Origin of the sequence: Mesorhizobium sp. M1066, assembly GCF_040318635.1 — a bacterium.
Classification (GTDB): domain Bacteria; phylum Pseudomonadota; class Alphaproteobacteria; order Rhizobiales; family Rhizobiaceae; genus Mesorhizobium.
Window position 1 is genome coordinate 56,626 of record NZ_JAMYMR010000019.1, and the last position, 57,671, is coordinate 114,296.

Annotated in this window: 49 protein-coding genes and 1 pseudogene (2 of these 50 only partly in view); 31 read left to right on the forward strand and 19 right to left on the reverse strand. The window is 63.1% G+C overall.

The genetic code is table 11. The annotated features are described in order from the left end of the window. The 4 genes from NKH52_RS21995 to NKH52_RS22010 form a co-directional block, all read left to right on the forward strand. Nucleotides 1-440 carry the 3' portion of an ABC transporter ATP-binding protein gene (locus NKH52_RS21995; protein WP_127290452.1) on the forward strand. The gene continues 646 nt to the left of window position 1, outside the view, so only the last 440 of its 1,086 coding nucleotides appear in the window; its start codon lies off the left edge, out of view; its stop codon occupies nt 438-440. Between the two features lie 38 nt (nt 441-478). Next, a complete protein-coding gene (locus NKH52_RS22000; protein ID WP_352610372.1) occupies nt 479-1,804 on the forward strand; it encodes an ABC transporter substrate-binding protein in 1,326 nt (441 codons plus the stop codon). Between the two features lie 193 nt (nt 1,805-1,997). Then, complete coding sequence (locus tag NKH52_RS22005) at nt 1,998-2,849, forward strand: carbohydrate ABC transporter permease (protein ID WP_372337954.1); 852 nt, start codon at nt 1,998-2,000, stop codon at nt 2,847-2,849. Between the two features lies 1 nt (nt 2,850). Then, on the forward strand, nt 2,851-3,744 hold the full coding sequence (locus tag NKH52_RS22010; protein ID WP_127396336.1) for a carbohydrate ABC transporter permease: 894 nt from the start codon (nt 2,851-2,853) through the stop codon (nt 3,742-3,744). Here the strand turns inward: NKH52_RS22010 and NKH52_RS22015 are convergent. The 3 genes from NKH52_RS22015 to NKH52_RS22025 all read right to left on the reverse strand — a co-directional run bounded on the left by NKH52_RS22015 (nt 3,691) and on the right by NKH52_RS22025 (nt 6,480). Continuing rightward, on the reverse strand, nt 3,691-4,635 hold the full coding sequence (locus tag NKH52_RS22015; RefSeq protein WP_352733621.1) for a DUF1194 domain-containing protein: 945 nt from the start codon (nt 4,633-4,635) through the stop codon (nt 3,691-3,693). The genes NKH52_RS22010 and NKH52_RS22015 overlap by 54 nt on opposite strands. Nucleotides 4,636-4,680: 45 nt before the next feature. After that, nucleotides 4,681-5,376, reverse strand: coding sequence for a hypothetical protein (locus tag NKH52_RS22020; RefSeq protein WP_127290459.1), 696 nt, complete (start codon nt 5,374-5,376; stop codon nt 4,681-4,683). A gap of 111 nt (nt 5,377-5,487) precedes the next feature. Then, nucleotides 5,488-6,480: a DMT family transporter gene (locus tag NKH52_RS22025; protein WP_352733618.1), complete on the reverse strand. Its 993-nt coding sequence runs from the start codon at nt 6,478-6,480 to the stop codon at nt 5,488-5,490. A 299-nt stretch (nt 6,481-6,779) separates the two neighbouring features. Here NKH52_RS22025 and NKH52_RS22030 point away from each other — a divergent pair, with 299 nt between their 5' ends. The 5 genes from NKH52_RS22030 to NKH52_RS22050 all read left to right on the forward strand — a co-directional run bounded on the left by NKH52_RS22030 (nt 6,780) and on the right by NKH52_RS22050 (nt 10,849). Then, nucleotides 6,780-8,621 (forward strand): BTAD domain-containing putative transcriptional regulator, encoded by a 1,842-nt coding sequence (locus NKH52_RS22030; RefSeq protein WP_352967802.1) that lies wholly within the window; start codon nt 6,780-6,782, stop codon nt 8,619-8,621. 82 nt (nt 8,622-8,703) lie between these two features. Then, nucleotides 8,704-9,315 (forward strand): rod-binding protein, encoded by a 612-nt coding sequence (locus tag NKH52_RS22035; protein ID WP_352733612.1) that lies wholly within the window; start codon nt 8,704-8,706, stop codon nt 9,313-9,315. Between the two features lie 13 nt (nt 9,316-9,328). Beyond that, on the forward strand, nt 9,329-9,754 hold the full coding sequence (locus NKH52_RS22040) for a hypothetical protein (RefSeq protein WP_127270030.1): 426 nt from the start codon (nt 9,329-9,331) through the stop codon (nt 9,752-9,754). A 97-nt stretch (nt 9,755-9,851) separates the two neighbouring features. Next, nucleotides 9,852-10,367: a hypothetical protein gene (locus NKH52_RS22045; RefSeq protein WP_023810033.1), complete on the forward strand. Its 516-nt coding sequence runs from the start codon at nt 9,852-9,854 to the stop codon at nt 10,365-10,367. Between the two features lie 197 nt (nt 10,368-10,564). Further along, entirely contained in the window at nt 10,565-10,849 is a 285-nt protein-coding gene (locus NKH52_RS22050; protein ID WP_013529756.1) for an SCP2 sterol-binding domain-containing protein, read from the forward strand. A 96-nt stretch (nt 10,850-10,945) separates the two neighbouring features. Here the strand turns inward: NKH52_RS22050 and NKH52_RS22055 are convergent, their stop codons facing one another. Both NKH52_RS22055 and odc2 read right to left on the reverse strand, forming a co-directional pair. Then, on the reverse strand, nt 10,946-11,515 hold the full coding sequence (locus NKH52_RS22055; RefSeq protein ID WP_352733701.1) for a GNAT family N-acetyltransferase: 570 nt from the start codon (nt 11,513-11,515) through the stop codon (nt 10,946-10,948). A gap of 171 nt (nt 11,516-11,686) precedes the next feature. Then, nucleotides 11,687-12,820 carry an ornithine/lysine decarboxylase gene (odc2, locus tag NKH52_RS22060; protein WP_127265948.1) on the reverse strand — a complete coding sequence of 378 codons (1,134 nt, stop codon included), beginning with the start codon at nt 12,818-12,820 and terminating at the stop codon, nt 11,687-11,689. Nucleotides 12,821-13,360: 540 nt separating this feature from the next. Here odc2 and NKH52_RS22065 point away from each other — a divergent pair. From NKH52_RS22065 to NKH52_RS22080, 4 genes are all read left to right on the forward strand, one after another. Beyond that, on the forward strand, nt 13,361-14,557 hold the full coding sequence (locus tag NKH52_RS22065) for an amidase (RefSeq protein ID WP_352733608.1): 1,197 nt from the start codon (nt 13,361-13,363) through the stop codon (nt 14,555-14,557). 2 nt (nt 14,558-14,559) lie between these two features. Then, nucleotides 14,560-15,459 (forward strand): LysR family transcriptional regulator, encoded by a 900-nt coding sequence (locus NKH52_RS22070; protein ID WP_023810038.1) that lies wholly within the window; start codon nt 14,560-14,562, stop codon nt 15,457-15,459. A gap of 89 nt (nt 15,460-15,548) precedes the next feature. Then, nucleotides 15,549-16,217, forward strand: coding sequence for a DUF1007 family protein (locus tag NKH52_RS22075; RefSeq protein WP_027161413.1), 669 nt, complete (start codon nt 15,549-15,551; stop codon nt 16,215-16,217). Further along, nucleotides 16,214-17,407, forward strand: coding sequence for a nickel/cobalt transporter (locus NKH52_RS22080; protein WP_352733605.1), 1,194 nt, complete (start codon nt 16,214-16,216; stop codon nt 17,405-17,407). The genes NKH52_RS22075 and NKH52_RS22080 overlap by 4 nt, the downstream gene beginning before the upstream one ends. A 23-nt stretch (nt 17,408-17,430) precedes the next feature. Here NKH52_RS22080 and denD read toward each other — a convergent pair whose 3' ends face one another. The 4 genes from denD to NKH52_RS22100 all read right to left on the reverse strand — a co-directional run bounded on the left by denD (nt 17,431) and on the right by NKH52_RS22100 (nt 20,408). Next, nucleotides 17,431-18,408, reverse strand: coding sequence for a D-erythronate dehydrogenase (denD, locus tag NKH52_RS22085; RefSeq protein WP_352733602.1), 978 nt, complete (start codon nt 18,406-18,408; stop codon nt 17,431-17,433). A gap of 16 nt (nt 18,409-18,424) precedes the next feature. Then, on the reverse strand, nt 18,425-18,637 hold the full coding sequence (locus tag NKH52_RS22090) for a hypothetical protein (protein WP_023810042.1): 213 nt from the start codon (nt 18,635-18,637) through the stop codon (nt 18,425-18,427). 90 nt (nt 18,638-18,727) lie between these two features. Further along, nucleotides 18,728-19,711: a cation diffusion facilitator family transporter gene (locus NKH52_RS22095; RefSeq protein ID WP_352733599.1), complete on the reverse strand. Its 984-nt coding sequence runs from the start codon at nt 19,709-19,711 to the stop codon at nt 18,728-18,730. A gap of 10 nt (nt 19,712-19,721) precedes the next feature. Beyond that, nucleotides 19,722-20,408 carry a GNAT family N-acetyltransferase gene (locus NKH52_RS22100; protein WP_352733597.1) on the reverse strand — a complete coding sequence of 229 codons (687 nt, stop codon included), beginning with the start codon at nt 20,406-20,408 and terminating at the stop codon, nt 19,722-19,724. An 83-nt stretch (nt 20,409-20,491) separates the two neighbouring features. On the opposite strand from NKH52_RS22100, the gene NKH52_RS22105 reads away from it, so the two are divergent. Both NKH52_RS22105 and NKH52_RS22110 read left to right on the forward strand, forming a co-directional pair. Further along, nucleotides 20,492-21,682: a pyridoxal phosphate-dependent aminotransferase gene (locus tag NKH52_RS22105; protein ID WP_352733594.1), complete on the forward strand. Its 1,191-nt coding sequence runs from the start codon at nt 20,492-20,494 to the stop codon at nt 21,680-21,682. Nucleotides 21,683-21,827: 145 nt separating this feature from the next. Next, nucleotides 21,828-22,193, forward strand: a complete 366-nt coding sequence (locus NKH52_RS22110) for a YciI family protein (RefSeq protein ID WP_352733592.1) — start codon at nt 21,828-21,830, stop codon at nt 22,191-22,193. A gap of 1 nt (nt 22,194) precedes the next feature. Here the strand turns inward: NKH52_RS22110 and NKH52_RS22115 are convergent, their stop codons facing one another. The 3 genes from NKH52_RS22115 to trhO all read right to left on the reverse strand — a co-directional run bounded on the left by NKH52_RS22115 (nt 22,195) and on the right by trhO (nt 24,983). Continuing rightward, the gene (locus NKH52_RS22115; RefSeq protein ID WP_352733589.1) at nt 22,195-22,950 is read right to left on the reverse strand and encodes an SDR family oxidoreductase; all 756 of its coding nucleotides are present in this window, start codon (nt 22,948-22,950) and stop codon (nt 22,195-22,197) included. 258 nt (nt 22,951-23,208) lie between these two features. Next, nucleotides 23,209-23,946 (reverse strand): tellurite resistance TerB family protein, encoded by a 738-nt coding sequence (locus tag NKH52_RS22120; RefSeq protein WP_352733586.1) that lies wholly within the window; start codon nt 23,944-23,946, stop codon nt 23,209-23,211. A 116-nt stretch (nt 23,947-24,062) separates the two neighbouring features. Then, on the reverse strand, nt 24,063-24,983 hold the full coding sequence (gene trhO / locus NKH52_RS22125; RefSeq protein ID WP_352733583.1) for an oxygen-dependent tRNA uridine(34) hydroxylase TrhO: 921 nt from the start codon (nt 24,981-24,983) through the stop codon (nt 24,063-24,065). A gap of 308 nt (nt 24,984-25,291) precedes the next feature. Here trhO and NKH52_RS22130 point away from each other — a divergent pair, with 308 nt between their 5' ends. Further along, nucleotides 25,292-25,930 carry a 2-dehydro-3-deoxy-phosphogluconate aldolase gene (locus NKH52_RS22130; RefSeq protein ID WP_128303107.1) on the forward strand — a complete coding sequence of 213 codons (639 nt, stop codon included), beginning with the start codon at nt 25,292-25,294 and terminating at the stop codon, nt 25,928-25,930. Nucleotides 25,931-26,003: 73 nt separating this feature from the next. On the opposite strand, the gene NKH52_RS22135 is transcribed toward NKH52_RS22130, so the two are convergent. The 3 genes from NKH52_RS22135 to NKH52_RS22145 form a co-directional block, all read right to left on the reverse strand. After that, nucleotides 26,004-26,195: a hypothetical protein gene (locus NKH52_RS22135; protein WP_127272097.1), complete on the reverse strand. Its 192-nt coding sequence runs from the start codon at nt 26,193-26,195 to the stop codon at nt 26,004-26,006. Nucleotides 26,196-26,360: 165 nt separating this feature from the next. Beyond that, nucleotides 26,361-28,187 carry a peptidoglycan L,D-endopeptidase MepK gene (locus tag NKH52_RS22140; protein ID WP_352733580.1) on the reverse strand — a complete coding sequence of 609 codons (1,827 nt, stop codon included), beginning with the start codon at nt 28,185-28,187 and terminating at the stop codon, nt 26,361-26,363. A gap of 408 nt (nt 28,188-28,595) precedes the next feature. Next, nucleotides 28,596-30,131, reverse strand: coding sequence for a sigma-54-dependent transcriptional regulator (locus NKH52_RS22145; protein ID WP_352733577.1), 1,536 nt, complete (start codon nt 30,129-30,131; stop codon nt 28,596-28,598). A 177-nt stretch (nt 30,132-30,308) separates the two neighbouring features. Between NKH52_RS22145 and NKH52_RS22150 the strand changes: the two genes are divergently transcribed. The 12 genes and pseudogenes from NKH52_RS22150 to NKH52_RS22205 all read left to right on the forward strand — a co-directional run bounded on the left by NKH52_RS22150 (nt 30,309) and on the right by NKH52_RS22205 (nt 44,761). Next, the gene (locus NKH52_RS22150; RefSeq protein ID WP_352733699.1) at nt 30,309-32,141 is read left to right on the forward strand and encodes a M3 family oligoendopeptidase; all 1,833 of its coding nucleotides are present in this window, start codon (nt 30,309-30,311) and stop codon (nt 32,139-32,141) included. 361 nt (nt 32,142-32,502) lie between these two features. Beyond that, nucleotides 32,503-33,267, forward strand: a complete 765-nt coding sequence (locus NKH52_RS22155) for a helix-hairpin-helix domain-containing protein (protein ID WP_352733574.1) — start codon at nt 32,503-32,505, stop codon at nt 33,265-33,267. Nucleotides 33,268-33,449: 182 nt separating this feature from the next. Continuing rightward, nucleotides 33,450-34,595, forward strand: a complete 1,146-nt coding sequence (locus NKH52_RS22160) for an aminodeoxychorismate synthase component I (RefSeq protein WP_023810055.1) — start codon at nt 33,450-33,452, stop codon at nt 34,593-34,595. Beyond that, nucleotides 34,544-35,206, forward strand: coding sequence for an aminotransferase class IV family protein (locus NKH52_RS22165; protein WP_352733571.1), 663 nt, complete (start codon nt 34,544-34,546; stop codon nt 35,204-35,206). Before NKH52_RS22160 ends, NKH52_RS22165 begins: the two co-directional genes overlap by 52 nt. Before the next feature lie 3 nt (nt 35,207-35,209). Next, entirely contained in the window at nt 35,210-36,163 is a 954-nt protein-coding gene (locus NKH52_RS22170) for a heme-dependent oxidative N-demethylase family protein (protein ID WP_352733568.1), read from the forward strand. A 128-nt stretch (nt 36,164-36,291) separates the two neighbouring features. Further along, entirely contained in the window at nt 36,292-37,737 is a 1,446-nt protein-coding gene (locus tag NKH52_RS22175) for a homospermidine synthase (RefSeq protein ID WP_352733565.1), read from the forward strand. A 183-nt stretch (nt 37,738-37,920) separates the two neighbouring features. Further along, a complete protein-coding gene (omp10, locus tag NKH52_RS22180; RefSeq protein WP_127259982.1) occupies nt 37,921-38,298 on the forward strand; it encodes an outer membrane lipoprotein Omp10 in 378 nt (125 codons plus the stop codon). A gap of 187 nt (nt 38,299-38,485) precedes the next feature. Next, nucleotides 38,486-40,543, forward strand: coding sequence for a 5'-nucleotidase C-terminal domain-containing protein (locus NKH52_RS22185; RefSeq protein WP_352733562.1), 2,058 nt, complete (start codon nt 38,486-38,488; stop codon nt 40,541-40,543). A 235-nt stretch (nt 40,544-40,778) separates the two neighbouring features. After that, the gene (hemH, locus tag NKH52_RS22190) at nt 40,779-41,843 is read left to right on the forward strand and encodes a ferrochelatase (RefSeq protein ID WP_352733559.1); all 1,065 of its coding nucleotides are present in this window, start codon (nt 40,779-40,781) and stop codon (nt 41,841-41,843) included. Between the two features lie 158 nt (nt 41,844-42,001). Then, nucleotides 42,002-43,213 (forward strand): annotated as a pseudogene (locus NKH52_RS22195) (NAD(P)/FAD-dependent oxidoreductase). 121 nt (nt 43,214-43,334) lie between these two features. Further along, a complete protein-coding gene (locus NKH52_RS22200; RefSeq protein WP_127259978.1) occupies nt 43,335-44,285 on the forward strand; it encodes an SPFH domain-containing protein in 951 nt (316 codons plus the stop codon). Between the two features lie 11 nt (nt 44,286-44,296). Next, nucleotides 44,297-44,761, forward strand: coding sequence for an NfeD family protein (locus NKH52_RS22205; protein WP_023810067.1), 465 nt, complete (start codon nt 44,297-44,299; stop codon nt 44,759-44,761). Nucleotides 44,762-44,824: 63 nt separating this feature from the next. On the opposite strand, the gene NKH52_RS22210 is transcribed toward NKH52_RS22205, so the two are convergent. Then, nucleotides 44,825-45,826 (reverse strand): KpsF/GutQ family sugar-phosphate isomerase, encoded by a 1,002-nt coding sequence (locus NKH52_RS22210; RefSeq protein ID WP_127414279.1) that lies wholly within the window; start codon nt 45,824-45,826, stop codon nt 44,825-44,827. A 251-nt stretch (nt 45,827-46,077) separates the two neighbouring features. Here NKH52_RS22210 and NKH52_RS22215 point away from each other — a divergent pair, with 251 nt between their 5' ends. After that, nucleotides 46,078-47,868, forward strand: a complete 1,791-nt coding sequence (locus NKH52_RS22215; protein ID WP_352733556.1) for an outer membrane beta-barrel protein — start codon at nt 46,078-46,080, stop codon at nt 47,866-47,868. A gap of 40 nt (nt 47,869-47,908) precedes the next feature. On the opposite strand, the gene galU is transcribed toward NKH52_RS22215, so the two are convergent. Further along, nucleotides 47,909-48,814, reverse strand: a complete 906-nt coding sequence (gene galU / locus NKH52_RS22220; RefSeq protein ID WP_023810070.1) for a UTP--glucose-1-phosphate uridylyltransferase GalU — start codon at nt 48,812-48,814, stop codon at nt 47,909-47,911. A gap of 209 nt (nt 48,815-49,023) precedes the next feature. Between galU and NKH52_RS22225 the strand changes: the two genes are divergently transcribed. Both NKH52_RS22225 and NKH52_RS22230 read left to right on the forward strand, forming a co-directional pair. Then, nucleotides 49,024-50,244, forward strand: coding sequence for a lytic murein transglycosylase (locus NKH52_RS22225; RefSeq protein ID WP_352733554.1), 1,221 nt, complete (start codon nt 49,024-49,026; stop codon nt 50,242-50,244). Nucleotides 50,245-50,373: 129 nt separating this feature from the next. Then, nucleotides 50,374-51,582, forward strand: a complete 1,209-nt coding sequence (locus tag NKH52_RS22230; RefSeq protein ID WP_352733551.1) for an SGNH/GDSL hydrolase family protein — start codon at nt 50,374-50,376, stop codon at nt 51,580-51,582. Nucleotides 51,583-51,743: 161 nt separating this feature from the next. On the opposite strand, the gene NKH52_RS22235 is transcribed toward NKH52_RS22230, so the two are convergent. Beyond that, a complete protein-coding gene (locus NKH52_RS22235; RefSeq protein ID WP_352554009.1) occupies nt 51,744-53,198 on the reverse strand; it encodes a glutamate synthase subunit beta in 1,455 nt (484 codons plus the stop codon). 140 nt (nt 53,199-53,338) lie between these two features. Next, nucleotides 53,339-57,671, reverse strand: the 3' portion of a protein-coding gene (gene gltB, locus NKH52_RS22240; protein WP_352733547.1) for a glutamate synthase large subunit. 404 nt of this gene lie beyond the right edge of the window; only the last 4,333 of its 4,737 coding nucleotides appear in the window; its start codon lies beyond the right edge, outside the window — the gene reads right to left on this strand; the stop codon is at nt 53,339-53,341.

The window sequence follows — 57,671 nt, forward strand, 5'->3', positions numbered from 1 at the left end:
GGCCGCCGCTGGAACTTTATGACCGGCCGAACAATCTTTTTGTCGCCAGCTTTATCGGCTCGCCGGCCATGAATTTGCTGAGGGGCGAGATCGCTACCGACGGCTCACCCTCGTTCCGCGGCGCCGGAGGGATTTCAGTCCCGTTGGCCTCGGCACTTTCCATCCGCAATGGCGAGCCTGTGGTGCTGGGAATAAGGCCCGAGCATTTGCGGCTGTCCGACGAGCAGGGCATTCCGGTCACCGTCGCGGTGGTTGAACCAACCGGGTCCGAAGTGCAGCTCATCGGCAGGACAGCCGGCGGCGAAGAGATCGTCGCCAATTTCCGGGAACGACATTCCTTTACGCCGGGCGAAACCATTCGGCTTACGGCCGAGCCCAGCCTTATCCATCTCTTTCACGCAGAAACCGGACAGAGGTTCCAAACACGTACCGATCAGTAGGACCACAAGGCAAGGACAACAAACAGGAGGAAACGAGCATGAAGTTCACCAGACGCGACGTGATCCGCACCACCGCCGGCGCGGCGGCGGGTGCCTTGGGAAGTCGGTTCATCAGCTCTCCGGCCCTTGCCCAGGACGGACCGAAATACAAACCCGAGGATGGCGCCAAGCTTAGACTGCTGCGCTGGTCGCCCTTCGTCCAGGGCGACGAGGACCAATGGCTGGCCAACACCAAGCGCTTCACCGAAGCGACCGGTGTCGCGGTCCGTGTCGACAAGGAAAGTTGGGAGGACATTCGCCCCAAGGCGGCAGTCGCGGCAAATGTCGGATCCGGCCCCGACCTGATGTTCGTCTGGTTCGACGACCCGCACCAATATCCCGACAAGCTGCACGACGTGAGTGAACTGGGCGAGTATCTCGGCTCGAAATATGGCGGCTGGCATGATGGACCAAAGCAATATGCGACCCGGGAAGGCAAATTCATCGGCCTGCCACTGGCCACGATCGGAAATGCCATCGTCTATCGCGAAAGCTGGGTGAAAGAGGCCGGCTTTTCGGAGTTTCCAAAGGACACGAAAGGCTTCCTGGAACTTTGCAAGGCCTTGCAAGCGAAGGGACATCCGGCCGGATTCACGCATGGCCACGGCGTCGGCGACGGCAACAACTATGCTCATTGGCTGCTGTGGAGCCATGGCGGCCAGATGGTCGACGAGGGCGGCAAGGTAACGATCAACAGCCCCGAGACCCTCAAGGCGATCGAATACGCGCAGGAGCTCTACAAGACCTTCATTCCAGGCACCGAAAGCTGGCTCGACGTCAACAACAACCGCGCCTTCCTGGCCGGCGAACTGGGGGTGATCGCCAATGGAATTTCCGCCTACAACACCGCCAAGATCAACAAGGACAAAGATCCAAAGCTGGCTGAAATCGCCAAGGACATACGCACGACCAACCTGCCCATCGGTCCTGTCGGCAAATCCGTCGAATTGTTCCAGGTGACCACGGCTGTCATCTTCAATTACACGCCCTACCCCAACGCGGCCAAGGCGTATTTGCAGTTCATGTTCGAGGAACCGCAAATGAAGGACTGGATCACCTCCTCGGCCGGATATTGCTGCCAGACACTGAAGGCATTCGACAACAACCCAGTGTGGACCGCCGATCCCAACAACGCCGCCTACGCCAAGGCTTCGGCTACTCTGCGGCCCAACGGCTATGCCGGGCCGCTCGGCTATGCTTCGGCGGCAACCATGGCCGACTACGTGCTGGTCGACATGTTCGCCAAAGCGGTGACCGGCCAGGCCACGCCGCAAGAGGCAATGGAAGAGGCCGAGAAGCGGGCAAATCGCTATTATCGCGTTTGAGCCTGCTCAGCCGGGCAGCGCGGCTGCCCGGCTGGCTTCGGATTGCGTCGCGGCCGATCCGGCCTATCAATGAGACCTCAGCAGGAGCCAACCCATGGCCGTGCCGTCAGCTGCCATCCAGCCGCGATCTTCGATCTTCTCACGGATTCTGTCGCGCTGGAGCGAAAGTCGGAACGCACTTGGCTTCGGCTTCATGCTTCCGGCGGCTGCACTGCTGCTCGTCTTCCTGACCTATCCGCTGGGGCTCGGCGTCTGGCTCGGCTTCACCGATGCCCGCATCGGCCGCCCCGGTATCTTCATCGGTATCGAAAACTATGAATATCTGTGGAGCGACGCCGTCTTCTGGCTCTCCGTCTTCAACACCTTGCTCTATACGATCAGCGCTTCGATCCTGAAATTCGCGCTCGGCCTCTGGCTAGCGCTCCTCCTCAACCAGAACCTTCCCTTCAAATCGTTCTTCCGCGCGATTGTCCTGCTGCCGTGGGTGGTGCCGACGGTGCTCTCGGCCATCGCCTTCTGGTGGATCTACGATTCGCAGTTCTCCATCCTGTCGTGGGCGCTTATGGAAATGGGACTGATCGATCACCGCATCAATTTCCTTGGCGATCCGGAGAACGCACGCGCCTCGGTGATCGCCGCCAATGTCTGGCGCGGCATTCCTTTCGTGGCCATCACGCTGCTGGCCGGCCTGCAGACGATTCCCCAATCGCTTTACGAGGCCGCGACGCTCGACGGCGCCAGCCGTTGGCAGTTGTTCCGCTATGTGACGCTGCCGCTGCTGACGCCGATCATCGCCATCACCATGACCTTTTCGGTCCTGTTCACCTTCACAGATTTCCAGCTGATCTATGTGCTGACTCGCGGCGGGCCGGTGAATGCCACCCATCTGATGGCGACGCTCTCGTTCCAGCGCGGCATTTCCGGCGGCCAGCTTGGCGAGGGAGCCGCGATCGCGGTCGCGATGATCCCATTCCTGCTTGCGGCGATCCTTTTCAGCTATTTTGGGCTGCAACGTCGTAAATGGCAGCAGGGCGGTGGAGACTGACATGGCCGCGATCGAAACAAACAATCGTCCGAACACGGATGAAGGCGGCATGGGCTATCTCCAGAGCCTGCCCCGGCGCGTGGTGACCGTTTATCTGCCGCTCCTGATCTTCGTCATCGTGCTGCTGTTCCCGTTCTACTGGATGACGATCACGGCGGTGAAACCCAATCTCGAGATGACGGATTATGCCAATTTCAACCCGTTCTGGGTCGTCCATCCGACGCTCGAGCATATTCGGTATCTGCTCTTCGACACGTCCTATCCGGGTTGGCTTCTCAACACGATCATCATCTCGACCGCCTCAACTTTCCTGTCGCTGCTGGCGGCGGTGTTCGCTGCCTATGCGATCGAGCGCTTGAGGTTTTCCGGGGCGCGGCAGGTCGGCTTGGCGATCTTCCTGGCCTATCTCGTGCCGCCCTCGATTCTGTTCATTCCCCTGTCGGTGATGGTGTTCAACCTCGGACTCTATGATACGCCGTTCGCGCTGATCCTCACCTATCCGACCTTCCTCATTCCATTCTGCACGTGGCTCTTGATGGGCTACTTCCGCTCGATCCCCTTCGAATTGGAAGAATGCGCGCTGATCGACGGAGCGAGCCGCTGGCAAATCCTAACCAAGATAGTTCTGCCGCTGTCGGTGCCCGGCTTGATTTCCGCCGGCATCTTCGCTTTCACCCTGTCATGGAACGAATTCATCTACGCTTTGACCTTTATCCAGTCGTCCGAAAACAAGACCGTGCCGGTCGGCGTGCTTACCGAGCTCGTACGTTCGGACGTCTATGAATGGGGAGCCCTGATGGCAGGCGCGCTGATCGGCTCCCTGCCGGTGGTGGTGCTCTATTCATTCTTTGTCGAGCACTACGTCTCCTCGATGACGGGGGCGGTCAAGGAGTGAATCTGAGGCGGAAATCCCACCCAAGCGCCCATCCGCTTGTTGCGGGAATTGTCGGCCGACGTCCATGCTTACTTCGGTGACCAGCTTGCGGCGAAGGGCCATGGCGTAGTCGTTTGGTCCCTTCGGCGTTATGACGAAGGCTTGCGAACCGCCAATGACCGATTTGGCAAAGTAGGATGCCAACGGTTGATCGGGATTCTCATCTTGCGTTGGAATGGCGATCGCGTTGATCGTATACCCCTTGGCAATGGCGTTCAGCCTGCTCGGTTGAACAGGAAGCCCATCGTTGTTCTCGCCATTGGAAGAGATGTCGATTACTTTCTTGGCCGCCTTTCCAGGAAACTGGTCGAGCAGAAGACTTCCAACGTCGATGGCTGAGGAAACGGATGTTCCGCTTCGCCCTCTGCGAATATTGCCGGTATCGCCTTTCTTGCTGATCACCGACGCGGCCGCTCTGGCATCTTCCAGCCCGCAGATGCTTGTCCACGGCAGCACAATGCGTGTGTGCCCGGGACTCGACCATTCAAAGTAGGCCACGCTGATGCAGCCAACGTAGTTGCGCGTGATGGCAGCGATGATCTCTGGCGATGTGAGTGCCGCGGCATGACCCTCGCGCTGTAGATCGGCAACCTCTTGATCGATCGAGGACGAGAAGTCGACAGCAAATACAACGGCAACATCAACGTCGGCTGCGTGTGCCTGCAGTCCCCAAAACACCGAAGCTGCAAGTGTCCCCGCCAGCATCAGGAATGAACTGGCACGCTTTGCCGGCCCTCCGGCCGATCGCTCTGTCGGCGGTGTCGGAATGCCCCTGCGTGTCGCACGCACCTGCCCGCGAAAGGAGGCCGCTGCAGATAAGGCACCTACGTCCTGACGCACACTTCCCAACATGTTATTCTCCATCTCCGCAACGGACCATTTTCAAAGCGGTCATTTTCAACATGTGGAAATTTGGCGAAGAGTCCTGCCCCCCACGCCGAGCAGCAGCAGATCGGCTTTGGTCCACAAAAGGTAACAGCCGAGCAAGGTCAGTTGCATGGCGAGCGCCGCGAAGGACCCGCCCGACCAGAGCTGCGGCAAGGTTCCACCGAGGGCGACGGTTGTCGCCAGCACTGCCGGCAACCGGCTGGCGAGCACCGCGCTGCGGAAGGGATCGGGCCAGGCGGCCGGCCACCGCGGAACCGGCATACCCGGCCTCTGGAAGGTGCTGCCGAATTTGCCCAGCGCATGCAGCAGTCCGGACGTCGCCGCAAGCAGCGGGTCGCCGAGCAGCAACAGGGCAATGCCGAGCCCGATCGCGCCTATGCCTGACAGGAAGTCGCCAAGACGGTTGAGGGCGGGATCGGGAGCATTGGGCCTTGCCCATGCCCGGTGATAGGCCTCGCCGCCCCAGAAGAAGACCAGGGTAGCCAGGGTCAGCGCAACAGTGCCATGGCTGCCGGCGAAATAGTCGATCACCGCCGTGGTGACGCCGCTTCTCTCATGCAAACCGACAGGCGTGGTGGCAATCTGGATAGCAAGACCTACGATGAGGCCGAGCGCGTTACCGCTGTTGTAGTAGCCGCCGGGTCCCTTCATGCGGGCGCGAAGCGCCGATACCAAAGATGCGAGCGGAATTGCCCGCGCGGTCATCGCAGAGACCTCGCGACACGTTCGCTCGCCATCGACACGGCGACCGCTGCCGGGCCGATCGGAGCCGTCGGCGCCATCCCGGGCGGCGGTCGTGTTGGGAACAAGTTCGCATCACCGGCAAGGGTCATCATATTCCTCCAATGGACCTGAATTGAGGGCGGGACGGTTCCCCGCCCAGGTTGCAGGCACAGCCGCAAAAGGCGCCGCGTCGAAGGGAATCGGACCGGCCAGCAAGGGCGTTCGTGCCTGTGGCGTTCGGTTCGACATTGCGACCGACAGGATCGCGCCGAGAATGATCGCAGCACCCAGTGCGCCCGCGGGTGAGTTCCGCTCGCCGAGGAAGATCGCCGCGCCCAACGCCCCGAAGACGCTTTCGGCACTGACGATCACGGCGGCATGACTGGCCGGGGTGAAGCGCTGGGCGGCAATCTGTATGCCGAATGCGATTGCGGTGGAGAACACGCCAAGGACTGCGAGTTCTGGGCCGGCCGCAAGTGCAGCGGCCAGCGACAGGTTGCCTTGCAGTGCCCCGAGCGGCAGGGCAAAGGCGGCGGCGCCGAGGAACTGTGTCGCCGCGGCAGTGAACGGACGCGCATGGGCCTGCATGTGCCGGCCAAGCTCGACCATCCAGAGCGCATAGCAGGCAGCCGACAGGATGGCGGTGAGATCGCCGCTGCTGAGACCGGCGATCCCGCCGGACAAGAGCAGGGCACCGATCACGGTCAGCCCGGCGGCGGCGGTGAGGCTCGCTGTCGGACGTTCGCCGATGAGCACCCAGGCGGCCAGTGGTGTCATCACCGTTGCCGTGCTCACCAGGAAGCTCGCATTTGTGACCGTGGCGCCGAGATAGCAGAGCTGCTGAAGCATGATGGAGATGGCAAACAGAACGCCCACCCTGGCCAGGCTGGAAAGATAGCCCGGCCCGGCGGGCAGTCGCCTTTCGGTCAAGACGAAAGGCAGCACAAGCAGCCCACCGATCAGGCAGCGCAGGCCGACGGCACTCAGCGCGTCGAGATGAGAAAGCACCGTCTTTTGCGCGACATTGCCGAGGCCCCACAAAGCGGCTGCAAACAGCAGCAGCAAATTGGCTCTAGTCTTGGACACCCGCCACCCCCTCGAGCCAAAGCCTTTTGCTGACTCGGTCGCCGCCTTAATTCAGCGAAGCCTAATTGACCTTGCGTCACGACAGCGCTTGAGTGCGGGGGGCTACAGTTTGCGAAGCGTTAGTTTTGAGTTAGAATTTCGTCAGGCTGGAAGAGCAAATGCGAAATGAGGATAGCGGCGCCACAAATAGAATCTCACTCTTCGGTGGTTTCCGGATCGAAAATGAAACGACGGATCCGTTCCGGCTGACAGGGAAACGGGGGCCCGCGATCATTGCCTATCTGGCCCGGTGTCCGGGCATGGTGGCGACACGGGAGAGACTGGCTGATCTGTTTTGGGGTGACAGCGATAGCGAACACTCGCGCAATAGCCTGCGGCAAACCCTCAGCGTCCTGCGCCGGGACCTGTCGCGAGCAGGTGTGGATCTTGTCCATTCCCGCGGGGAATTGATCGGCCTTGCGCCGGACGCGGTTCGGGTTGACGTGGAGGAGTTCGAAGCAGGCCTCTCGGCCCGCTCCGCGCCGGAGCTCGAAAAGGCTCTGGCGAACTATACCGGGCCATTCCTCGACGGGCTTTATCTGGGAAGCAATGGGTTCGATGACTGGGTCGCATCCGAGCGCGACAGGCTGCTGAGCCGCGCACTTGAGGGCTTCGAAAAATTGGCCCGCCTCGTCGACGCGGAAACCGGGGTCATCCTGGTCGATCGCGTTCTGGCCATGGAACCGACACGGGAAGAATCCTATCGGCTCAAGATGGAATTGCTCCTGGCATGTGGCCAACGCGACAGGGCGATCAGGACATACGAGGCTTGCAGAAGCATGCTGAAGAAGGAGTTCGGGGTCAAAGCCGGGCCGGAGACGCGAGCGCTTTGGCAATCCATGCTGTCTGCAGCCGACACGGCGTCAAATGTGCAGTCGGCAAAAGCTGTGCCAGCCAGCCAGCGCCTCGGGCGCCCATCGATCAGCGTTGCCGATTTCATCAATCTGACCGGAAAGCAAGGCGACGACTTTTTCGCCAAGGGACTCGTCCAGGACATCACCACGGCCCTCTCCGAGGTGGCCGATTATGTCGTGCTCTCCGCGCTTCCACCCGTGGAGAAGAACCCTGCCGAAGAAGCCAAAAGCCCGGGAATGCTGCGGGCGCGATACGTGCTCAGCGGCAGTGTCCAGAGATCCGGCAACGAGTTGAGGGTGAACATCCAGCTTGTCGATGCCGCCGGCGGCCACAACGTCTGGGCCCAGAAGTTCGACGGCCACTCCGAGAACGCGCTCGAATTCCAGGACAGGATCGCACAGTCTGTTGTGCTGGCAGTGATCCTCGACCTTCAACTGACCAACTGGAAAGTCCGCGACAAGAGCCCGCCCGGCCCCCCTGAAGTGCGCAGGTTGGTGAACGAAGCTCTCATGAAGTATTTTGAGATGACCCGGGACTCCCTGCTGGCCGGGATAGAGCTTGCCGAGAAGGCTGCCTCGATAGGTCCCGACAACGCTCGTGCGAAGCGGACGCTCTCGATCACAATTTCCATGGGCGTAGCGTTTGGCTCGCTGCCCCGGGAGCCGGGGCAGATCGAGCGTGCGGTCGAGCTTGCGGAAGCAGCGGTACGGGCGGTGCCTGACGACGAAATTGCCCGCTGCATCCTGTCATTCGCTCTCGAAAGTTCCGGCCGCATCGACGAGGCGATCGCCGAATGCCAATATGCGATCAGCCTCAACCCGAGCTATCCGACCGGCCACGGCGACATTTCGATGCTCTTTGCGTTGCGTGGACAGGTCAGCGAAGCAGTGCGTGAGGCCAACGAGGCAATCCGGCTCGGAACGCATGACGTCATCGACTTCTGGCGTCACCATGGCTTGGTTGTTGCACTGTTCGCCGGCGGAGATGATCGGCGGGCGCTCGAAGTCGCCCGCAAGGTGGTCAGGACAAAGCCGGGATTCGTTCGCGGCGCCCTTTATTGGGCTGCGGCCGCGTCGGCAACTGGGAACAACGAAGAGGCCTCGCGGGCCATCCATCATTGCCTGTCGCAACTTCCACATCTCAACATGGCTAATGTCTGCCCCGGCTTTGTGCCGCGCTATGTGAAGGATCATCATCACGCGAGATTCCTTGAAATGCTGTCGAGGGCTGGCCTACCTGCTTCTTAGTGGAACCTGGCTACGCACCCGGGATCCGGAGAAACCATATCAAGCCCGCCGCTTGGCAAGCCTGCCACAAGCTTGTTGAGGCATGGTCTGGCTAAGGAAAACCGACAAAAGGCGGACTTTCTTGGCGATTTCTCCACCCAGCGACATCGTTATGGATGTGGCCCGAGCCGTCGATCCGACAGACATCGAGGCCGCCCGCGCCGCGCTGGCAAAACGGGCCGGCGGCGCTGCGGGCACGTTTTCACTCGACACCGCCGCTTCGGTCGATGCCGGCTCGATCCTGTCGCGCGCCACCGCCGACAAGGCCGCCGCTGCAACCGACCCGGCCAACAAATTCAAGAAGTTCGAGGCGATGGTGCTGCAGACCTTCATCCAGAACATGCTGCCAAAGGACACCGAGGGCGTCTACGGCAAGGGCCTGGCCGGCGACATGTGGAAATCGCAGCTTGCCGAGCGGGTGGCTGACGTGATGGCCGAACGCGGCGGCATCGGCATCGCCAAGTCGATGCTTGCCGACCACTATCTCGAAGGCAAGCGCGTGGTTCCGGTCGGTCCGGTTTCGGGCGGGTTGGAAAAGACCGAGATCGACCAGCAAAACAGCCTGTCGACCTCGCTGGTCCACCAATTGCAGCGCAAGGCTGCGGGGTCGATGACCGGTGACGAGACGACCATAAAAACAAACATCAAGATCTAAACTGGGAAACGCCATGGCCGACTTTTCGGAATCCACCCCCAACCTGCCAGCACGCACGACGGCGTCGGAAGCGCCGATCCCGTTCGCGCGGCCCGGCAACCTCGCCGCCATCATCGGTCGCATCGAGGAAGTGGTCGAGGAAGAGACCGCCGGCATCCGCAACGCGACCAACTATGATCTCAAGGCATCGAACGCCCGCAAGAGCCGCTACCTCTACGAGTTGACCCGCGCCATGAAGGGTGGCAGCGAAGCCGAATTCCTCGAACAGCACCGCGAGGGCCTGACCCGGCTGCGCCAGAAGCTGGCGAAGAATGAAGCGGCGATCCTGGCGCATCTCAGCGCGGTCAACGAAGTCGCCAGCCTGCTGCGGCACGCCATCCAGCGCGCCGAGACCGACGGCACCTACTCCGCCGGCGAGTTCGGCTGGATGAAGGCATGATGCCGAACACGAGCGACACATCGGAGATACTGCCGAAGCAACGGCGCAGTGCCGCGTCGCCTTCGCAAGGGACTGATCAAGGGACTGACAAGAGCCGATGATCAAGGTCATCGCCATCGCCGTCTGGATTTGCGCCGCAACCCTCGGCGCCGTGTTCTATTCGTTTCAGGCGGCCGGCGAGCGCGGTGTCGGCGAAACGCCGAAGCCGATGCTGGGCGGTCTCGACTACGTCAAGACCGACATAATTTCGGTGCCGCTGATCCGCGATTCTGAGATCGGCGGCTATTTCCTGACCAAGCTCGTCTACACCGTCGAACCCGAGCAGATAAAGAAGCTGTCCATTCCGGCCGAAGCGCTGATCACCGACCAGGTCTATTCCTACCTCTATTCCAATCCGCAGATCGACTTCACCAACAAGGCGACGATCGATCTCGATGCCTTCCGCGCCGCAATCCGCGATACCGTCAACGCGCGTGTCGGCGCGCCTTTGGTGCATGAGGTTCTGATCGACCAGGTCAATTTCCTGTCGAAGGACGAAATCCGCGACAACTGGCTGCGCCGCAAGAAAAGCGAAACGGCGACCGAAATGACCAAGGCGTTCAAGGAACACTGAGTTGCCCTGCTCACAGGCCCGGTCACATCGAGCCTCACCTGCCGCAAGGGCAGGAACCAGCCACCCGAATCCGCGTTGACGTAAACGTCAACCCAAAGCTATATGCGGCAGCGACCGTGATCGCGAAACCGCGGCATGGGCTTCGGCTGGATCGAAGCGCCGTTGCGAGACAGATGCAACCAGACAAGGAGAACAGCGTGAGCGTTCAGGAGATTGCCGAGAAGATCAAGTCGCGGGTGGCCAGCAGCGGGTTCGATCGTTCCGTGAAATTCGACACCGGCAGCGACGGCGTCATCGTCATCGACGGCGCGACTGTCTCGAACACCGATGCACCCACCGACTGCACCATCAAGCTCTCGCTCGACGATCTGGATTCGCTGATCGCTGGCGACCTGAACCCGACAATGGCGTTCATGACCGGCAAGATAAAGGTCGAAGGCGACATGACCGTCGCCATGGCGCTCAGCCAGCTGATCGGCTGAAGGCATCCAGCCGCCCAGGCGGCGGCACCCACCAATTGCGAAAAAACGCCGCCTTTTTCGGGCGGCGTTTTTGCATGAAATGCTGGCGGCTTCGTGTCAGGCCGCCGATATCAGCTCCTGCGCCTTCAGCTTGCGACCGGCCGCCTTCAGCGTGCCGTGCACGCCGTCAAGCGCGCCTTCCACCAGTTCCAGCGCCAGCAGGCGGTGCCGCTCATAGGGTCCTGGCATGGCAAGTGAACCGGTCTTCTCGGCCGAGAAGCCGAAGCGCGCGTAATAGGGCGCATCGCCGACCAAAAGGATAGCGGCATGGCCAAGACGCGCCGCTTCGGCGATGGCATGGCGCATCAGCGCCGAGCCGATGCCGGCATTCTTGAGCGACGGGTCGACGGCAAGCGGGCCAAGCAGCAGCGCGGCCGCACCGCCCTCGCCCAACCTGACATCCCACAGCCGCACGGTGCCGGTCACGCCGCCCGAAGCATCGCGGGCGACGAAGGCCAGCCCTTCCGAGGGCCGCCGGCCACGCCGCAGCTTCTCCGACGCCTTTTTCCTGCGCTTCGGCCCCATGGCCCGATCGAGCAACGCCTCGCGCGCCGCAACATCGGCGGCGGTTTCGGCGACCATCACAAAGGCCGGTGCGTGGCCCCCAATTTCAACTGGCATTTCCATTTCAAATGACATTTCCATTTCCGCAATCCCTGGCGAGCGGAGATCTGTTCCACAGGCGAGCCCGGGTGGACGACAGGCGCCCACCTAGGATGATCTGATCGGCTCTCTCAGCGCATTTTCAGGCGAAGTTGTGTCCGGTTCGCCGTCCGAAAATGCGCTGAGGAAGCGCCGTCAGATCACGTAGGATCGGAGAGGCTCGAAGCCGTTGAAGGCGACCGCCGAGTAGGTGGTCGTGTAGGCGCCGGTGCCTTCGATCAGCACCTCATCGCCGATCGTCAGCGACAAAGGCAGCGGATAGGGCGTCTTCTCGTACATCACGTCGGCCGAATCGCAGGTCGGGCCGGCGAGCACGCAAGGTGCTGTCTCCGTGCCGTCATGCGCGGTGACGATCGGGTAGCGGATCGCCTCGTCCATCGTCTCGGCCAGGCCGCCGAACTTGCCGATGTCGAGGAACACCCAGCGCACATTGTCGTTGGCCGCCTTCTTCGAGATCAGAACGACTTCCGACTTGATGACGCCGGCATTGCCGACCATGCCACGGCCCGGCTCGATGATGGTCTCGGGAAGCGCATTGCCGAAATGCTTGCGCAACGCCGAGAAGATCGCTTGGCCATAGGCCTGGGCGGCCGGCACGTCACGCAGATAGCGCGTCGGGAAACCACCGCCCATATTGACCATCTTCAGGACGATGCCTTCTTCGGCGAGCGTCGCGAACACCACCTTGGCGTCGGCCAGCGCACGGTCCCAGGCGGTCAGGTCGGTCTGCTGCGAGCCGACATGGAACGACACGCCATAGGCGTCGAGGCCGAGCCCCTTGGCATGGCGCAGCACGTCGACGGCCATCGCCGGCACGCAGCCGAACTTGCGCGACAGCGGCCATTCCGCGCCCTCGCCATCGGTCAGCACGCGGCAGAACACGCGCGAGCCTGGAGCGACGCGAGCGATCTTCTCGACCTCTTCGACGCAATCGACGGCGAACAGGCGGATGCCGAGCTGGTAGGCGCGTGCGATGTCACGCTCCTTCTTGATGGTGTTGCCGAAGGAGATGCGGTCCGCCGGCGCACCAGCGTCCATTGCCATCTCGACTTCGGCAACGGAAGCGGTGTCGAAGGACGACCCCATCGCAGCAAGCAGGCGCAGGATTTCCGGCGCCGGGTTTGCTTTCACCGCATAGTAGATCTTGGAATCAGGCAGCGCCTTCTCGAAGGCGCGGAAATTGTCGCGCACGACATCGAGGTCGACGACGAGGCAGGGGCCGGTCGGACGTCGGGTGGCGAGGAAGTCAAGAATGCGCTGGGTGGCCATCGGGGTCTCTCCATCAGCGCCTTTCGGCGCGCAATAAGGCTGCGGGACGCGGGCTGTCGGCCTCGCGAACTCGCGGTGGACAAAGGCGGGACGGAAATTCATGGAACCAGCCGGTGGAGACCCCGGAACCATGAAGCGCCGTCTCGCGGCGGTGAACCTTGGCCTTGCCCGGCCTCGGTTCGCTTTGTCTGCCTTGGCTTGGATGGGAGACCCGTCCGCACTGCCGGCAATGAAGGTGTGCCTCTTCAGTAACCCCGGTTTTTGGACAACCGGCAGAACACCAGAAAGGCCCGCACCGTCGTTGCTTCAAGGTGTCCTCGGGCTGGCGGTTGGCCGCTAGACCGACTGGAGGGGTTGGCTCCAGTTACCTTACCGATTTCCCTCACCATTCGAGGATCGGCGGACACCCACAGGCACGTGCGACTTTGGGCAAGCGCGATATAAGGGCGAAGGCTTTCACAATCAATAAAAATCGTATCGCAGGTTGTAAAATTTCTGGCGTCGAACAATGTTGCGGCAACCGTATCCGGATATCGAACGATGACAGGCACGCACGGCCCTCTCAACGCCTTTCTCGATCTTCGCCAGATGCCGGTGGCACATGCCGAGCTCGGCCCGCTGGCCGGCCTGCGGCTGGCCGTCAAGGACATCTACGACGTCGCCGGCTACCGCACCGGTTGCGGCAATTTGCAAAAATTCGCCGAAAGCTCCGCAGCCTCGCGCACCGCACCCGCCGTGCAGATGATCCTCGATGCCGGCGCACGCTTCGTCGGCAAGACGCAGACCGATGAGCTCGCCTTCGCGCTGTTCGGCCAGAATGCGCATTTCTCGTTTCCGGTGAACCCGGCGGCACCCGGCCGCGTCACAGGCGGCTCCTCATCGGGATCGGCGGCGGCGGTGGCGGGCAGGCTGGCCGATATCGCCATCGGCTCCGACACCGGCGGCTCGATCCGCGCCCCGGCCAGCTTTTGCGGACTGATCGGGCTGCGCACCACGCATGGCCGCATTTCGCTGGACGGCACGATGAAGCTGGCGCCGAGCCTCGACACGTTCGGCTGGTTCGCCGACGACATCGAGACCTACGAGACCGTCGGCAAGCTGCTGCTCGGCCGCGATCCGCACCAGCATGTGTTGGACCGGCCGCTGGCACTGGATTGGCTGGATGGATTGGTCGCCCGCCCGGCGCTTGCCGAATATGGTGAAATGAAGGGGCTGGCGGGCAAGGTCTTCGGCGCGCCGGCGACGCCGGGAGTGCGCTTCTCCTCATCTCCCGATGAACTCTACTGGTGCTTTCGCCGGCTGCAGGCCAGGGAGGCCTGGGCGGTGCATGGCGAATGGATCACCAGCGGCGAGCGCGACCTCGGCCCCGGCGTCGAGGAGCGTTTCGGCTTTGGCCGCGCCGTCGACGACAAGACAACCCAGGCCGAGAAGGTGCGACGTCTGACCTTTCGCGGCGAACTGAGCGCCCTGCTCGGCAAGAACGGCTTCCTTGTCCTGCCGACGGTGCCTGGTCCGGCGCCTTACGTGGACAGCACGCCGGAGCAGTTCCAGGCCTATCGCGAACGGGCGCTCCAACTTCTGTGCCTGGCCGGCCTGTCCGGTTTTCCACAGATCACATTGCCCGTCGGCTCGGTCGCCGGCGCCCCGTTCGGCCTGTCGCTGCTTGGCCCTTCCGGCAGCGACATTGCCCTGATACGGCTCGGCCGGAAACTTCTCGACGCGGCACGAAAGGCCTGACCATGGACACACTGACGCGCATGCGTGCCTTCATCGACGTGGTCGAGGCCGAGGGCTTTTCGGCGGCGGCGCGCAAGATCGGCCGCTCCAAGGCCCTGCTGTCGAAATATGTGCGCGAGCTGGAGGACGAACTCGGCGCTTTGCTGCTCAACCGCACCACGCGCCAGTTCTCGATGACAGAGGCCGGCCACACCTATTACCGGCGCGCCTCGGAGATCGTGCGCGAGGTCGACAGCCTGGCCGACGCGGTGCGTGAATCCTCCGGTGACGTGCGCGGCCGGATCAAGCTGTCGGCGCCGCGCACCTTCGCCGATGCGCCGATCGGCCAGTCGCTGATCGACTTCGCCAAGCAGCATCCCGACATCGTGCTCGACATCCAGCTCGACGACCGCTTCGTCGATCTGGTCGAGGAGGGCTTCGATCTTGCGGTGCGCATCTCGCGGCTGGAGAACTCGTCGCTGATCGCCAGGCGGCTGGCGCCGTTTTCGATAAAGCTCTGCGCCTCCCCCGAACTGATCGCCAAGCATGGCATGCCGACAAGGCCGCAGGATCTCAGCCGCATGCCTTGCATCGTCGACACCAATGGCCGCGGACTGAACAACTGGCCGTTCAAGGGCGACAATGGCGATCCGGTGAGCGTTTCGGTGTCCGGTCCGGTCGAGGTCAACAGCCCGATGACGGCGAGAGCCGCGGCCGTGGCGGGCCTCGGATTTACCGTCCTGCCGGATTTCATTGCCGCGCCCGACCTCGCGAGCGGCCGGCTGGTGGCGGTGATGGATGACCGCATCCTGTCGGGCGGCGGCATCTTCGCCGTCTACCCGCACCGCCGCTATCTGCCGGCGAAAGTCCGCGTCTTCGTCGACTTCCTGGTGCAGTGGTTCAGGACGCGCGAGGCTGGCTGACCGGCGTCGATAGTCTCGCGGTCCCAATTTCGCCCCCTTTCTGGTAACTCTCGGCAACTCTTCCGAGGCCTATGGAATCGCGACCGAGAATGCACCTGAAACGGCACGCAATCATGCTGGCTTCGGCCTTGGCGGCTAGCTTTGCCGCCACTGGACCGGCTTACGTGCATCCGCATGTCTTCGCCGAGGCCCGCCTCGATGTGATTCTCTCCCCGGATCACCAAAGCGTGAAGGCTCTGCGTCATCTCTGGCGCTTCGACGATCTGTTTTCCTCGACGGTAATGATGGAGTTCGACAAGAACTCCGACCTGAAGCTCGACGACAAGGAGCTGAAGGAAGTCGCCGACACCGTTCATGCCTCGCTGGCCGAGTTCAATTACTTCCAGCTCGTCACCGTTGACGGCAAGGACGTGGCGATGACGCCGCCCCCGCATCTGATGGCCAATTTCGACAACGATCAGCTGATCATCCTGTTCGAGTCCGAACCGAAGGTGCCGATCAAGCTCAACGGCAAGATCGATATCGGCGTCTACGATCCGACATTCTACACGGCGATCGACTTCACCGAGGACTCCAACATCACGGTTGAAGGCCTGCCCTCGAACTGCACCAGCAAGGTGGTCCGTCCGGACCCGGACGAGGCCATCAAGGAAAACCAGAAGACCCTCACCGATGCCTTTTTCAACGATCCGACGGGCACCGATATGAGCAAGATCTTCGCCACCAAGCTCGAACTGACCTGTCAGCCAGAAGGATGAAGCCGGTGACGAAACCGTCCCTGCGTTTGGCATTCGGCCTGTTGGCCCTCACTGTCGCCATGATGCATTTCGCCGACGCCGCTCATGCCCAGAGTTCGCTCGGCATCGGCGTCAATGACGGCATGGCGCCCACCACCGGCCCGTTCGCCCACATCCTGATGTGGATCAATCTCAGGCAGCAGGAATTCTACCGCGCGCTGGCGACGGCGATGAAGGCGATGCGCCAGGACGGCAGCAAGATCTGGGTACTCGTCGGCCTGTCCTTCGCCTACGGTATTTTCCATGCGGCCGGCCCCGGCCACGGCAAGGCGGTGATCTCGTCCTACATGGTGGCCAATGAGGTGGCGTTGCGGCGCGGCATCCTCTTGTCCTTCGTCTCGGCGCTGCTGCAGGGCCTGACCGCGGTCGCGGTGATGGGGGTCGCCTATTTCGTCCTGCGCGGCACCTCCGTCTCGATGACGGACGCAGCCTGGTTCATGGAGATCATGAGCTTTGTCTTCGTCACCCTGTTCGGCGCCTGGCTGCTGTGGCGCAAGCTCGGCCCTTCCATCCTCCGTCTGTTCGGAAGAGGCCCGGCCTACAGCCTGTCGGCGGCTCATGCCGGCCATTCTCACGGTGGTCATTCTCATGGGGGTCATTCGCACGGCGCGCATTCGCATGCCGGTCGCTCCCATGCAGCTCACAGCCATTCGGCGCATGCTCATTCGCACGCGCTACACGCGCATGACCATGTGCACGGCCCTTCGCACGATCATCACGATCATGCCGAACACGATCATGCTCATCACGATCACGCGGCGGGCGAAGTCTGCGACACCTGCGGCCATTCGCACGCACCCGATCCGGCGCTGCTGTCGGGCGATCGCTTCGACTGGCGCACGGCCTGGACGGCGGTGGCGGCGGTCGGCATCCGCCCCTGCTCCGGCGCGCTGATCGTGCTCAGCTTCGCCCTGCTCAACGGGCTCTGGCTCGGCGGTTTGCTGTCGGTGCTGGCGATGTCGCTGGGAACGGCGATCACCGTATCGGCACTGGCGACACTGGCGGTGACCGCCAAGAACTGGGCGGTCTATTTCGCCGGCGACGGCCGCATGGGCAACCGCATCCACTCGATCGTCGAGATCGGCGGCGCGGCGTTTGTGTTCCTGTTCGGACTGCTGCTGCTGTCGGCGAGTTTGGCGAGCGGCGGATAGGCCGGCGCCACGAGGCTCGGAGTTTAACCCGCGATCTTGCCGCCGAGCTCATCCTCGATATGAGCGCGGATGATCTCGTCAAAACTCTTCTCGGCGCTGAAGCCAAGCTCCCTTGAGCGCCTTGCCTCGAACCGCGTTGGCCAGCCCTGGACGATCGCCCAGATCGTCGCGTCCGGTTCCTCGCGGATCAGGCTTACCGCCTTCGGTCCGGCGATGCGTTCCAGTGCCTCGATCTGCTCGCCGACGGTGACGCCAACCCCGGGCATCGTCAGGTTGCGGCGTGGCCCGACGGCGCTGCTGTCGATCCCTGCCGCATGGATCAGGAAGTTGACCGCCGAGCGCGGGCTGGCGTGCGTGTGCACGACCGAGCGCGGCACCGGCAGGATCGCTTCGTGGCCGCTCACGGGCTCACGGATGATGCCGGAGAAGAAGCCGGAGGCCGCCTTGTTCGGCTTGCCCGGCCGCACGCAGATCGTCGGTAGCCTTATGCCGATACCGTCGAAGAACCCGCGCCTGGAATAGTCGGCCAGCAGCGCTTCGCTCATCTGCTTCTGGGTGCCGTAGGAGGTCAGCGGCGTCGGATGGAAGTCATCGGGAATGACATCCGGGAACGGCGCGCCGAACACCGCGATCGACGAGGTGAAGACGACGCGCGGCGCAAAGCCCGCCAGCCGGATGGCATCGAACAGGGCCCGCGTGCCATCGAGATTGACGCGGTAGCCGAGATCGAAATTGGCTTCCGCCTCGCCCGATACGATGCCCGCGAGATGAAAGACGACATCGGGACGCGATGCGACCAGGCGCTCAGCGGCACCCGCTTCGGCGAGATCGCCGGTGTGCAGCGTGACGCTGACGCCATCCAGGCTCGGGGCCTGCGGCGGCACGATATCGTGTAAATCGAGCGCGGTGATCTTGCGGCCGCGCAGCGTCCCGTCCTTGGCCAGCCGGGCGATGAGCTTGCGGCCGACCATACCAGCGGCGCCAGTGATCAGAATGCGCATATCGAAAATCCCTTGCCTATTTACCCTGGTTTTTGCGCTGGTTGCGGGCCCGCAGCCAGAACACCGAGAAGAACGCCAGCACGAAGACGACGCCGAAGGCGCCGGCCAGCACGGTCGAAAGGCTGCCGAGTGCCAGCATCACGGTCGGCAGATAGTAGGCGCCGATACCGAACAGAAGCATGATCCACACTGCAGCGATAAGAGCATTCCTGGTGTCACGATCCATCACGCCGCACCAGGACAGCGGGTGTTCATCAAGCTGGTTTTCAAGGTTTCGCAACTCCCGAGGCAGGACCAATCGACATCGATCGATCCGGTCCTAGTGATGGTGGTCGTGATAGGCAGCCGCTTCATGCTCGTGCCCGTGGTCATGTTCGTCGCCATCGTCGGCGCACTGGCCGAATTCCGGTTCCACGGTGGCATGGCTGATGCCGTGCTCGCTGGCAAGCCGCTTCTTGACGGCACTCACCGCCTGATGCGCATCGACGCCCTCGTCGAGACAGGCATGCAGCGTCGCCATATTGCTGGTCCCGTCGAGCGACCAGACATGCATGTGGTGCACTTCGCGCACCCCCTGGATCGTCGCCTCGATATCCCTAGCGATCAGATCTCGGTCGAGGCTTGGCGGCACGCCCTCGAGCAGCACATGGGCGGCTTCACGCATCAGCGACCACGCCGTGTAGAGGATCAGCAGCGAAACCAGGACCGACAGGATCGGGTCGATCGGCATCCAGCCGGTCGCCAGGATGACCAGCGCCGCCGCTATGGCCGCCGCCGAGCCGAGCAGGTCGCCAAGCACATGCAGGATGGCGCCGCGCATGTTCAGGCTCTCGCGGTCGCCGCCATGCAGCACGACGAACGAGCCGATGTTCACCAGCAGGCCGAGGATCGCCACCGCCAGCATCGGCCCGCCAAGCACCGGCGCCGGCGCCTGCAGGCGCCCCCAGGCTTCGTAGACGATCCATAGGGCGATGACGAAGATGGCGATGCCGTTGGTATAGGCCACCAGCGTCTTGACCCGCCCGAAGCCATAGGTGAGACGAACGGTCGCCGGGCGGCCAGCCAGATGGAAGGCATACCAGGCAAGGCCGAGCGCGATCGAGTCGGCGAGCATGTGGCCGGCATCGGCCAGCAGCGCCAGCGATCCGGTGAGGATGCCGCCAAGCGCTTCGGCGACCATGAAGCCGCCGGTCAGGCAGGCTGCGATCAGAACGCGTTTCTTGTCGGTCGAGCCGTGCACATGGCCAGGCCCATGATCGTGCCCAGTGTGATCATGCCCGCTGTGATCGTTTGTATGTGCCAATGGCGAACTCCTAAGCGCCGAATTCCACGCGACAATCCTCGAGCCGTCGCTTCTGCTGGCCGTCGCCACCGAAATTGGCCGGATCGAGCCACGCCTCATAGGCACTGCGCAGCGCCGGCCACTCCTTGTCGATGATCGAATACCACGCGGTGTCGCGGTTTTCACCCTTGACGATCAGATGCTGGCGGAAAATGCCTTCGAACTTGAAGCCGAACCGTTCGGCCGCCCGCTTCGAGGGCTCGTTGCGGTTGTTGCACTTCCATTCGTAGCGGCGGTAGCCGAGTTCGTCGAAGATGTATTTCATGAACAGGAACTGCGCTTCGGTTGCTCCCGGCTTGCGCGAGATGAGCGGCCCCCAATAGATGTTGCCGATCTCGATGACGCCGTAAGCCGGATCGATGCGCATCAGCGTCTGGCGCCCGGCGACCTTGCCGCTGGCCTTGTCGATGACGGTGAAGAACAGCGGATCCTCGCTGGCCTCGACCTTGTCCAGCCATGGCTGGAAGGCGGCGCGGGTCTCCGGCGGATAATCGGGCAACCAGGCGAAGCGGCCGTCGATGTCGGACACGGAGGATGCTTCATAGAGGCCGTCGCCGTGTTTTGCAGCACTCAGCGGTTCAAGCCGGACAGTGCTTCCGTCGATGGTCTTGCGTTCGGGCCGCGGGCGCGGTTGCCAATCCCTGAGATTTTCCGACACCGAAAGCTCCAATCCGTTTGACTTTTGCCAGCCGAAGCTCACAAAAACGCGACCCAACAGCAAGAACCACACGGACGGGAAAAATGCTCCACACGATTTCGGCCTTCGACCGCCTTGGCGAGGAAAACGCCTTTGCCGTGCTCGCGAGGGCCACAGCACTTGCCCAACAAGGCCGCGACATCGTCAATCTCGGCATCGGCCAGCCCGACTTCAAGACGCCGCAGCACATCGTCGAGGCGGCGATCAAGGCGCTGCGCGACGGCCATCACGGCTACACGCCGGCCAACGGCCTGCTGGCGACGCGCGAGGCGGTGGTGCGGCGCACGCTGAGCACCACCGGTGTCGAAGTATCGCCCGAAACGGTGATGATCCTGCCCGGCGGCAAGCCGACCATGTTCGCGGCGATCCTGATGTTCGGCGAACCTGGCGCCGAGATCCTCTATCCCGACCCCGGCTTCCCCATTTACCGTTCGATGATCGAGTTCACCGGTGCGGCCCCTATTCCGGTGCCGATGCGCGAGGAGAACGGCTTTGCCTTCTCCGCCGAGGAGACGCTGGCCCTGATCACCTCGAAGACCAGGCTGCTGATCCTCAACTCACCCGCCAATCCGACCGGTGGCGTCACGCCGCGTGCCGAGATCGAGAAACTGGTCAAGGGGTTGGAGGCGCATCCGCACGTCGCCATCCTTTCCGACGAGATCTACGACGTCATGACCTATGATGGCGAGACGCATTGCTCTCTGCTCGGCTTTCCCGAGATCCGCGACCGGCTGATCGTGCTCAATGGCTGGTCGAAAACCTGGGCGATGACCGGCTGGCGCATGGGCTGGTCGATCTGGCCGAATGGCGACAAGGGCGCCCATCTCTACGACAAGGTGCGCAAGCTGGCGGTCAACTGCTGGTCCTGCGTCAACGCGCCGAGCCAATTCGCCGGCATCGCCGCAATCGACGGCCCGCAGGACGATGTCGCCAATATGATGCGCGCCTTCGACCGCCGCCGGAAGATCGTCGTCGAGGGACTGAACGCCCTGCCTGACATCTCCTGCATCACGCCCAAGGGCGCGTTCTACGCTTTCCCCAACGTCTCGAAGACCGGCTGGAAGGCCAAGAAGCTCGCCTCGGCGCTGCTCGACGATGCCGGTGTGGCACTGATCGGCGGCCCCGATTTCGGCATTCTCGGCGAAGGCTATATCAGGCTCTCCTACGCCAATTCCGAGGAGAACATCTTGCGCGCGCTGGAACGGATCGGGGCGTTCCTGGCGAAGGAAGCTTGAAAGCGGCCCGCTGTCCTCTTCCGGACAATTTGCGGCTGTGGCATGACGGTGTCATGAGCCGTCCGGAGGCGCGCGGCCAAGACTGGGCGTGCATGTCGAGAACGGCTACGGTCCTCGGATCAGGATCGAAGTGGGGTGACATCGGATGTTCTATGCAATCCTTGCCTATCATGTGGAAGACGCAATCAAGGCGCTGACGCCGCAGGAAGATACGGCGCTGATGGCTGACTTGCTCAAGATCCATGAAGGGCTCTATGCCGACGGCAGCCTTGGCCCGTCGGCGCGGCTTGGCGCGACACAATCGGCCTGCACCTTGCGCGACGGCATGATCGTCGACGGCCCCTTCGCCGAAACCAAGGAACAGCTTCTCGGCCTCTATGTCGTCGACTGCCCGACGCGGGACGATGCCATCGCTATCGCGCGCGAGTTTCGTCGCGTCAATCCGACCGCCGTCTACGAGATCCGTCCTATCGCGCTCTATCTGCCCGGCGCAGAGCTACCGGGAGAATAAACTACCCGCGCCCGACAAACGGCATCTTGGTCGCCATGACGGTCATGAACAGCACGTTGGCCTCGAGCGGCAGGCTGGCCATGTGGACGACGGCGTCGGCGACGCGCTGAACGTCCATCACCGCTTCGGCTGATATCGAGCCGTTGGCCTGCGGCACGCCGACCGTCATCGGCTGCGCCATATCGGTCAGCGCATTGCCGATGTCGATCTGGCCGCAGGCGATGTCATAGGGCCGGCCGTCGAGCGCCAGCGTCTTGGTCAGCCCGGTGATGGCATGCTTGGTCGCCGTGTAGGGCACCGAGCCCGGGCGCGGCGCATAAGCCGACACCGAACCGTTGTTGATGATGCGGCCACCCATCGGCTTCTGCTTGCGCATGGCGCCAAAGGCGGCACGGGCACACAGGAACGAACCGGTGAGGTTGACGCCGACGATATCGTTCCACACTTCGACCGGTATCTCGTCGATCGGCGTCGATTTGTAGCCCATGCCGGCATTGTTGAAGAGCAGGTCGACACGGCCGAAGGCCGCCGCCACGGTCTCGAACAGATCGTCGACCTCGCCTGCCTTGCTGATATCGCAGGCTACCGCCAAGGCCTTGGCGTCGGTGCGGCCGGCCTCGGCGACCGCAGCGTCCAGCACCGACTTGCGGCGCCCGCAGAACACCGTGTTCCAGCCGGCCTTGAGCAGCGCCGTGGCGACACTCTTGCCGATGCCCGTGCCGGCCCCGGTGACGATGGCGGTTCTTTGCTCGGTCATGGCTGTTGTCCTCCGGCAGCGCTGCGCTTGCTCGACTGATTTTCGGGGTTTGGCTCGAAAAAGGAAGGCATCGCAAATGACGGCGGCGATGGCAAGCGTGTCCATCCGATCGGACCGACAAAAAGGGCGGCCATTGGCGACCGCCCCTGATCTGAACCGGGCTTGGGAGGAGGAAAAGCCGATCCGACTGTGTTGAATGATGCGCTTGCTGGGTTAACGAGAGGTTAACCCGGAAAGTGCCTCCTGTGCCGTTTTGGCCTACCAGCGCGGATTGGGTGATGTCCCTGCCTTGGCCGGCACCTTGGCCGCCGAAACCGTTGCCTCGACATGGTCGACCAGCGCGTCCGGCAGGCCGAGCCGGCCTGCAAGCAGGTCGAGATAGCCACGCTCGGCGCGGGTGTCGGGATCGATGGTCAGGCGCGACGCCGTGTAGAGTTCGAGCTTCTGCGCGTCGATCTTGGCGCCGGCCACCAGCGTGTCGAGGTCGAGCGGGCTTGCCAGCTCCGCCATCAGGAACTTTTCGGCATCGGAGTCTATGCCGGCCAGGCTGAGCTTGCCGGCGATCTTCTGGCGCTCTTCATCGTCGATATGGCCATCGGCCTTCGCCGCCGAGATCATCGCCCGTATCAGGGTCAGCGTGAATTCGTCCTCGCCTTGCGGCGCCTGCGACGGGTGGAAGGCGGTGTCCTTGGGCGGCGGCAGCAATTCCGGTTCGCCGGCCGCCGGTGCTTCGGCGGGTGCGTTGCCGGCCTTGTAGTTCTGGTAGGCCTTGTAGGCGAGACCGCCGATGGCAGCCAGTCCGCCAAGCTTCACCGCGGCGCCCGTTACGTTACGACCGGCACCAGTTCCAAGTAGCACGGCGGCCAGTGCGCCGGCGGCCAGCGGATTGTCCTTGGCCATCTGCACGGCCTGCCCCGCCTTGTCGCGAACGGTGCCGCTGGTGCCGGGGATTTGCGAGCCGAGCAGATCGTCGAGAAGCTTCTTGGGATCGAACATTCAGTGCCTCCAGGATTTGCCCGGCCGAACGGGCAGGTTTCGAACGTCGAAGACGTAAGTCCCGAAACTTGACATTGCAATGACAGCGGCCGCTTTGCAGCAGCTAGATGCCTGGATCAGGAGCCGATATGCGGCTCTCTGCCCCGCGCCTGCGCAAGCTCGACCTGGCGCTGGCGCTCGGCATAACGCTGGCGGTCCTCGTCCGAACGCGCATCGAAGCAATGCGGGCAGGAAATACCGGCGGCGAATTTGGGCGACGTCAGGTCGCCCGGCGTCAGCGGGTGGCGGCAGGCGCGGCACAGTTCCGCTTCGCCCTCGGCGAGGCCGTGCGACACCGAAACGCGCTCGTCGAAGACGAAGCACTCGCCTTGCCAGAGGCTCTGTTCAGCCGGAACCTCTTCAAGGTATTTGAGGATGCCGCCCTTGAGATGAAAGACATCCTCGAAGCCGAGCGATTTGACATAGGCGGTTGCCTTTTCGCAGCGTATGCCGCCGGTGCAGAACATCGCCACCTTGCGGCCTTCGAACTCCCCCCGGTGCGCCTCCACCCAGGCCGGGAACTCGCGAAAGCTTGCGGTGGCCGGGTCGATCGCACCCCTGAATGTGCCGATCGACACCTCGTAGGCGTTGCGCGTGTCGATGATGACAGTGCTGGGCTGCGAAATCAGCGCGTTCCAGTCGGCCGGCGCGACATAGGTGCCGGCACTTTTCGAAGGATCGATGTCGTCGACACCCATGGTAACGATCTCGCGCTTCAGCCGCACCTTCATGCGGTGGAACGGCATGTCCGCGGCTGCGCTGTACTTGACCTCGAGGCCAGCCAGCCCTTCGATGGCTTCAAGGTACAGGATCAGTTCGGCAATTGCCGTCTCGCTGCCGGCGACGGTGCCGTTGATGCCTTCATGCGCCAGAAGCAGCGTGCCCTTGATGCCGCGCCCGTAGCAGAAGGCGGCGAGCGGCGCGCGCAGTTCTTCGAAAGCGTCGAGCCGGGCAAACCGGTAGAGCGCTGCGACGCGGAAGGGTGGAAGTGATGTCATTGCCGAAGCCACTAAACGCTCACGAAAGCCGATTCAAGGCAGAGCAAGCATCCTGTTCGGAGGTCACTGGCGCAAATCTGCACCATAGGCGAATTTGTACCATAGCTGAGATCAGGGAGTCAAGAAAAAATTCCTATCCTGAAAAACTGTCGGCACAAAACTGCCGACACCGCCGAGCTGGCAGCCGCCTTTGTGAGCTAAGCCTGGCGAGCATGGGCGACGCGTGACATCGCGACACGGCCGGTTTCGTGGACAGGAAAACGGCCTTCTGCTAATCGGTTGAATTGTCCCACGCCACGGAGAGACACATGCCTAGCAAGACCGAAAAACTCCTGTCGCTCCTCAACGGCCAGCCCGTCATCCCGGTGCTGAAGATCTCTGATGTCGCCAATGCCGTGCCGCTGGCACGCGCGCTGGCACGCGGCGGCCTGCCGGCTATCGAGATCACGCTGAGGACCGCCGACGCGCTGGAAGCGATCCGACGGGTGGCCGGTGAAGTCGAGGACGCCATCGTCGGCGCCGGCACCATCCTCGATGCGGGCCAGTTCGAAGAGGCAGCCGCCGCAGGCTCTCGGTTCATCGTCAGCCCCGGCATCACCCGCGAGCTTCTGGCGGCAGCCGCCGGCAGCGATGTTCCGCTGCTGCCCGGCGCCATCACACCCGGCGAGATCATGGCCGCGCGGGAAGCCGGCTTGCGCTTCCTGAAATTCTTCCCGGCCGAGCAGTCGGGCGGCATCGCTTCGCTGAAGGCCTTCGCCTCACCGCTCGCCGATGTGAAATTCTGCCCGACCGGCGGCATCTCGGCCAAGAACGCGGCTGACTATCTAAGCCTGCCCAACGTGGTCTGCGTCGGCGGTTCTTGGGTGGCGCCCGACGACCTCGTCAAGGCCGGCAAGTGGGACGAGATCGAAGCCCTGGCGCGCGCGGCGAGCAAGCTTGCGAAATAAGGCTTCGGCCACGGCATGAAAATACCCGGCCGACTCGCGTCGACCGGGTTTGCCAAATCGGCTCCGAACCGGATCAGCTACAGACCCGAACCTTTTCAACCACCCTGTGGTGATGCTTCCAGCTTGTGACCACCTTGGTCCGGCAATGCTTCTTCATGTGCATATGGTCATGAGTCTTGACGACAATGGTCTCGGCCTGCGTAGGGGCGATGGCCGCCGAAGCGGTTGCCAATGCGATGACCGATGCCAATAGGATGTTCTTCATGGATCTCCCCGGGTTTGAACGAACCTATATTAACCCGGGGAATAGGCCGACCGTTCCGGCTTCACGAGAAGTTCAGCCGCGCGTGACCGTGCAGGCTGGCCCGGTTCGCTGAACAACAAAAAGCCGCGCTGGTTGCCCGGCGCGGCTTTGTCGATTGATTTGCCGTCACTTGGTCTGGAAGCGGGCCACCGACATGAACTTGACGGCGTTGCCGGTGAAGCGATTGGCATCGGCCACCTGGCTGCTCGGCTGGAAGCCGGCCGTGTAGACCTCGCTCGGCGGCGTGTGCACGATGCTGTAGGCGTAGCCCGGCGCCGTCGTCGCGCTTGAAACGGTGGCGACATGCTCGCCGCTGGTCAATGCCCAGCGGGCAGCCTGCGGTGCGGCTGCAACCACCATGGCCTTGGGGCCTGGCTTCAGGTCGCGGGCGGTGGCTCTCGATTCCTTGCGGGTCGTCTTGACGCCGGCGCCGATCGCGGCGGCCGGATCGGAACCGGCCGGACGGGCAACGACAGCATCGCGCGGCGATGCGGCGTTGGTGCCCGGATCGTTGAACGCCGAACGCGGCTCGGATCCGGACAAGGAAGCAAGCTGGTAATCGGCCGCACCGACCTGTGCATTGGCCTCGTCGAGCACGGCCTTGACCGCATCCGGCCTGGCCATCTCGGGCCGCGCCGTCGGCAGCACCGAGAACGCATCGGTCGCGGTCTTGCCTTGATCAGCCGTCTCGGCCAGCGCCATCAGCACATCCTTGCTGGGCGGCGCAGCCAGAGCGGCCGGCAGCGAATTGTCGGGACGCCATGTCGGCAACGGTATGTTGTTGACCGCGATCTGGGCCGGATTGGCCGAAGCCGTTGCATCGGCCATGCCGAAAGGAACGCTCGCCGGCGCATGCGCGGTCGCCACGGCCTGCTCGGTGGTGGCTGTCGCCTCCGCCATCGCAAAAGGAACGTTCTCAGGCTGCTGTGCGCCGACATCGGCTTTCGGCCGCGGTGCGAAATCCGGCAGCGGAATGCTTCGGGCCGGCAATGCCGCGATGATCGTCTCCGGCGTGTCCTCTTCCGGCTCCGGAGCCTGCTGCTCGGTCACCTGCGGAATCTCGGCGCGCCGCGCATTCTCCGGCGCCACGATGGCGATGCCCGGGAGGTTGCTGGTCTTGGCTGCCGCTGCCGGCTTCAGGTTTCTCGCCTTGGGCGGGGGGGCGGCCGAAGCGGTCTGCACATCGGCGCTGTCGTCGGCCTCGTCGTCGCCGCCGCCGCCAAAGAAAGCCGACAGGAAGCCACCTGACTTCTTGCTGCTGCCGCCAGCACTGGCCATTTCGATCGCCGGCGAGCCTGAACCCTTGCGCGCCTTGTAGGAGGCGAGCGCCTGCTCAAAGCCGGGCAGCGGCCTGCCGTCGCTCGGCACATGCAGCGTCTTGCCATTGGGGAACAGGCTGACCAGTTCCTGCCGGCTGATACCCGGCCAATGGCGCACATTGCCGACATCCATGTGGACGAACGGCGAACCGGATGACGGATAGTAGCCGACGCCGCCGCCCTGCATCTTGAGACCGATGTTACGCAGCTTCTTCAGCGGCACGCCGGGGATGTAAAAATCCATCGCCTTGCCGAGCATGTGCTGGCTCTTCTCGGCGACGCCCCTGCTGCGGCCGCGCAGCATCGAGTTCGTCGACGGCGAACGATAGCCGCAGACGACCTGGATGTAGTCCGTGGCACCTGCTTCCCGATACGCCTCCCAGACCAGATCCAGCAGACGCGGATCCATTTTGGTCGGCTCGTTGCGACGCCAGTCGCGCAAAATGATGTTGATCTTCCTGAGACCCTCGGGAACGTAGCGGCCGTTGCGCTTGTAGACGATCTCGGCCTTCTCATGGGTGTGGAGATGATACAGCTTCAGCGACCGTGTTTCGGCGCTGGCTCCGCTCGCAGCCGCGGCAACAAAACCAAAAGCGACAACCAACACTGCCAGCCACTTCGGCCAGACGCTCAAATGATGGTGCCGCCTGTTTGTGTGTCGTTCGATTCTGTTCAAATCAAAAGGCCTTGCAGGCTGCCGTTTGTCCCCGGATTTGTCCAAACGGATGTGGCATTAGCACACCCGAATATCGATCCTAATGGTTAATCATCGCTTATTGAAGCCGAAATGCGGTAACACCGTGGCGATATCCCGTCAAAAATTGTTCACAAGGTTTCTTGGTAAACCGCTGGTTTAGATCAGATTTTCGCCTTCGCCCCGAACACGATCTGTTACCGTTAGCCTTAATGCGTGAACAGAGCTGTCCATGACACAGCCACAATGCCGCTGAAACGGCGATACAAGGGCTGTTATGGCATTGCAAGCAGGCGCCGGCCTTGTGGCAAAGCCGGATTCCGGGCCGAAGCTCAGCCTGGCATCGCCCTAGGAGGCGAGTCGGTCCACGCGGCCTGTCTCCGGATCGATGCCGTGTTCCTTGAGCTTGCGATAGAGCGTCGAGCGACCGATCCCGAGTCGGCGGGCGACTTCGCTCATCTGTCCGTTGTAGTGATCGATGGCAAGCTTGATCATCTCGAGTTCGACATCGGCAAGTGCCCGCACATTGCCGCGCTCGTCGAGCGCCCGCAACGTGCCGAAGCGAGGCTGCAGCCTTGCCGGCGGATCGAACGCGATTGCCGGGCCGCCCTCGCCGGGAAAGGCTTCGTCATCGCGCCCCTCCAAAGACAGGGACGGCGACGACGCGTCGCCATCCAAATCGAGGTTGACGGTGCCTTCCACTTGCGCCCGTATCTGCGGGAAGTCCTCGGCGGCAAGCACATCGCCTTCACAAAGCACCGAGGCACGGAAGACGGCATTTTCCAGCTGCCGGATGTTTCCGGGCCAGTCATAGGCCTGCAGCACGGCGAGCGCTGCCGCCGAAATACCTTGCAGGCGACGGTGCGGGTCGGCCGGCGCCACCTTCTCCATGAAATGGGTGACCAGATACGGGATGTCGTCGCGGCGGTCGCGCAGCGGCGGCACGAAGATCGGGTAGACGTTCAGCCGGTAGAACAGATCCTCGCGGAACTTGCCGTCCTTGACCTGCTGCAGGAGGTTGCGGTGCGTCGCCGAAATCAGCCTGATGTCGACCCTGACGGTCGAGCGTCCACCGACCGGGTCGACCTCGCCGTCCTGGACCGCGCGCAACAGCTTGACCTGCACGTCGAGCGGCAGGTCGCCGATCTCGTCGAGGAACAGTGTGCCCGAATGCGCTTCGACGAACTTGCCCGTGTGCTTGTCGGTGGCGCCGGTGAACGAGCCCTTCTCATGGCCGAACAGGATCGATTCGACCAGATTGTCGGGGATGGCGCCGCAATTGACCGTGACGAAGGGTTTCGAACGGCGGTCGCCACTGCCCTGGATGGCGCGCGCCACCAGTTCCTTGCCGACGCCGGACTCGCCCTCGATCAGGATCGGGATGTTGGATGCCGCCGCTTTCTGGCCAAGGCGGATCACCCTGTCCATGGCCGGGCTGTGCGTGATCATGTCCTTGAAGGTCAGGAGGCCGCCGCGCCGGCGCGACGTGCGCTTGACCTCGCCCTCGACGGCCTCGACCTTGAGCGCATTGCCGATCGACGCCTGCAGCCTGTCGGGAGACGCCGGCTTGACGACGAAATCGAAGGCACCGTGACGCATCGCCGAAACCACGGTCTCGATGCCGCCCTGCGCGGTCTGCACGATGGTCGGCACGTTGATGTCGCGCTCGCGCATCGCCTTCAGCACGCCGATACCGTCGAGACCGGGCATGACCAGATCGAGGATGACCACCGACACCTCGCGGGCGCCGGGTCCATCGAGGATATCGAGAGCGGCCGCGCCGCCGTCGACGACGATTGCGCTGTAGCCGAACCGCGTCACCGCCGCTTCGAGCAGCCGGCGTTGCACCGGATCGTCATCGACTATGAGTATGGAACCTGTCATGACTGATACGACTATGCCCGCCCGAGGAATCCTGCCCTGTGGACCATCTTGGCACAGGGTTCTAAATAAGGTTTCAAAAAACCCGGTGAATGAATTCCTTAGGATTTGACCGGCTTCTCGTTTCCCCTTGAACCTTGGCCACGGAAGGTGTCGGCAATGCATAAGGATTCTGGCAACATGGTCTCTGCTCGGCGGCTTGCGGCGCCGGCGTCCGGTCAGGGCCCGGCCGAGCTGGGCGACCTGCCGGAATGGAACCTTGCCGACCTCTATGCCGGCATGGACGCGCCAGAACTGAAGCGCGACATCGCCAAGGCCGCCACTGATGCGACCAGCTTCGAGAACCGCTGGAAGGGCACGCTGGCCGCCGAGGCCGAGCGCGGCAGCGCCGGCAGGTTGGGCGAGGCGCTTGTCGCCTACGAGGCGCTGGAGGAACTGATCGGCCGCATCGTCTCCTATGCGGGTCTGGTTTATGCCGGAAACACCGCTGATCCCCAGCGCGCCAAGCTCTATGGCGACGTCCAGGAGAAGATGACCGACGCCAGCGCGCACCTTCTGTTCTTCGCGCTCGAACTCAACCTGATCGACGATGCGTCGATCGAAGGCGCGCTCGTCGGCGATCCCGCCTTCGGTCACTACCGGCCGTGGGTGCTCGATCTGCGCAAGGACAAGCCCTACCAGCTCGAGGATCGCGTCGAGCAGCTCTTCCACGAAAAGTCGATCACCGGACGCGGCGCCTGGAACCGCCTGTTCGACGAGACGATGACCGACCTTCGCTTCGACATCGACGGCGAGGAACTGACGCTGGAGCCGGCGCTGAACCGTTTGCAGGACGCCGACGGCGAGGTGCGCCGCCGGGCGTCCGAGGCGCTGGCCACGACCTTCCGCAAAAATTTGCGCACCTTCACGCTGATCACCAACACGCTGGCCAAGGACAAGGAAATATCCGACCGCTGGCGCGGCTTCGAGGACATCGCCGATTCACGCCATCTCGCCAACCGCGTCGAGCGCAGCGTGGTGGACGCCCTGGCTTCCGCCGTTCGCGATGCCTATCCGCGCCTGTCGCATCGCTATTACGCGATGAAGGCACGCTGGCTGGGCATGGAGGTGATGAACCACTGGGACCGCAACGCGCCGTTGCCGGATACGCCCCAGGCGATCATCGGCTGGGACGAGGCCAGGAACACGGTGCTGTCCGCCTATCAGCGCTTTTCGCCCGACATGGCCGAGATCGCGCGAACCTTCTTCGACCGCAACTGGATCGACGCGCCGGTGCGGCCCGGCAAGTCGCCTGGCGCCTTCGCGCATCCGACCGTGCCGTCGGCGCATCCCTATGTCCTGCTCAACTACATGGGCAAGCCGCGCGATGTGATGACGCTGGCGCACGAGCTTGGCCATGGGGTGCATCAGGTGCTGGCCGGCAGCCAGGGCGCACTGATGGCCTCGACGCCGCTGACGCTGGCCGAGACGGCATCGGTCTTCGGCGAGATGCTGACCTTCCGCTCGCTGCTCGACCAGACCACCGACCGGCGCGAGCGCAAGGCCATGCTCGCCCAGAAGGTCGAGGACATGATCAACACGGTCGTACGCCAGATCGCCTTCTATGAATTCGAGCGCAAGGTGCATGCCGAACGCAAGAACGGCGAACTGACCTCCGACAGGCTCGGTCAGTTCTGGCTCGAAGTGCAGGCCGAAAGTCTGGGTCCCGCTATCAAACTGCGCGAAGGCTACGAGGTGTTCTGGACCTACATCCCGCACTTCATCCATTCGCCCTTCTATGTCTATGCCTATGCTTTCGGTGACTGCCTGGTGAACTCGCTCTACGCGGTCTACCAGAACGCCGAGCGCGGCTTTCAGGACAAGTATTTCGAAATGCTGCGCGCCGGGGGCACCAAGCATCATTCCGAGCTTCTGGCGCCCTTCGGGCTCGACGCCACCGATCCCGCCTTCTGGCAGATCGGACTTGGCGTCATCAGTGGCCTGATCGACGAGCTGGAAGCGCTCGAGGCTTGAAACGCGTCCCTCAGGCGTCGCTCTAACAGTTTAGCCGGAATGCATGTTGGGACAGCTCTACTATCGCCCTAAATATCTGTTCTTGAAGTACTCTCCACCGAAGTTTTCCGATAGCTTTCCACAAGCTCTATGATAGCCTTCGTTCCAAGCTCAGCCGGAGCGCATGCGGATCGGCGAGGAGAAATCTCAGCCAACCGTGGCGCTCAGGCGAACGCGACAACGGCCGTTGGCCATGGGCAAGCAAAGCCGATCGCCGCAGCTCGAACCGAAGCCGGCTGTTCTGCTTACCGCGGAACCACCAAGAGTAGTCCTTCGCCGAAGGTCATGACCCACGGCAGACGGATCTGACTGGAGAGAGACAATGGGCACTTTTTTCTACGTGGTCCTGGCGTTCCTGATAGGCGTGTTGGTCGGTTGGTTCCTTTGGGGGCGCCTGCGCGGTGAACTCGACAGCTTGCGCGGCGACCTCGACCGTACACGCAGCGAACGCGACAGGCTTCGCACCGACAGCGACCGCCTGACCGGCGAACTCGATGCATGCGGCAAGACCCGCGCCGACCTCGAGCGCCGGCTGCGCGACGCGCCGGCCGCACCTGCCGCCGGAAGCAGCGCGGCAAAGCCGGCAAGCCAGGCGCCGGCGGCCCTGATGTCGACCCCCGCGCCGGCCAAATCCTCCGCCACAAAGCCCGCGCCGGTTAAACCGGCCGCCGCTGCGAAAGCGGTCTCTGCCAAGCCGGTCTCTGCCAAGGCGGTCTCTGCCAAGGCGGCGGCGAAACCCGCCGCCACCAAAGCCTCGGCTCCAGCCAAATCCGCGACGAGTAAGCCTGCAACAACAGCCAAGCCAGCAGCAACAGCAAAGCCAGCATCCGGCAAGCCCGACAATCTGCGCCGGCTGATCGGTATCGGTCCGGTCAACGAGAAGCTGCTCAAGGCGCAAGGCGTCACCAGCTTCGCCCAGATCGCGTCCTGGACAGCCGCCGATGTCAAACGGATCGAGGACGTCATGAATTTCGACGGCCGCATTGCGCGCGAACGCTGGATCGAGCAGGCCAAGCTGCTCGCCGCCGGCAACGAGAAGGAATTCGCCAAGCAGTTTCCAACAGCCGGAACCTCCAGCAACAGCTGATCGCCAGGCGAGTACTGAAGATTGCAAGCGGCGGCGCCATATCGGCGTCGCCGTTTGCTCTTGGTTCCTGAGTTGGCCCAAAGGTCGGCTTTGAGAGGCAGCGTGCCGTTCCCTCGATTGCGCGCGGGCGGCACCCCATATAGAGCGGTTGATGGCTTCATTGACCCCAGCATTCGGTGCCCATGTCCCTGCCCGCCGCAATTTTTCGCAATGACAAAAGCGCGCGCCAGCTCGTTTTCGACCGGCCGGCCGATATCATCGTGGCGCACGAAGCAGGGGATTTCGGGCCGGCTTTGGAAGCAGCACAAGCCGCGCATGATGCAGGCAAATGGCTTGCCGGCTATTTCTCGTATGAGGCGGGCTACCTGCTCGAACCCAAGCTCGTTCCCCTGCTGCCTAACGGACGCCGCTCCCCGCTCGTGTGCCTTGGGGTTTTCGATGCCCCGGTCGAAGAGGCGGTGCCGCCGCGCAACACCACGGCGACCAACGGCCCGATCTTCGACGCCCGTGCGACGTGGTCGCCCGAGGATTATGAAAAACGCTTCTCGCGGCTGCACCAGCACATCCGGCAAGGTGATTGCTACCAGGGCAATTTGACCTTTCCCGTGCATGCGCAGTGGTCGGGCGAGCCGCTGGCCGCCTTCAATGCATTGACGGAACGTCAGCCGGTGAAATACGGCGCGCTGATCGCGCTCGGTGAACCCATCGTGCTGTCGCGCTCGCCTGAGCTGTTCTTCGAGATCGACGCCGAGGGCATGATCGAGACGCATCCGATGAAGGGAACGGCGCCGCGCGGCGCCACCAAAGCCGAGGACGAACGGCAGAAGATCTTCCTGCGCAATGACGAGAAGAACCAGGCCGAAAACCGAATGATCGTCGATCTCCTGCGCAACGATATCTCGCTGATCAGCGAGGTGGGCACGCTGGACGTGCCGGCGCTGTTCCGCATCGAGACCTACCCGACCGTGCATCAGATGGTAAGCGACGTCAGGGCCAGACTGCTGCCGGGTCTCTCTATCCGCCAGATTTTCGCGGCGCTGTTTCCTTGCGGTTCGATCACCGGCGCGCCTAAGATCCGTGCCATGGAGATCCTGCGCGACCTGGAAGGCACGCCCCGCGATGCCTATTGCGGCGCCATAGGCTGGATCGCGCCCGGCGGCCCGATGCGCTTTTCCGTGGCGATCCGCACCATCTCGCTCTTTTCGGGCGGCGAGGCCGTCTACAATGTCGGAGGCGGCGTCGTCTTCGATTCGACGGCGCAGGAGGAGTATCAGGAGTGTCTGCTGAAAGCGCGCTTCGCGACGGGAACACCGCCGACTTTCAGTTGATCGAGACCATGCGCTGGGAACCCGGCTCGGGCTTCCTGCGCTTCGATCGTCATCTTGCGCGCCTCTACGGCTCGGCGGCGGAGCTCGGCTTCCGCTGTGATCCAGGCACGGTCGGCGAGGCGCTGAGCAGCGCGGTCAGCGGTTCCGGCGTTGCCATGCGCACGCGGCTCGTCCTGTCGCATGGTGGTGAGGTGGCGGCCTCGGCGCAGCCTTATGAACCGCTCGCCGCCGACAAGGTCTGGACGCTGCGGCTGGCGCGGACGAGGCTCGATTCGAACGACACGCTGCTGCGCCACAAGACCAGCCGACGACAGCTCTACACGCATGCCCGCGCCGAATATCTCGTCACCCAGGCCGACGAGGTGCTTATGGCCAACGAGCGCGGCGAGATCTGTGAAGGCACGATCACCAATGTCTTTGCCGATCTCGGCGACGGCGTGCTGGCCACACCCCGGCTCGACTGCGGCCTGCTGCCTGGCGTATTGCGCGCGCAGCTTCTGGATGAAGGCCGCGCCCGCGAAGCGATCTACAGCTTGGACGATCTGAAATCCGCCAAGTCCCTGTTCGTCGGCAATTCGCTGCGCGGACTGATCCCCGCAAGACTGACCTGAAACATGACGACTGTGCCCACTCACACACCCCCAGAGCATACGCCGCCCACCCACACGCCCTATGACGGCTCGTCGAAACTGTTCAGTATCGGGCTGAAGCCGCTCGACCCGGCGGACTGGATCGAGGTCGACGGCCATCTGCTGCCGTATCTCGCCGAAAAGCGCCGGCTCTATGCCGAAATCCCAGAGCGCGTTTTCGTCGAGGAAAACGGCACGCGGGACGCCCAGCAGGAAGTGCTCGACTTGCTCGCTGCGCATCTCCTGGAGAGGTTCCCCGAAACCCATCGGCTCGGCGGATCAGGCGTCGAGGTGGCGGGCGCGGCGAGCCGTCTGCCTGCTTCCCTTGCCGATGCGCCGCTGGCCAAGGCCTCACAGCTCGTCCAGGAAGACCTCATCCTGATGCGCAGCAGTGACAGCGGCTGGCGGCTGGTCGCCGGCTCGCTTTGCTTTCCCTCGTCCTGGTCGCTCCTGGAAAAATTCGGCAAGCCGCTGCAGGACATCCACGCGCCGGTGCCGGGTTTCGGCCCGGGCACGCGTCCGGCGGAACTCATCAACCGGATGTTCGATGGCCTCCAGGGGCAGGCCGTCGAGCGCTACAACTGGTCGATCCAGGCCGACAACGCGCTCTACCATCCGCTTTCCGACGTGCAGCGCATCGACCGCGCCACCAACAGGCCGTCGCGCTTCCCCGATGGCGACATCGACGCCCATGCCTTCATCCGCGTCGAGCGGCAAACCCTGCGTAAAATGCCTGTTTCACGCGATATCCTGTTCACCATCCGCATCCATCTCGACCCGCTCGCCATACTGGCGAAGCACCCGGATCGGGCGAAGCTCGCGGCGTCTTTCGCCGCCCAGCTCGACGCGCTCGATCTCGCGCAGCTCGACTACAAGGGCCTGACATCAGACCGCGATCGGCTGGTGACGGTCCTTAACCACATGGCCAACGCAGCGTAGCCGCTGGTTGGCGCTTTTCGCTGGTTTGTGACAATGATCTGTGATGTAGCGCATGGCCGCCGGGCAGAAATTCCCGGTTTTGCGCGTGTTTTCCCAGTTTCCTGGGTTTTGAAGGAGTGCTCGATAAAATGGCGAATGAAAACTGGCCCGTTTACGGTGAGATCAGCGGCCCCGTCGTGATGATCGGCTTCGGCTCGATCGGCCGGGGAACGCTGCCGCTGATCGAACGCCATTTCAAGTTCGACAAGTCGCGCATGACGGTCATCGACCCGCGCGACACCGACCGCAAGCTGCTCGACGAGCGCGGCATCGCCTTCGTCCAGGAAGCGGTGACCGAGAAGAACTACAAGAAACTCTTGACCCCGCTTCTGGCCAATGGCGGCGGCCAGGGTTTTTGCATCAACCTGTCGGTCGATACCGGCTCGGTGGACCTGATGCGGCTCTGCCGCAAGCTCGGTGTGCTCTACATCGACACCGTCGTCGAGCCGTGGCTCGGCTTCTATTTCGACGCCAAGGCGGACAACGCCAGCCGCACCAATTACGCGCTGCGCGAGTCGCTGCTCAAGGAAAAGCACGACAAGCCCGGCGGCGCCACGGCGGTCTCCACCTGCGGCGCCAATCCAGGCATGGTCTCGTGGTTCGTCAAGCAGGCGTTGGTCAATCTCGCCACCGATCTTGGCCTGGAGTTCTCGGAGCCCGCGCAGGACGACCGCGAGGGCTGGGCCAAGCTGATGAAGAAGGCCGGCGTCAAGGGCATCCACATCGCCGAACGCGACACCCAGCGCACCAAGAAGCCGAAGCCGATGAATGTGTTCTGGAACACATGGTCGGTCGAAGGCTTCATCTCCGAGGGCCTGCAGCCCGCTGAACTTGGCTGGGGCACACACGAGACATGGATGCCGAAGAACGCCAAGAAGCACAAGCATGGCTCTAAGGCAGCCATCTATCTGGAGCAGCCGGGCGCCAACACGCGCGTGCGCTCGTGGTGCCCGACGCCCGGCGCGCAATACGGCCTGCTGGTGACGCATAATGAGGCGATCTCGATCGCCGATTTCTTCACCGTGCGTTCGAAGAAGGGCAAGGTCCAGTACCGCCCGACCTGCCACTATGCTTATCATCCCTGCAACGACGCGATGCTGTCGCTTGACGAGATGTTCGGCGCCGCCGGCAAGCCTCAGCCGGTGCATCATGTGCTCGACGAGAACGAGTTGATCGACGGCGTCGACGAACTCGGCGTGCTGCTCTACGGCCACGACAAGAATGCCTACTGGTACGGCTCGCAGCTGTCGCTCGCCGAGGCGCGCAAGCTGGCGCCCTACCAGAACGCCACCGGCATGCAGGTCACCTCGGCGGTGCTCTCGGGCATGGTCTGGGCGCTGGAAAACCCCGAGGCCGGCATCGTCGAAGCCGACGAGATGGACTACAGGCGGTGCCTGAAAGTGCAGTCCCAGTATCTCGGACCGGTCAAGGGCTACTACACCGACTGGACGCCGCTCGATAACCGTCCCGGCCTGTTCCCGGAAGACCTCGACCGGAACGACCCGTGGCAGTTCCGCAACATCCTTGTGCGATAGCAGCACCGCCTACCTGCCTCACTGCCTTGCAATCGCCCGGAAATCGGGCGATTGAAGGGATGCGGACCACAGCGATACGTATTCATCTGGACGCACGTCGCTCTGGAAACTTGGATGCACGCCTCGTGCCTGTCGAAAATCGATTCCGATTTTCGGGCCGATGCGAGAGGAGAGGATTTTCACATGATCATTGCGCGCAAAATTCTTTCGATGAGCGTGGCGGGTGCCATTGCGACGATGCTCGCCGCCTGTGCGACCAGCGGCCCCGATGAACCGCCGATGGCAGCGGCGCCGAAAGGCGTCGAGGGCTCGTGGATCGACGCCAAGGGCACCGGCCTTTCGACCTTTGCCGGCGGCACCTTCACGACGGTCGCCACCGACACCGGCCAGAAGCTTGCCGACGGCAGCTATACGATGACAGGCGCCACATCGGTGCAGATCAACGGCACCTCGCTGATCCGCCAGACCGCGGTCAGCTTCAACTGCCTGATGGTATCGACAAGCCAGCTCAACTGCACGAGCTCCAGCGGTCAGAATTTCGTGCTGACAAGGCGCGTCTGAACCCACGACCATTCGTTTTCCAAGGACGGCGGCCGGTTGGCCGCCGTCCTTTTTTGTGCCGGCAAAGGGTCCCGGATTCCGCTTGCGTCATCCGGAACGCGATGGGAACATGGCCAAAGCGCCGGCTGTAATGTTCCAGTCAAACAAGAGCGCTAGTGGCCTCTGACCAGCTTTCCGGGAGACGAAGATGAAGAAGCTTGCCGCCATTGCAGCCCTGTCTGCCTCAGCCCTCGGCCTGTCGGCCGGCGCGTCCTTTGCCGACTACACGCTGAACATCCTGCATATCAACGACTGGCACAGCCGCATCGAAGGCAACAACAAATATGAATCGACCTGCTCGGCGGACGAGGAAACCAAGGGCGAGTGCATCGGCGGCGCGGGCCGGCTGATCACCGCGATCGCCCAGGAACGCAAGAAGCTGGAAGGCCAGAACGTGCTGCTGCTCAGCGCCGGCGACAATTTCCAGGGCTCGCTGTTCTACACGACCTATAAAGGCAAGGTCGAAGGCGAATTCCTCAACGACATGAAGTTCGATGCCATGGCGCTCGGCAACCATGAATTCGACGACGGCGAAGTGGCCTTGGCGCCGTTCCTCGACATGATCAAGTTCCCGGTGCTCGGCGCCAATGTGAAGGCCAACGCGCAATCCAAGCTCGGCGACCGTGTCAAGCCGTCTGTTGTCGTTGAGGTCGGCGGCCAGAAGATCGGCATCATCGGCGCGATCACCAACGACACGCCGGATCTCGCTTCCCCCGGACCCAATGTCGCAATAGAGGACGACGTCAAGTCGATCACCGCCGAAGTCCAGAAGCTCAAGGGCGAAGGCGTCAACAAGATCATCGCCGTGACCCATATCGGCTACAGGCGCGAGCGCGACGTCATTGCCAAGATCCCGGGCATCGATGTCGTCGTCGGCGGCCACAGCCATTCGCTGCTGTCGAACACCGATCCGGAGGCGGAAGGCCCCTACCCGACGATGGTCGACAATCCGGACGGCTACAAGGTGCCAGTGGTGCAGGCGGCGTCCTACTCGAAATATCTCGGCGAGTTCAAGGTGGTGTTCGACGACAATGGCGTCGTCAAATCGGCCAGCGGCGACCCGATCTATCTCGACAAGTCGATCACCCCCGACCCGGCCGTGCTCGCCCGCATCAAGGAGCTTGGGGCCCCGATCGAGGCGCTGAAGAACAAGGAAGTGGCGGAAACCACCGACGTCATCGACGGCAGTCGTGAGAGCTGCCGCACCCGAGAATGTGCGATGGGCAATCTCGTCTCCGACGCCGTCCTCGACCGCGTCAAGGGACAGGGCGTCGAAATCGTCATCTCCAATGGCGGCGGCCTGCGCGCCTCGATCGACAAGGGCACCGTCACCATGGGCGAGGTATTGACCGTGCTGCCGTTCCAGAACACGCTGGCGACCTTCCAGATTTCGGGCAAGGATCTGGTGGCTGGCCTCGAGGGCGGCCTCAGCCAGGTCGAGGACGGCGCCGGGCGCTTCCCCCAGGTCGCCGGCCTGAAATATTCCTTCGACAAATCCGTCGCGCCCAATGCTGGCCGCGTCAAGTCGGTGGAAGTCATGGAAGGCGGCGCCTGGACGCCGATCAAGCCGGACAAGGACTATCTGGTCGCAACCAACAACTATGTCCGCCAGGGCGGCGACGGCTACAAGATCTTCGCCGACAAGGCCAAGAATGCCTACGATTACGGCCCCGGCCTCGAACAGGTGGTTGCCGACTATCTCGGTGCCCACCGACCCTACACGCCGAAGCTCGACGGCCGCATCACCGAAATAGCCGCGACCGTCGCTGCGGCGCCTGCGGCCCCGGCTGCTGAGCCGGCAAAGCCAGCCGAAGCGGCCCCGGCAACGGCTGAAGCCGCCAAGCCCGCCGATGCGGCACCGGCAATGCCCGAATTGCCGGCCAACTCGGGCGACATTGCCAACACGCCCCCGGCCATATCGACAGAGGGAGCGCCACCCCCGCCAGCGCCACCGGCCGAGGCGGCAAAACCGGCTGAAGCAGCCCCCGCCCCGGCGGCACCGGCTCCCGCCGCCGAGCCGGCAAAGCCTGCGGAGGCCGCGCCGGCCGAAGCCAGCCATGTCATCGTTGCCGGCGACACCTACTGGGATCTGGCAAAGAAAGCCTATGGCGACGGCGCCAGGTGGAAGGTCATTTCGGGCGCCAACAAGGGCTATGAGCCGCGCCGGCTTCCGGTCGGCGCAACGCTGACCATCCCGCCGAAATAGCCTCGCTTATATGCCTGAATGACACCGCCCGCCCGAAAACCGGACGGGCGTCCTGTTTTCGGGCTAATGCATGTCGCCCAAAAGTGAACTCGGTTTTGGGAGAACGACATGCATGAAAACAAAGACTTAAAGCGGTCGTCTGAATCCATTCAGACAACCCGCTTTAAGGTGCGGCCAGACGTTGCATTGAAAGCGCGCGCAAGATGGTTAGGTTCGCGTCTTCCGGAGAACCCTTATGACGCTTCCCACCCCTGCCGAACCCAAGGCCGCAAAGGCGCTCGGCCCGTTGCCCGCTGGGCATCCGCCGGTCAAGGCGGGCAAGATCGGCGTCATGCTGGTCAATCTGGGCACGCCCGACGGCACCGATTTCAAGCCGATGTGGCGGTATCTGCGTGAATTCCTGTCCGACCCGCGCGTCATCGAGCTCAACAGGGCAATCTGGTATCCGATCCTCTATGGCCTTGTGCTCACCAGGCGGCCCAAGAAGTCGGGCGCCAACTACGCACGGATCTGGAACCGGGAAAAGAACGAGTCGCCGCTGCGCACCTATACCCGCGCCCAGGCCGAAAAGCTGGCTGAAGCCCTGAGCGACCTGCCTGATGTCGTCGTCGACTGGGCGATGCGCTACGGCAACCCTTCAACCGCCAGCATTGCCCAGCGTCTGGTCGACCAGGGCTGCGACCGCATTCTTTCCTTCCCGCTCTATCCGCAATATTCAGCGACGACCACGGCAACAGCCAACGACCAGCTGTTTCGCGCGCTGATGAAAATGCGCCGCGCACCGGCGGTCCGCAGCGTGCCGCCCTACTATGACGAACCGGTCTATATCGAAGCGCTGGCGCGCTCGATCGAACGGCATCTGGCGACGCTGGACTTCGAGCCGGAGGTGGTCATCACCTCCTATCACGGCATTCCAAAACCGTATTTCGAGAAGGGCGACCCCTATCATTGCCACTGCCAGAAGACGACGCGGCTGTTGCGTGAACGGCTCGGCTGGAGCGAGAAGAAACTGATCATCACCTTCCAGTCGCGCTTCGGCGCGCAGGAATGGCTGCAGCCCTACACTGACAAGACGGTGGAAAAACTCGCGCAGGACGGCGTCAAGTCGATCGCCATCGTCAATCCGGGCTTTTCCGTCGACTGCATCGAGACGCTGGACGAGATCGGCCGCGAGGCGGCCGAAACCTTCCACCATGCCGGCGGCAAGAATTTCGCCCATATCCCTTGCCTCAACGATAGCGCGGAAGGGATGGCGGTGATCGAGGCGATGGTGCGGCGCGAACTGTCCGGCTGGGTGTAGGAGAAATTCCAGGAAAAGTGTGAAACGGTTTTCCTGGGAAAAGCGCGTAGCGCTTTCCCTTGGGAATTTTGTCAACCAGAGAGTTAGAGCGGCTCGCCGCTCTAACTCCGGAACAACACAAGCTCCGGGCCGTTAAGGCGCGCCTTCCGGAGAATGCGATGCCCCGCAAACTCGACCTCAGAACTGGCCAGCCCATCTGGTCGGCCTATCGCGCGCCTGCGGTGCCGACGGACGGCCTGATCCGGGACGTCAAGACGGATGTGCTGATCGTCGGCATGGGCATCAGCGGCGCCATGATGGCCGAGGCGCTGACGGCCGATGGCCATCGGGTGATCTGCATCGACCGGCGCGGCCCGCTGAAGGGCTCGACGGCCGCAACCACCGCACTGGTGGCATTCGAAATAGACCAGCCTCTCTCCACGCTCTCGAAGATGGTCGGCAGAGCCTCGGCGTAGCAGGCCTGGCGACGCTCGCGGCTCGCCGTCTCCAATCTCGCCGGACGCATCGCCGAACTCGGCATCAACTGTGGCCTGAGTCGCATGCCATCACTCTATCTGGCCGGCACGATGCTTGGTCCGTCGGAACTGCGCGACGAGGCCGAGGCACGTCGGCTAGCCGGCATCGGCGCCATCTGCTTAACCCGACAACAGCTAGCCGAGAAATTCGGCATCGACCGCGAAGGCGCCATTCTCGGCCATGGCAACATCGCGCTCGACCCGCGCAAGCTGACGGCTGGGCTGCTGCTGAAATCCCTGGAGCGCAAGGCACGCTTCTATGCCCCCGTCGAAGCCACAATGATCGAGGACAGCGCCGAAGCTGTTGTCGTCGCGACCAGGGATGGCCCGACCATAACCGCACGACATGTTGTTCTGGCCACCGGCTACGAACTTGTCGACATCGTGCCGGCCGCGGCCCACCGGATCATCTCGACATGGGCGATTGCGACACGCCCGCAACCGCGAAAGCTCTGGCCGGACGCAGCATTCATCTGGGAAGCGTCGGAGCCGTATCTGTATATGCGCACGACGGTCGACGGCCGGGTCATATGCGGCGGCGAGGACGAGGATTTTATCGACGAAGCGCGGCGCGACGAGTTGATCGCCGATAAGAGCACACGCATCGCCGAGAAGCTCGGCCTGCTATTTCCGCATCTCGACACCAGACCGGATTTTGCCTGGACCGGCTCGTTCGGCACCACGACCACCGGCCTGCCTTATATCGGCGCCATTCCCCGCCACCCGCGCATCCATGCGGTGCTGGGCTATGGCGGCAACGGCATCACCTTCTCGCAGATCGCTTCCGAGATTGTCCCGGCTTCGATCAACGGCCTGGATGACACGGATGCAAGGCTGTTTGCCTTCAACCGCTGAGTGCAACCCTATAAACAATCCATCATCACCTGATTGTAACGCATGTGAAACACACTTAAGTCTTTGGTGAAGTCGGCTGCGCGAGAATGGCTTGAGCGGCCTTCGTCTGAGGGAGAGCCAAATGGATTTCAGTGGTTTCGATATTGCGGTTGGTGCACTTGCCCTTCTGGTATTGGTGCTGCTGATCAAAGGCATCAGGACAATCCCGCAAGGCTACAACTATACGGTGGAGCGCTTTGGCCGTTACACCAAGACACTGAGCCCGGGTCTCAATTTCATTTACCCGTTCATCGACCGCATCGGCGCCAAGATGAACATGATGGAGCAGGTGCTCGACGTTCCGAGTCAGGAAATCATCACCCGGGACAACGCCATCGTCGGTGTCGACGGCATCGCCTTTTTCCAGATCCTCAATGCGGCGCAGGCCGCCTATCAGGTTTCCGGACTGCAGAACGCCATCCTCAATCTGACAATGACCAACATCCGTACCGTCATGGGTTCGATGGACCTCGATGAACTCCTGTCGAACCGCGACGCCATCAACGAGCGCCTGCTGCGCGTCGTCGATGAGGCAGCCCATCCGTGGGGCATCAAGATCACCCGCGTCGAAATCAAGGACATCAACCCGCCGGCCAACCTTATCGAATCGATGGGCCGGCAAATGACGGCGGAACGCAACAAGCGCGCGCAGATCCTTGCCGCCGAAGGCCTCAAGCAGTCGCAGATCCTCGAGGCCGAGGGCCGCAAGGAAGCCGCCTTCCGCGATGCCGAGGCGCGCGAACGTTCGGCCGAGGCGGAAGCCCGCGCCACCCAGGTAGTGTCGGAAGCGATCTCCAAAGGCGATGTGCAGGCGCTGAACTATTTCGTAGCGCTGAAATACACTGAAGCGCTTGGCAGGATCGGCACGGCCACCAACAGCAAGATCGTGCTGATGCCCTTCGAGGCGTCGTCGCTGATCGGTTCGCTCGGCGGTATTGGCGAGATCGCCAAGGAAGTCTTCCGCAGCGAAGGCACGACTGGCTCGCAAAGGCAGGCCGCGCGCCCGCCGGTCGTTCGCCCAACCGACAACTGAGGTCGAAACCAATGATCGACCGCATCGTTTCCGAACTCGGCCCGTGGAACTGGATGGTACTCGGTTTCGTCCTGCTGGTGATGGAAATCATCGCGCCGGGTATCTTCATGCTGTGGATCGGCATCGCCGCGCTGATCATCGGCGCTGTGTCGCTGCTGATCTGGGACGCCGGCTTCTGGACCTGGCAGGTCCAGGTCCTCGCCTTCCTGGCGCTGTCGCTGGTCTCGGCCTATGTCGGCAAGAAGCTGGTCGGCAGCCGCAATGACCCGACCGACCAGCCGCTGCTCAACCGGCGTGGCGCGCAAATGGTCGGCAGGATGGCGACACTTGCCGAACCGATCCGGGATGGACGCGGCCGCATCAAGCTGGGCGATACGCTGTGGCGTGTCTCCGGGCCGGATTTGCCGGCCGGCACGCAAGTGCGCGTGACGGGTGCGGCCGATACGGATCTGGAACTGACCGTCGAGGCGGTCTGAACGAGCGGCGTTAAGAGTGTCGAGATCCGGGTCAGGCCGGCATCACCTGAATATCGACGCGCCTTAGGCCGCGCCGATACGCAGCAGGTCATGCAGGTGGATGAGGCCGACTGGTTTCCGGCCCTCCACCACCATCAGGCTGGTGATGGCTGAATTGTTGATCGTTTGCAGCGCCGTTGCCACCAGCGTGTCCGGCGTCGCGGTCTTCGGGCCTTTTGTCATCACCTGATCCACCGTCATCGCCAGCAGATTGCTGCCGATGTGACGGCGGATGTCGCCATCGGTGATGATGCCGACCAGCGCGCCGTCGGCGTCGGTGATAGCGACGCAGCCAAACCCCTTGCGCGACAGTTCCAGGATCGCGTCCTGCATGCCGGTGCCCGCGACCACCAGCGGCAGCCTGTCGCCGACATGCATGATCTCGCGGATCTGCGTCAGGTTGGCGCCGAGCTGGCCGCCCGGGTGAAAGGTGCGGAAATGATCCGGCGTGAAGCCGCGTGCTTCGAGCAGCGCGATCGCCAGCGCGTCGCCCATCACCAGTTGCAGCAGCGTCGATGTCGTTGGCGCCAGGCCGTGCGGGCAGGCTTCCGGAGCGCGCGGCAAAAGCAGCACCACGTCCGCCGCCCGCGCCAGCGCCGATGTCTCTCCGGCGGTGATGGCGATCAGCGGAATGGAAAAGCGCCTGGAATAGGCGACGATGCCCATCAGTTCCTTGCTCTCGCCCGACCACGACATGGCGATGATGGCGTCGTCCCTGGCGATCATGCCGAGATCGCCGTGGTTGGCTTCTGCGGGATGGACAAAGAAAGCCGGCGTGCCGGTCGAGGCCAGCGTCGCGGCGATCTTCGAACCGATATGGCCGCTTTTGCCGACACCGGTGACGATGAGCCGGCCTTCAATCCCAGAGATCATCTCGACCGCCTGCGCGAAAGGCGCGGCCAATCCGTTCTCCAAGGCCTCGGCAAGGGCTGCAACCCCAGCCTGTTCTGTCGCCACCGTCCTCAGCGCCGAAGCGATCGAGGCTTGCCTGTCCGAAGGCTTCTTATCCAGGGATCCCGCATGCATGGCTGATGCGATTAGCGCTTTGCCGGCGCGCTGTCCAACAGAAATGGCCCAAGGCATGTTGCCCGAACGTGTGCGGTGGTTTTTTGACGACGGCAGGGGCGAAAACCAAAAGCTTGACGCACGCGGTATGAATCCCTTTGGAAATCAGCGCTTCAGGTGGTTGACCGGCCGCCGCCTCAACCCTCCGTTAACCATCCCCATTTACGGTTCGGTAAGTATGGCGCGCGTGCGCCGCGCAAGCAGTGGTGGCGATGTCCGGGGCCCAGCCAGAAAATTCGACAGGACGAAAGGGCAAGGCGGTCTGCGCCTTGCTGCTGGCAACCAGCATGTTTGCCTTGCTGCGCCCGACTGCGCTCCATGCCCAGGAAACCGAACTGCGCGGCGAGGTTTCGGAATCGGCGATCCTGTCCGACCAGCAGCGCAAGGCGAGACAGCTGGCCCTGGCAGCGCAGGGTCAACAGCCGGCCAATGCAGCGCAGGACAATGCGCCGGCCCGCACCTATCTGCCGGCCAGCGCCGGTGCCGTGCCTGACGACGCCGACACCGGCGACGCCAACGCGACCGGCAGCCTCTTCGACCCGCCCGCAGCCACTGACGACATGTCCGCCGACACTGCGGCGCCGCCCAAGCCTCGCCGCCGCTCATCGACCGCCAGGCAGAATGCGGCTGACCAGGCCAAGGACAAGGCTGCCGACAAATCGAAAAAGAAGAAGAAATCGACGGCCGGCGCCTCCGACATCACCGCTTCCACGACCGCCTCCAAGACGGACGCCACCGATGGTGCGGACACCGATGAGGACACGGCCAACCGCCGCGCTCTCACCATCGACAGCGCCGACAGGCAGAAGCTCGACCCAGGCGCGGAGCGCACGGACGCCATCGAAGGCCAGAAGAAGAAACCGGAGGATGATCCGTTTGCCGCCACCGGCGTCAAATGGGGTTCCTTCGTCATCCGGCCGACGATCGAACAGGGCCTGACCGCCACATCGAACGGCGATTCGAGCAGTGCCGGCAAGTCGGCGCTGCTGTCCGAGACGGCGCTGCGCTTTTCAGCCGCCTCCGACTGGCGCGAGAACTCAGCCACGATCGACGGCTATGGCCTGTTTCGCGAGACCGTCTCGGGTTACCCGGTTCACGACGAGCAAGGGCGCATCGAAGGCCAGCTCAATGTCGACCTCGACAATGAGTTGCGCGCCATCGCCAAGCTCGGCTACGAGGCCGTGCCGGAATCAGCATCATCGCCGGACGCCATCGCGGGCGTCAGCAAGCAGCCGCTACGGCAGACCATCGATGGCAGCCTCGCCCTCGAAAAGCATCTCGGCAAGATGCAGTACACGTTGACCGGCGCGGTCTCGCACGACTTCTACGGCGACGCCAAGCTCTCGGACGGCACCTCGCTGTTGCAGAAGGATCAGGACTCCACGCTCTACACGGCGACGTTGCGCACCGGCTACGAGATCTCCCCTGCCCTGACCCCTTTCACCGAAATCGAGGTCGGCCGCCGGACTTATGATCAACGCATCGACAATGAAGGCTTCGAGCGCTCGTCGACGCGGCTCGGCGCCCGCGCTGGCCTTGCACTCGACATGGGTGAGAAGCTGTCGGGCGAATTCTCGGCCGGCTGGCTCAGGGAAGCGATCGACGACAAAAACCTTGATGCGATCTCCGGTGCCACCGTCAACGCCGACCTCAAATGGTCACCCGAGCGCGGCACCACGATCGGCCTGACCGGGCGGACCACCGTCGAGCCCACGACCACATCGGGCGAAAGCGGCGACATCCTCTATTCCGGTCGCCTGACCGGCGAGCGCCAGATTCGCGCCAACCTCACCGCCAATGCGGCTCTGGGCCTCGACTGGCGTGATTACATCGGCATCGACGGCCATGACAGGGTGTTGAGCGCCGAGGCCGGACTGACCTGGTGGCTGAACCGCTACGCCGGCCTGACCACAAGAGTGAGGACCGAGAAGCTGACCAGCAATCTGCCGGGCCGGGACTACACCGCCAACAGCATCTTCCTCGGCGTGAAGGTGCAGCGCTGAACCGCCGCACCAACGACATCCGGCCGCTCGCTAGAATACCTTAAAACGCAGCGCCGCGGCGCTCAGATGGCTTCAGCTCGTCGAGAAGCGTGCGGATGACGCCAGCCATGTTCTCGTTCATGTCGCTGCGCCACAGCGCGAAGGCGACGTTGGCCTCGACGAAGCCTTCCGGCGATCCGCAGTCGAACGTGCGGCCTCGATAGTGGTAGCCGTAGAAAGGCTGCTGCTTTTCCAGCTTCAGCATGGCGTCGGTGAGCTGGATCTCGTTGCCGGCGCCTTTTTCCTGGCCTTCAAGGATCTTGAATATCTCCGGCTGCAGGATGTAGCGGCCGTTGATGTAAAGGTTGGACGGCGCGGTGCCGGCCTTCGGCTTTTCCACCATCTCGGTGATGCGGAAACCGTGATGCGTGTCCTCGCCGCGGCCGACGATGCCGTATTTGTGGGCTTCGGCGGGAGCGCATTCCTGCACCGCGATGATGTTGTTGCCGGTCTCCTCGTAGAGCTCGACCATTGCCTTCGTGCAGCTCTTCTCCGACTGCATGATCATGTCGGGCAGCAAAAGCGCGAAGGGCTCGTCGCCGACGAGCTCGCGGGCGCACCAGACGGCGTGACCAAGTCCCATCGGTACCTGCTGGCGTGTGAAACTGGTCTGCCCCGGCGCCGGCTGCAGCCGTTGCAGGCGGGCGAGCTGGTCGTCTTTGCCGCGCTGGGCCAGCGTGTCATAGAGTTCGAACTGGATGTCGAAATGGTCCTCGATGACGGCCTTGTTGCGGCCGGTGACGAAGATGAAATGCTCGATGCCGGCCTCGCGCGCCTCATCCACCACATACTGGATCACCGGCCGGTCGACGACGGTCAGCATTTCCTTGGGGACAGCCTTGGTGGCCGGGAGAAACCGTGTGCCGAGACCAGCGACCGGGAAGACTGCCTTGCGAACTCTCTTCATGCTTTCAATTATCCGTTTGAGGGCCAGCTCCGCAATCCCCGTTCCAAGACATTTTCACGCCGGAATTGGGGACTACTGGGCAACTGAGAGGAATGTCCACCGGTAAAGCTTCGAAGCGTCTTTTCGTTCCCGGTGGCGTCTATGGTAAACTAATTCCTAACCTGGTTCGGCGATGAATGGTCTTTCCTGAGACAGAGAAGGAGGAAAAGATGTCCGTTCGCAATGCCGCAAAACGTTTTACCAGCGTCATAGCGGCAGCCAGCCTATCGCTCGCTCTGCTGATGCCTGGCCCTGCCTTCGCCGATGCCGGTTTCCGGCAGTGGGTCGCCGGCTTCCGCGCCACCGCCGTGCAGAGCGGCGTTTCCGGCGCCCTCTACGACCAGGCCTTCAGGAACATCAGGGATATCGACCCGGTGGTGCTGGAAAAGGCGCGTACGCAGCCTGAATTCACGGCCCCTGCCTGGGACTATTTCGACAACCGCGTCCATGACCAGTCGGTCGCCGTCGGCCAGCAGATGGCCAGGAAATGGAAGCCGTGGCTGGACCGGATCGAGGCCAGGTTCGGTGTCAACCGCTACATCCTGCTGGCCATCTGGTCGATGGAATCGAACTATGGCGAGATCCTCAAGCGCGACGACATCATGCGCAACGTCGTGCGCTCGCTGGCGACCTTGGCCTATGCCGATCCGAAGCGGGCGAAATTCGCCCGCACTCAGCTGGTCGCCGCGCTGAAGATCCTGCAGACCGGCGACATCGACGAAAGCCATCTGAGCGGATCCTGGGCCGGCGCCATGGGCCACACCCAGTTCATCCCGACCAGCTATCTGCACTATGCCGTGGACATGGACGGCAATGGCAAGCGCGACATCTGGAATTCGATCCCCGATGCGCTGGCGACATCAGCCAATTTGCTGAAGAAGAATGGCTGGCAGGCCAGCAAGACCTGGGGCTATGAGGTCGCCTTGCCGGCCGGCAAACTTCCCGGCGGTTCCAAGACGCTGTCGCAGTGGCAGGCGCTTGGCGTCGTCAGGGCCAATGGTAAGCCGTTCAAGAACGGCTCCGACAAAGCGACGCTGAAAGTACCGGACGGCCGCAGCGGGCCGGCCTTCCTGATGATCAAGAATTTCACGGTCATCAAAGCCTACAACAACGCCGACAAATATGCGCTTGCCGTCGGCCTTCTTGCCGACGAAATCGCCGGCTCCAGCGGTCTCGTGCAGGACTGGAAGCGGCCTTTCACCAAGCTCACTTTCGAGGAAAGGCAGGAGCTGCAGCAGCGGCTTTCCCAACATGGCCTTTATGACGGCAAGTTCGACGGCAAGATCGGCGACGGCTCGAAATCAGCCATCTTGGCCTTCCAGGCCAAGGCCGGCTTGACCCAGGACGGTTACCCGAGCATGGAAGTGCTGAAGTGGCTCCGGCAGAAATAGAGCCGCCTGCGGTGCCGCGCGGCCTTTCGGCCGCGCAAAGGACGCTGTAGCAATCTGGTTGGCGCGGCATTTGTCGAGAACCCGATGCGGTTTTTCGGCAGGACCGCGCCAAGGGATGGAGGAAAACGATTGGCTTCGGCTGCGCGCATCGCAGGGCTTGTTCGTCGCATGCCGGTGCTCATTCTGGCCGCCATCGTGCTCACCGTCGGTGTGGCTGGCGCCTTTCATGCGCCGGCGATGGCGCAGGAGCAGCAAAACCGCAGCTGGTCGCTGCGCGACCTTCTGTTCCCACGCCGCAGTGAGCGGATCGAGCCGCCGCAGGACATCCAGAAGCCGAGGCCCAGGCCCAAGGCGAAAAAACCCCGTGCCCCGCGCCCGCCCGCAGAACCGGAAATCCCGGTGGTCGACAAGGCACCGGACGCCCGCACCGTACTGGTGGTCGGCGACTTCATGGCGGCCGGCCTCGCCGAAGGCCTCGACACCGCCTTTGCCGAGAATGCCGGCGTCAGGATCGTCGTTCGCAGCAATGGCTCGTCCGGCTTCGTACGCGATGATTTCTACAACTGGCCCGAACAGATCAAATCGCTGATCGAGACCGAAAAACCTGCCGCCGTGATCGTCATGCTGGGTTCCAACGACCGCCAGCAGATGAAGGTCGGTGACGTGCGCGAGCAGCCCCGCTCTGAAACCTGGACCAAGGAATATGAGCGTCGCACCGACGCGCTTGGCAAAGCCATCGCCACAGCCAAGGTGCCTTTCCTGTGGGTCGGCATGCCGGCGTTCCGGGTGCCGAAGATGACCTCCGACATGCTGGCCTTCAACGACATCTACCATCAGGCCGCTGAAAGCCATGGCGGTGAATTCGTCGACGTCTGGGACGGCTTCGTCGATGAGAACGGTGCTTTCGTCACCAGCGGCCCCGACATCAACGGTCAGCCGATGCGGCTGCGCGCCGATGACGGCATCAACGTCTCGAGGGCGGGCAAGCGCAAGCTCGCCTTCTACACCGAAAAACCGCTGCTGAAGATCCTCGGCCTGACCGCGCCTGGAAGCGTGGTTACGCCGTCCGCTCCGGCGGGCGCCCCTGTCGAGGCGCCTGCGCCGGCCGCGGCACCCATCGTCATCGACCGCACCGCGCCGATGCTGCTCAGCGATCCGGCACTCGACGGTGGCTCCGAACTGCTGGGCGCGGCCCCGCCGGCGAAAGCAAATCCGGACCTGCCCGGTGAAAAGCTTGTGGTCGAGGGCAAGGCACCGATTGCATCGCCCGGCCGCGCGGACGATTTCTCATGGCCGCCGAAAGCCGCGGCCGACACCACAACCGCGATCAATCGTTAGTATCGCTGCGCAGCGGCTCCGAGGCCGTTTCGAAACTCGCTCCTGCGAGTCATATGATGGTGTTTTCGAGAACCGGAGCGGAGCGTACATTTGAGTACGCGAGCACCGGAAGCGCAGTAAACGCCTTCAGATGGCCGCAGGAGTAGAGTTTCGAAACGGACTCAGCGCGGGAGAACGCTCGACCCCATTAGCGCCTCGTCGATCGAGCGTGCCGCCTGGCGGCCCTCGCGGATTGCCCAGACGACCAGCGACTGGCCACGACGCACGTCGCCGGCCGCATAGAGCCTGTCGACGCTGGTCCTGTAGTCGCGGTCATTGGCCTCGACATTCCTGGAACGGCGGCTGTCGGTGGTGATCTTCATCTCACCCTCCAGTTCCTTCGCCACCCCGGCCGCGGCCGGCCCGGCAAAGCCGATGGCGATGAAAGCGAGATCGGCACGAATGACGAATTCGGTACCGGCGATCGGCTTGCGCTTGTCGTCGACCTCGCAGCACTTGACGCCGGTCAGCTGGCCTTCCTCGCCGATGAATTCGAGCGTCGCCACCTGGAATTCGCGCTCCGCGCCTTCGGCCTGCGAAGACGAGGTGCGCATCTTGGTCGCCCAGTAAGGCCAGACCGAAAGCTTGTCTTCCTTTTCCGGCGGCTGCGGGCGGATGTCGAGCTGAGTGACGCGCACGGCGCCCTGACGGAAGGCCGTGCCGACACAGTCGGACGCGGTATCGCCGCCGCCGACGACGACGACATGCTGGCCGCCGGCGATGATCGGATGCGACGGCCACGCCACCGACTGGATCGGTTCGCCGCCGACCCGCCTGTTCTGCTGCACCAGATAGGGCATCGCGTCATGCACGCCGCCGAGATCGTCGCCGGGAATGCCGGCCGCGCGCGGCGTTTCCGAGCCGCCGCAATAGAGCACGGCATCATGTTCGGCGAGCAGCTCGGCAACCGGCTTGTCGACGCCGACATTGACGCCGCAATGGAATGTCACGCCCTCACCCTGCATCTGCTCGATGCGCCGGTCGATATAGTGCTTCTCGATCTTGAAGTCGGGAATGCCGTAGCGCATCAGCCCGCCGGGCCGGCTTTCGCGCTCGTAGACATGGACATCGTGTCCGGCGCGGCCAAGCTGCTGGGCCGCCGCCATGCCGGCAGGGCCGGAGCCGATGACGGCGACGCGCTTGCCGGTTTTCTTCTCCGGTGGATAGGGCCTGATGTGGCCGGTTTCATAGGCCTTGTCGGCGATCGCCTGCTCGACCGTCTTGATGGCGACGGGAATGTCCTCCAGGTTCAGCGTGCAGGCTTCCTCGCAGGGCGCGGGGCAGATGCGGCCGGTGAACTCCGGGAAATTGTTGGTCGAATGCAGGTTGCGGATCGCGTTGTCCCAGTCGCCATTGTAGACGAGATCGTTCCAGTCCGGAATCTGGTTGTGGATCGGGCAGCCGGTCGGCCCGTGGCAGAACGGAATGCCGCAATCCATGCAGCGCGCGGCCTGTTTCTCGACCTCCTTGTCAGACATCGGCAGCGTGAACTCGCGGAAATGCCGGATGCGGTCGGAGGCCGGCTGGTACTTGTGCACCTGCCGGTCGATTTCGAGAAAGCCTGTTACCTTGCCCATAGTCCAGTTCCTGCTGTCCAGATGGTGCGGTTTTCGCCGCACCCGTTAACCCCTTGAGGCAGCCATGGCAACCTTGCGCCGGAGGTCAAACTGTCGATGAAGATGGGCCGGGAAGCCTGGGCTCCCCGGCAATTGCAAGCCTATTCCGCCGCGACGCCCATGCGCATGCGTTCCATCTCGATCAGGGCACGGCGATATTCGACCGGCATGATCTTGCGGAACTTCGGCCGGAAAATCGTCCAGTCGTCGAGAATCTCGCGGCCACGTACCGACCCGGTGTAATGCACATGGTTGGAAATCAGCTGGTAAAGCCGCTCCTCGTCATGGCTGGTCATGTCGCCGGAGACGTCGACGCGGCCCTTGTGATCGAGGTCGCCGCCATGGTGCAGCAGCCTTTCCATCAGATCGTCTTCTTCCGGAACCGGCTCCAGCTCGACCATCGCCATGTTGCAGCGCTCGGCGAAATCACCCGCCTCGTCGAGCACATAGGCGACGCCGCCAGACATGCCGGCGGCGAAGTTGCGGCCGGTCTGGCCGATGACGACGACGATGCCGCCCGTCATGTACTCGCAGCCATGGTCGCCGACGCCTTCGACGACGGCGGCGACGCCCGAATTGCGCACGGCGAAACGCTCGCCGGCGACACCGGCGAAATAGGCCTCGCCCTCGGTCGCGCCATAGAGCACGGTATTGCCGACGATGATGGATTCGGCCGCGACGATCTTGGCCTCTTCGGGCGGCCGGATGATGATGCGTCCGCCCGAGAGGCCCTTGCCGACATAGTCGTTGCCGGCGCCGACGAGCTCGAACGAGATGCCGCGCGCCAGGAAGGCGCCGAAGGACTGGCCGGCGGTGCCGGTCAGCTTCACCTGGATCGTGTCCTCGCGCAGGCCTTTGTGCTTGAAGCGCTTGGCCACTTCACCCGACAGCATGGCGCCCGTCGAGCGGTCGACATTGCGGATGTCGACCTCGATCCTGACCGGCTGCTTACTTTCGAGCGCCGGCTTTGCCAGCTCGATCAGCTTGCGGTCGAGCACGTCGTCGATCGGGTGCTTCTGCCGCTCGGTCCAATGCACGGCCTCATGCGGCGCATCCGGCTTGAAGAACATCTTCGAGAAATCGAGCCCTCGCGCCTTCCAGTGCACGATCAGGTCGCGCTTTTCCAGAAGATCGGTGTCGCCGATGATCTGGTCGAGATGGGTGTAGCCCATCTCGGCGAGCAGCTCCCTCACCTCTTCCGCCACGTAGAAGAAGAAGTTGATGACATGCTCGGGCGTGCCCTTGAAGCGCTTGCGCAGCACCGGATCCTGAGTCGCGACGCCGACCGGGCAGGTGTTGAGATGGCACTTGCGCATCATGATGCAGCCGGCCGCGATCAACGGCGCGGTCGAGAAGCCGAATTCATCGGCGCCGAGCAGCGCGCCGATGATCACGTCGCGCCCCGTGCGCAAACCGCCATCGACCTGCAGCGCAACGCGCGACCGCAGACCGTTCAGCACCAGCGTCTGGTGCGTCTCGGCAAGGCCCATTTCCCAAGGGCTGCCGGCATGCTTGAGCGAGGTCAGCGGCGAGGCGCCAGTGCCGCCATCATAGCCCGAAATGGTGATGTGGTCGGCGCGTGCCTTGGCAACGCCCGCCGCAACCGTGCCGACACCGACCTCCGACACCAGCTTGACCGACACGTCGGCCGCCGGATTGACGTTCTTCAGATCGTAGATCAGCTGTGCCAGATCCTCGATCGAATAAATGTCGTGATGCGGCGGCGGCGAGATCAGGCCGACGCCCGGCGTCGAATGCCGGACCTTGGCGATGGTCGCGTCGACCTTGTGGCCGGGCAGCTGGCCGCCCTCGCCGGGCTTGGCACCCTGCGCCACCTTGATCTGCATCATGTCGGAATTGACGAGGTATTCGGCCGTGACGCCGAAACGACCCGAGGCGATCTGCTTGATCGCCGAGCGTTCCGGGTTCTTGCCGCCGCCAGGCAGCGGCAGATAGCGGTCGGCCTCTTCGCCACCCTCGCCGGTGTTCGACTTGCCGCCGATCTGGTTCATCGCGCGCGCCAGCGTCGTGTGCGCTTCGCGCGAGATCGAACCGAACGACATCGCCCCGGTCGAGAACCGCTTGACGATATCGGCCGCCGACATGACGTCGTCGAGCGCGACCTTCTTGCGGCCGGTTTCTCCGGCCAGCTTGATCTTGAACAGGCCGCGAATGGTCTGCGCGCGGGCCGTCTCGCTGTCGATCTGGGCGGAATAGTCCTTGAACGTTTCCCATGATCCCTGGCGAACGGCGTGCTGCAAGGTGGCGACCGCGTCGGGCGACCACATATGCGCCTCGCCGCGCATACGGTACATATATTCGCCGCCGACCTCGAGACTGTTGCGCAGCACCGGGTCGTTGCCGAAACCGTCATTATGGCGGCTGAGCGTCTCGGCCGCGATCTCGTCCAGCCCGACGCCTTCGATCAGCGTCGCGGTGCCGGTGAAATATTGCTGCACGAAATCGGTCTTCAGCCCGATGGCGTCGAAAATCTGCGCGCCGCAATAGGACTGGTAGGTCGAGATGCCCATCTTGGACATCACCTTGAGGATGCCCTTGCCGATCGACTTGATGTAGCGCGAAACGACTTCGTAGGCGTCCACTTCCTTCGGCAGTTCGCCGCGCTTGTGCATGTCGAGCAGCGTGTCGAAGGCAAGGTACGGGTTGATCGCCTCGGCGCCATAGCCGGCAAGGCAGCAGAAATGATGCACTTCGCGCGGCTCGCCGGATTCGACGACGAGGCCGACCGAGGTGCGCAGCCCCTTGCGGATGAGGTGATGATGGACCGCAGCCGTAGCCAGCAGCGCCGGGATGGCGATGCGGTCCGGCCCGACCTGGCGGTCGGACAGGATGATGATGTTGTAGCCGCCGGCGACCGCCGCCTCCGCCCGCTCGCACAGGCGGTCGATGGCGCCCTGCATGCCCGCGGCCCCTTCGGCCGAGCCATAGGTGATGTCGATCGTTTTGGTGTCGAAGCGGTCCTCGGTGTGGCCGATGGAGCGGATCTTTTCGAGATCGCCATTGGTCAGGATCGGCTGGCGCACCTCGAGCCGCTTGCGGCGCGAATTGCCGACCAGGTCGAAGATGTTGGGCCGGGGCCCGATGAAGGACACCAGGCTCATCACCAGTTCCTCGCGGATCGGGTCGATCGGCGGATTGGTGACCTGGGCGAAGTTCTGCTTGAAATAGGTGTAGAGCAGCTTCGACTTGTCCGACATCGCCGAGATCGGCGTGTCGGTGCCCATCGAGCCCACCGCCTCCTGGCCTGTTGTCGCCATCGGCGACATCAAAAGCTTGGTGTCTTCCTGGCTGTAGCCGAACGCCTGCTGGCGATCGAGCAGGCTGACATCCTTGCGCAGCGCGCGCGGCTCGACCGGCTTCAAATCTTCGAGGATGAGCTGTGTGTTGGCGAGCCAGGTCTTGTAGGGATGCTTGGTCGCGATCTCCGACTTGAGCTCCTCGTCGGAGACGATACGCCCCTTCTCCAGGTCGATCAGCAGCATCCGGCCTGGCTGTAGCCGCCACTTCTTGACGATCTTCTCCTCGGGCACCGGCAGCACGCCGGCTTCCGAGGCCATGATGACGCGGTCGTCGTCGGTGACGATGTAGCGTGCCGGGCGCAGGCCATTGCGGTCGAGCGTGGCGCCGATCTGGCGTCCATCGGTGAAGACCACCGCCGCCGGCCCGTCCCACGGCTCCATCAGTGCCGCATGGTATTCGTAGAAGGCTTTGCGATCGGCATCCATCAGCTTGTTGCCGGCCCAGGCTTCCGGGATCAGCATCATCATGGCATGGCTGAGCCTGTACCCGCCCTGGAACAGGAACTCGAGCGCATTGTCGAAGCAGGCGGTGTCGGACTGGCCGTCATAGGAAATCGGCCACAGCTTCGAGATGTTGTTGCCGAACAGTTCGGAATCGACCGACGCCTGGCGCGCAGCCATCCAGTTGTTGTTGCCGCGCACGGTGTTGATCTCGCCATTGTGGGCGACCATGCGGTAGGGATGCGCCAGCTTCCAAGACGGGAAGGTGTTGGTCGAGAAGCGCTGGTGGACGAGGATCAGCGCGGTCTCGAAGCGCGGATCGATCAGGTCCTTGTAATAGGCGCCGACCTGGTAGGCCAGGAACATGCCCTTGTAGACGATGGTGCGCGCCGACAGCGACACGCAATAGGCGCCGATGTCCTTGTTGTCGTTCTCGGCGTAGATGCGGCCCGATATCACCTTGCGCAGCAGATAGAGCCTGGCCTCGTATTCCTCGTCATCGGTAATGTCTGGCGTGCGGCCGATGAATATCTGCCGATGGAACGGCTCGGATGCCACGATATCAGGCGCCTTCGACAGCGACGAATTGTCGACAGGCACGTCACGGAAACCGATGAGCGGAAGCCCCTCGGATTGCGCCGATTCGGCAATGATGTCCTCGATATGGGCGCGA

Coding starts and splice junctions, on each gene's coding strand:
- NKH52_RS22030 (WP_352967802.1), top strand. CDS start 6,780: ATGGTGGCGACACGGGAGAGACTGGCTGATCTGTTTTGGGGTGACAGC.
- NKH52_RS22040 (WP_127270030.1), top strand. CDS start 9,329: ATGGCCGACTTTTCGGAATCCACCCCCAACCTGCCAGCACGCACGACG.
- denD (WP_352733602.1), bottom strand. CDS start 18,408: ATGCGCATTCTGATCACTGGCGCCGCTGGTATGGTCGGCCGCAAGCTC.
- omp10 (WP_127259982.1), top strand. CDS start 37,921: ATGATCATTGCGCGCAAAATTCTTTCGATGAGCGTGGCGGGTGCCATT.
- NKH52_RS22110 (WP_352733592.1), top strand. CDS start 21,828: ATGTTCTATGCAATCCTTGCCTATCATGTGGAAGACGCAATCAAGGCG.
- NKH52_RS22080 (WP_352733605.1), top strand. CDS start 16,214: ATGAAGCCGGTGACGAAACCGTCCCTGCGTTTGGCATTCGGCCTGTTG.
- odc2 (WP_127265948.1), bottom strand. CDS start 12,820: ATGGCCACCCAGCGCATTCTTGACTTCCTCGCCACCCGACGTCCGACC.
- NKH52_RS22105 (WP_352733594.1), top strand. CDS start 20,492: ATGCTCCACACGATTTCGGCCTTCGACCGCCTTGGCGAGGAAAACGCC.
- NKH52_RS22175 (WP_352733565.1), top strand. CDS start 36,292: ATGGCGAATGAAAACTGGCCCGTTTACGGTGAGATCAGCGGCCCCGTC.
- NKH52_RS22185 (WP_352733562.1), top strand. CDS start 38,486: ATGAAGAAGCTTGCCGCCATTGCAGCCCTGTCTGCCTCAGCCCTCGGC.
- NKH52_RS22215 (WP_352733556.1), top strand. CDS start 46,078: ATGTCCGGGGCCCAGCCAGAAAATTCGACAGGACGAAAGGGCAAGGCG.
- NKH52_RS22010 (WP_127396336.1), top strand. CDS start 2,851: ATGGCCGCGATCGAAACAAACAATCGTCCGAACACGGATGAAGGCGGC.
- NKH52_RS22225 (WP_352733554.1), top strand. CDS start 49,024: ATGTCCGTTCGCAATGCCGCAAAACGTTTTACCAGCGTCATAGCGGCA.
- NKH52_RS22160 (WP_023810055.1), top strand. CDS start 33,450: ATGTCCCTGCCCGCCGCAATTTTTCGCAATGACAAAAGCGCGCGCCAG.
- NKH52_RS22035 (WP_352733612.1), top strand. CDS start 8,704: ATGGTCTGGCTAAGGAAAACCGACAAAAGGCGGACTTTCTTGGCGATT.
- NKH52_RS22005 (WP_372337954.1), top strand. CDS start 1,998: ATGCTTCCGGCGGCTGCACTGCTGCTCGTCTTCCTGACCTATCCGCTG.
- NKH52_RS22155 (WP_352733574.1), top strand. CDS start 32,503: ATGGGCACTTTTTTCTACGTGGTCCTGGCGTTCCTGATAGGCGTGTTG.
- hemH (WP_352733559.1), top strand. CDS start 40,779: ATGACGCTTCCCACCCCTGCCGAACCCAAGGCCGCAAAGGCGCTCGGC.
- NKH52_RS22170 (WP_352733568.1), top strand. CDS start 35,210: ATGACGACTGTGCCCACTCACACACCCCCAGAGCATACGCCGCCCACC.
- NKH52_RS22205 (WP_023810067.1), top strand. CDS start 44,297: ATGATCGACCGCATCGTTTCCGAACTCGGCCCGTGGAACTGGATGGTA.
- galU (WP_023810070.1), bottom strand. CDS start 48,814: ATGAAGAGAGTTCGCAAGGCAGTCTTCCCGGTCGCTGGTCTCGGCACA.
- NKH52_RS22065 (WP_352733608.1), top strand. CDS start 13,361: ATGACAGGCACGCACGGCCCTCTCAACGCCTTTCTCGATCTTCGCCAG.
- NKH52_RS22075 (WP_027161413.1), top strand. CDS start 15,549: ATGCACCTGAAACGGCACGCAATCATGCTGGCTTCGGCCTTGGCGGCT.
- NKH52_RS22235 (WP_352554009.1), bottom strand. CDS start 53,198: ATGGGCAAGGTAACAGGCTTTCTCGAAATCGACCGGCAGGTGCACAAG.
- trhO (WP_352733583.1), bottom strand. CDS start 24,983: ATGACATCACTTCCACCCTTCCGCGTCGCAGCGCTCTACCGGTTTGCC.
- NKH52_RS22045 (WP_023810033.1), top strand. CDS start 9,852: ATGATCAAGGTCATCGCCATCGCCGTCTGGATTTGCGCCGCAACCCTC.
- NKH52_RS22145 (WP_352733577.1), bottom strand. CDS start 30,131: ATGACAGGTTCCATACTCATAGTCGATGACGATCCGGTGCAACGCCGG.
- NKH52_RS22055 (WP_352733701.1), bottom strand. CDS start 11,515: ATGGAAATGCCAGTTGAAATTGGGGGCCACGCACCGGCCTTTGTGATG.
- NKH52_RS22210 (WP_127414279.1), bottom strand. CDS start 45,826: ATGCATGCGGGATCCCTGGATAAGAAGCCTTCGGACAGGCAAGCCTCG.
- NKH52_RS22200 (WP_127259978.1), top strand. CDS start 43,335: ATGGATTTCAGTGGTTTCGATATTGCGGTTGGTGCACTTGCCCTTCTG.
- NKH52_RS22120 (WP_352733586.1), bottom strand. CDS start 23,946: ATGTTCGATCCCAAGAAGCTTCTCGACGATCTGCTCGGCTCGCAAATC.
- NKH52_RS22015 (WP_352733621.1), bottom strand. CDS start 4,635: ATGTTGGGAAGTGTGCGTCAGGACGTAGGTGCCTTATCTGCAGCGGCC.
- NKH52_RS22070 (WP_023810038.1), top strand. CDS start 14,560: ATGGACACACTGACGCGCATGCGTGCCTTCATCGACGTGGTCGAGGCC.
- NKH52_RS22135 (WP_127272097.1), bottom strand. CDS start 26,195: ATGAAGAACATCCTATTGGCATCGGTCATCGCATTGGCAACCGCTTCG.
- NKH52_RS22130 (WP_128303107.1), top strand. CDS start 25,292: ATGCCTAGCAAGACCGAAAAACTCCTGTCGCTCCTCAACGGCCAGCCC.
- NKH52_RS22000 (WP_352610372.1), top strand. CDS start 479: ATGAAGTTCACCAGACGCGACGTGATCCGCACCACCGCCGGCGCGGCG.
- NKH52_RS22150 (WP_352733699.1), top strand. CDS start 30,309: ATGGTCTCTGCTCGGCGGCTTGCGGCGCCGGCGTCCGGTCAGGGCCCG.
- NKH52_RS22115 (WP_352733589.1), bottom strand. CDS start 22,950: ATGACCGAGCAAAGAACCGCCATCGTCACCGGGGCCGGCACGGGCATC.
- NKH52_RS22020 (WP_127290459.1), bottom strand. CDS start 5,376: ATGACCGCGCGGGCAATTCCGCTCGCATCTTTGGTATCGGCGCTTCGC.